The sequence below is a fragment of the Methylobacterium sp. E-025 genome (genome assembly GCF_022829705.1).
GTDB lineage: Bacteria > Pseudomonadota > Alphaproteobacteria > Rhizobiales > Beijerinckiaceae > Methylobacterium.
The window spans coordinates 1-53726 of the sequence record NZ_JAKSYR010000161.1; the positions used below are offsets into that span (position 1 = coordinate 1).

Annotated in this window: 60 protein-coding genes; 22 read left to right on the forward strand and 38 right to left on the reverse strand. The window is 70.1% G+C overall.

Annotated elements, in window-relative coordinates; genetic code table 11:
• The 3 genes from MKK64_RS23385 to MKK64_RS23395 all read left to right on the forward strand — a co-directional run.
• Positions 1-598: DNA translocase FtsK (locus tag MKK64_RS23385; protein ID WP_279593340.1), on the forward strand; the 598-nt coding region annotated here is incomplete at its 5' end.
• 189 nt (positions 599-787) lie between these two features.
• Positions 788-1729, forward strand: a complete 942-nt coding sequence (locus MKK64_RS23390; RefSeq protein WP_243937140.1) for an outer-membrane lipoprotein carrier protein LolA — start codon at positions 788-790, stop codon at positions 1727-1729.
• Positions 1730-1897: 168 nt separating this feature from the next.
• Entirely contained in the window at positions 1898-2368 is a 471-nt protein-coding gene (locus tag MKK64_RS23395) for a cupin domain-containing protein (RefSeq protein ID WP_243937900.1), read from the forward strand.
• 6 nt (positions 2369-2374) lie between these two features.
• Here the strand turns inward: MKK64_RS23395 and MKK64_RS23400 are convergent, their stop codons facing one another.
• The gene (locus tag MKK64_RS23400; protein WP_147858237.1) at positions 2375-3091 is read right to left on the reverse strand and encodes a 1-acyl-sn-glycerol-3-phosphate acyltransferase; all 717 of its coding nucleotides are present in this window, start codon (positions 3089-3091) and stop codon (positions 2375-2377) included.
• A gap of 174 nt (positions 3092-3265) precedes the next feature.
• Here MKK64_RS23400 and xth point away from each other — a divergent pair, with 174 nt between their 5' ends.
• Positions 3266-4075 (forward strand): exodeoxyribonuclease III, encoded by an 810-nt coding sequence (gene xth, locus MKK64_RS23405; protein ID WP_147728932.1) that lies wholly within the window; start codon positions 3266-3268, stop codon positions 4073-4075.
• Positions 4076-4290: 215 nt separating this feature from the next.
• On the opposite strand, the gene MKK64_RS23410 is transcribed toward xth, so the two are convergent.
• From MKK64_RS23410 to MKK64_RS23425, 4 genes are all read right to left on the reverse strand, one after another.
• Positions 4291-5727 carry an amino acid permease gene (locus tag MKK64_RS23410; RefSeq protein ID WP_243937902.1) on the reverse strand — a complete coding sequence of 479 codons (1437 nt, stop codon included), beginning with the start codon at positions 5725-5727 and terminating at the stop codon, positions 4291-4293.
• Between the two features lie 325 nt (positions 5728-6052).
• Entirely contained in the window at positions 6053-7339 is a 1287-nt protein-coding gene (gene serA / locus MKK64_RS23415; protein ID WP_243937904.1) for a phosphoglycerate dehydrogenase, read from the reverse strand.
• Between the two features lie 150 nt (positions 7340-7489).
• Positions 7490-8062 carry a DUF1003 domain-containing protein gene (locus MKK64_RS23420; RefSeq protein ID WP_243937907.1) on the reverse strand — a complete coding sequence of 191 codons (573 nt, stop codon included), beginning with the start codon at positions 8060-8062 and terminating at the stop codon, positions 7490-7492.
• 18 nt (positions 8063-8080) lie between these two features.
• On the reverse strand, positions 8081-8281 hold the full coding sequence (locus MKK64_RS23425) for a hypothetical protein (RefSeq protein WP_147840989.1): 201 nt from the start codon (positions 8279-8281) through the stop codon (positions 8081-8083).
• Between the two features lie 295 nt (positions 8282-8576).
• Between MKK64_RS23425 and rpsO the strand changes: the two genes are divergently transcribed.
• From rpsO to MKK64_RS23440, 3 genes are all read left to right on the forward strand, one after another.
• Entirely contained in the window at positions 8577-8846 is a 270-nt protein-coding gene (rpsO, locus tag MKK64_RS23430) for a 30S ribosomal protein S15 (RefSeq protein WP_147726935.1), read from the forward strand.
• Between the two features lie 210 nt (positions 8847-9056).
• Complete coding sequence (gene pnp / locus MKK64_RS23435) at positions 9057-11276, forward strand: polyribonucleotide nucleotidyltransferase (RefSeq protein WP_243937908.1); 2220 nt, start codon at positions 9057-9059, stop codon at positions 11274-11276.
• Between the two features lie 148 nt (positions 11277-11424).
• Complete coding sequence (locus MKK64_RS23440; RefSeq protein WP_147726933.1) at positions 11425-11646, forward strand: YgaP-like transmembrane domain; 222 nt, start codon at positions 11425-11427, stop codon at positions 11644-11646.
• 83 nt (positions 11647-11729) lie between these two features.
• Here the strand turns inward: MKK64_RS23440 and MKK64_RS23445 are convergent, their stop codons facing one another.
• Positions 11730-11996 (reverse strand): GlsB/YeaQ/YmgE family stress response membrane protein, encoded by a 267-nt coding sequence (locus tag MKK64_RS23445; RefSeq protein ID WP_147726932.1) that lies wholly within the window; start codon positions 11994-11996, stop codon positions 11730-11732.
• Between the two features lie 225 nt (positions 11997-12221).
• Between MKK64_RS23445 and MKK64_RS23450 the strand changes: the two genes are divergently transcribed.
• Complete coding sequence (locus tag MKK64_RS23450; protein ID WP_243937910.1) at positions 12222-12581, forward strand: RidA family protein; 360 nt, start codon at positions 12222-12224, stop codon at positions 12579-12581.
• On the forward strand, positions 12578-13684 hold the full coding sequence (locus tag MKK64_RS23455) for a polyamine ABC transporter substrate-binding protein (protein WP_243937912.1): 1107 nt from the start codon (positions 12578-12580) through the stop codon (positions 13682-13684). Before MKK64_RS23450 ends, MKK64_RS23455 begins: the two co-directional genes overlap by 4 nt.
• 86 nt (positions 13685-13770) lie before the next feature.
• Here the strand turns inward: MKK64_RS23455 and MKK64_RS23460 are convergent, their stop codons facing one another.
• Positions 13771-14178 carry a DUF3597 domain-containing protein gene (locus MKK64_RS23460; protein WP_243937913.1) on the reverse strand — a complete coding sequence of 136 codons (408 nt, stop codon included), beginning with the start codon at positions 14176-14178 and terminating at the stop codon, positions 13771-13773.
• Positions 14179-14268: 90 nt separating this feature from the next.
• The gene (locus MKK64_RS23465) at positions 14269-14421 is read right to left on the reverse strand and encodes a hypothetical protein (protein WP_187275349.1); all 153 of its coding nucleotides are present in this window, start codon (positions 14419-14421) and stop codon (positions 14269-14271) included.
• 332 nt (positions 14422-14753) lie between these two features.
• On the opposite strand from MKK64_RS23465, the gene MKK64_RS23470 reads away from it, so the two are divergent.
• From MKK64_RS23470 to MKK64_RS23480, 3 genes are read left to right on the forward strand one after another with little or no spacing between them, the layout of a single operon-like run.
• Complete coding sequence (locus MKK64_RS23470; protein WP_243937915.1) at positions 14754-15794, forward strand: ABC transporter substrate-binding protein; 1041 nt, start codon at positions 14754-14756, stop codon at positions 15792-15794.
• Positions 15791-16543: an ABC transporter permease gene (locus MKK64_RS23475; protein ID WP_243938056.1), complete on the forward strand. Its 753-nt coding sequence runs from the start codon at positions 15791-15793 to the stop codon at positions 16541-16543. Before MKK64_RS23470 ends, MKK64_RS23475 begins: the two co-directional genes overlap by 4 nt.
• Positions 16544-16571: 28 nt before the next feature.
• On the forward strand, positions 16572-17330 hold the full coding sequence (locus MKK64_RS23480; protein ID WP_243938058.1) for an ABC transporter ATP-binding protein: 759 nt from the start codon (positions 16572-16574) through the stop codon (positions 17328-17330).
• A gap of 8 nt (positions 17331-17338) precedes the next feature.
• Here MKK64_RS23480 and MKK64_RS23485 read toward each other — a convergent pair whose 3' ends face one another.
• The 7 genes from MKK64_RS23485 to MKK64_RS23515 all read right to left on the reverse strand — a co-directional run bounded on the left by MKK64_RS23485 (position 17339) and on the right by MKK64_RS23515 (position 21797).
• The gene (locus tag MKK64_RS23485; RefSeq protein ID WP_147840993.1) at positions 17339-17593 is read right to left on the reverse strand and encodes a hypothetical protein; all 255 of its coding nucleotides are present in this window, start codon (positions 17591-17593) and stop codon (positions 17339-17341) included.
• A gap of 181 nt (positions 17594-17774) precedes the next feature.
• Complete coding sequence (locus MKK64_RS23490) at positions 17775-18068, reverse strand: hypothetical protein (RefSeq protein ID WP_243938060.1); 294 nt, start codon at positions 18066-18068, stop codon at positions 17775-17777.
• Positions 18069-18084: 16 nt separating this feature from the next.
• Entirely contained in the window at positions 18085-18270 is a 186-nt protein-coding gene (locus MKK64_RS23495; RefSeq protein WP_147726923.1) for a hypothetical protein, read from the reverse strand.
• Positions 18271-18743: 473 nt separating this feature from the next.
• Complete coding sequence (locus tag MKK64_RS23500; RefSeq protein ID WP_243937916.1) at positions 18744-19034, reverse strand: hypothetical protein; 291 nt, start codon at positions 19032-19034, stop codon at positions 18744-18746.
• Positions 19035-19244: 210 nt separating this feature from the next.
• Complete coding sequence (locus tag MKK64_RS23505) at positions 19245-20921, reverse strand: methyl-accepting chemotaxis protein (protein ID WP_243937931.1); 1677 nt, start codon at positions 20919-20921, stop codon at positions 19245-19247.
• 56 nt (positions 20922-20977) lie between these two features.
• The gene (locus MKK64_RS23510; RefSeq protein WP_243937938.1) at positions 20978-21370 is read right to left on the reverse strand and encodes a hypothetical protein; all 393 of its coding nucleotides are present in this window, start codon (positions 21368-21370) and stop codon (positions 20978-20980) included.
• Between the two features lie 169 nt (positions 21371-21539).
• Positions 21540-21797: a hypothetical protein gene (locus MKK64_RS23515; protein ID WP_147726234.1), complete on the reverse strand. Its 258-nt coding sequence runs from the start codon at positions 21795-21797 to the stop codon at positions 21540-21542.
• A 353-nt stretch (positions 21798-22150) separates the two neighbouring features.
• On the opposite strand from MKK64_RS23515, the gene MKK64_RS23520 reads away from it, so the two are divergent.
• On the forward strand, positions 22151-23161 hold the full coding sequence (locus tag MKK64_RS23520) for an NAD-dependent epimerase (protein ID WP_243937945.1): 1011 nt from the start codon (positions 22151-22153) through the stop codon (positions 23159-23161).
• Here the strand turns inward: MKK64_RS23520 and MKK64_RS23525 are convergent.
• Positions 23149-23523: a YybH family protein gene (locus MKK64_RS23525; RefSeq protein ID WP_409568001.1), complete on the reverse strand. Its 375-nt coding sequence runs from the start codon at positions 23521-23523 to the stop codon at positions 23149-23151. The two genes, MKK64_RS23520 and MKK64_RS23525, sit on opposite strands and share 13 nt — an antisense overlap.
• Before the next feature lie 50 nt (positions 23524-23573).
• Complete coding sequence (locus MKK64_RS23530) at positions 23574-24017, reverse strand: OsmC family protein (protein WP_147840999.1); 444 nt, start codon at positions 24015-24017, stop codon at positions 23574-23576.
• Between the two features lie 377 nt (positions 24018-24394).
• Between MKK64_RS23530 and MKK64_RS23535 the strand changes: the two genes are divergently transcribed.
• The 3 genes from MKK64_RS23535 to MKK64_RS23545 all read left to right on the forward strand — a co-directional run bounded on the left by MKK64_RS23535 (position 24395) and on the right by MKK64_RS23545 (position 27753).
• On the forward strand, positions 24395-24814 hold the full coding sequence (locus MKK64_RS23535) for a PAS domain-containing protein (RefSeq protein ID WP_243937947.1): 420 nt from the start codon (positions 24395-24397) through the stop codon (positions 24812-24814).
• A 204-nt stretch (positions 24815-25018) separates the two neighbouring features.
• Positions 25019-26269 carry a formyl-CoA transferase gene (gene frc / locus MKK64_RS23540; RefSeq protein ID WP_147726229.1) on the forward strand — a complete coding sequence of 417 codons (1251 nt, stop codon included), beginning with the start codon at positions 25019-25021 and terminating at the stop codon, positions 26267-26269.
• Positions 26270-26562: 293 nt separating this feature from the next.
• A complete protein-coding gene (locus tag MKK64_RS23545) occupies positions 26563-27753 on the forward strand; it encodes an HPP family protein (protein WP_243937949.1) in 1191 nt (396 codons plus the stop codon).
• A 12-nt stretch (positions 27754-27765) separates the two neighbouring features.
• Here the strand turns inward: MKK64_RS23545 and MKK64_RS23550 are convergent, their stop codons facing one another.
• From MKK64_RS23550 to oxlT, 3 genes are all read right to left on the reverse strand, one after another.
• Positions 27766-28458: an alpha/beta hydrolase gene (locus MKK64_RS23550; protein WP_243937951.1), complete on the reverse strand. Its 693-nt coding sequence runs from the start codon at positions 28456-28458 to the stop codon at positions 27766-27768.
• A 125-nt stretch (positions 28459-28583) separates the two neighbouring features.
• A complete protein-coding gene (gene oxc, locus MKK64_RS23555) occupies positions 28584-30347 on the reverse strand; it encodes an oxalyl-CoA decarboxylase (RefSeq protein ID WP_243937117.1) in 1764 nt (587 codons plus the stop codon).
• Between the two features lie 138 nt (positions 30348-30485).
• Positions 30486-31772 (reverse strand): oxalate/formate MFS antiporter, encoded by a 1287-nt coding sequence (oxlT, locus tag MKK64_RS23560; protein WP_243937953.1) that lies wholly within the window; start codon positions 31770-31772, stop codon positions 30486-30488.
• Between the two features lie 390 nt (positions 31773-32162).
• Between oxlT and MKK64_RS23565 the strand changes: the two genes are divergently transcribed.
• Complete coding sequence (locus MKK64_RS23565) at positions 32163-33266, forward strand: OpgC family protein (protein WP_243937115.1); 1104 nt, start codon at positions 32163-32165, stop codon at positions 33264-33266.
• On the opposite strand, the gene MKK64_RS23570 is transcribed toward MKK64_RS23565, so the two are convergent.
• From MKK64_RS23570 to MKK64_RS23600, 7 genes are all read right to left on the reverse strand, one after another.
• On the reverse strand, positions 33250-35673 hold the full coding sequence (locus MKK64_RS23570) for an MASE4 domain-containing protein (RefSeq protein ID WP_243937955.1): 2424 nt from the start codon (positions 35671-35673) through the stop codon (positions 33250-33252). The two genes, MKK64_RS23565 and MKK64_RS23570, sit on opposite strands and share 17 nt — an antisense overlap.
• Positions 35674-35799: 126 nt before the next feature.
• A complete protein-coding gene (locus tag MKK64_RS23575; RefSeq protein ID WP_243937957.1) occupies positions 35800-38718 on the reverse strand; it encodes a bifunctional [glutamine synthetase] adenylyltransferase/[glutamine synthetase]-adenylyl-L-tyrosine phosphorylase in 2919 nt (972 codons plus the stop codon).
• Positions 38719-38864: 146 nt separating this feature from the next.
• Positions 38865-39155, reverse strand: a complete 291-nt coding sequence (locus MKK64_RS23580; protein WP_243937959.1) for a hypothetical protein — start codon at positions 39153-39155, stop codon at positions 38865-38867.
• A gap of 344 nt (positions 39156-39499) precedes the next feature.
• Entirely contained in the window at positions 39500-39694 is a 195-nt protein-coding gene (locus tag MKK64_RS23585) for a hypothetical protein (protein WP_147726735.1), read from the reverse strand.
• Between the two features lie 160 nt (positions 39695-39854).
• Positions 39855-40127 carry a hypothetical protein gene (locus tag MKK64_RS23590; RefSeq protein WP_243937961.1) on the reverse strand — a complete coding sequence of 91 codons (273 nt, stop codon included), beginning with the start codon at positions 40125-40127 and terminating at the stop codon, positions 39855-39857.
• 166 nt (positions 40128-40293) lie between these two features.
• Positions 40294-40728 (reverse strand): hypothetical protein, encoded by a 435-nt coding sequence (locus MKK64_RS23595; protein ID WP_147841009.1) that lies wholly within the window; start codon positions 40726-40728, stop codon positions 40294-40296.
• A gap of 85 nt (positions 40729-40813) precedes the next feature.
• Positions 40814-41617 carry a DUF3108 domain-containing protein gene (locus MKK64_RS23600; RefSeq protein WP_243937974.1) on the reverse strand — a complete coding sequence of 268 codons (804 nt, stop codon included), beginning with the start codon at positions 41615-41617 and terminating at the stop codon, positions 40814-40816.
• A gap of 286 nt (positions 41618-41903) precedes the next feature.
• On the opposite strand from MKK64_RS23600, the gene MKK64_RS23605 reads away from it, so the two are divergent.
• Together MKK64_RS23605 and MKK64_RS23610 are read left to right on the forward strand one after the other, a co-directional pair.
• Positions 41904-42203, forward strand: a complete 300-nt coding sequence (locus tag MKK64_RS23605) for a hypothetical protein (protein ID WP_243937976.1) — start codon at positions 41904-41906, stop codon at positions 42201-42203.
• Between the two features lie 232 nt (positions 42204-42435).
• Complete coding sequence (locus MKK64_RS23610) at positions 42436-43707, forward strand: hypothetical protein (protein ID WP_243937978.1); 1272 nt, start codon at positions 42436-42438, stop codon at positions 43705-43707.
• Positions 43708-43780: 73 nt separating this feature from the next.
• Here the strand turns inward: MKK64_RS23610 and MKK64_RS23615 are convergent, their stop codons facing one another.
• Complete coding sequence (locus MKK64_RS23615) at positions 43781-44023, reverse strand: hypothetical protein (protein WP_243937980.1); 243 nt, start codon at positions 44021-44023, stop codon at positions 43781-43783.
• Between the two features lie 411 nt (positions 44024-44434).
• Between MKK64_RS23615 and MKK64_RS23620 the strand changes: the two genes are divergently transcribed.
• Positions 44435-44812: a DUF4440 domain-containing protein gene (locus MKK64_RS23620; protein WP_147841012.1), complete on the forward strand. Its 378-nt coding sequence runs from the start codon at positions 44435-44437 to the stop codon at positions 44810-44812.
• 188 nt (positions 44813-45000) lie between these two features.
• On the opposite strand, the gene MKK64_RS23625 is transcribed toward MKK64_RS23620, so the two are convergent.
• From MKK64_RS23625 to MKK64_RS23635, 3 genes are all read right to left on the reverse strand, one after another.
• Positions 45001-45171 (reverse strand): hypothetical protein, encoded by a 171-nt coding sequence (locus MKK64_RS23625; RefSeq protein ID WP_243937983.1) that lies wholly within the window; start codon positions 45169-45171, stop codon positions 45001-45003.
• Positions 45172-45183: 12 nt separating this feature from the next.
• Positions 45184-45417: a hypothetical protein gene (locus MKK64_RS23630; RefSeq protein WP_243937984.1), complete on the reverse strand. Its 234-nt coding sequence runs from the start codon at positions 45415-45417 to the stop codon at positions 45184-45186.
• 145 nt (positions 45418-45562) lie between these two features.
• A complete protein-coding gene (locus MKK64_RS23635; protein WP_147841014.1) occupies positions 45563-45871 on the reverse strand; it encodes a DUF1488 family protein in 309 nt (102 codons plus the stop codon).
• A gap of 645 nt (positions 45872-46516) precedes the next feature.
• Between MKK64_RS23635 and MKK64_RS23640 the strand changes: the two genes are divergently transcribed.
• Positions 46517-46762 carry a hypothetical protein gene (locus MKK64_RS23640; RefSeq protein ID WP_147726754.1) on the forward strand — a complete coding sequence of 82 codons (246 nt, stop codon included), beginning with the start codon at positions 46517-46519 and terminating at the stop codon, positions 46760-46762.
• A gap of 49 nt (positions 46763-46811) precedes the next feature.
• Here the strand turns inward: MKK64_RS23640 and MKK64_RS23645 are convergent, their stop codons facing one another.
• From MKK64_RS23645 to MKK64_RS23670, 6 genes are all read right to left on the reverse strand, one after another.
• Positions 46812-47219: a hypothetical protein gene (locus MKK64_RS23645; RefSeq protein ID WP_243937986.1), complete on the reverse strand. Its 408-nt coding sequence runs from the start codon at positions 47217-47219 to the stop codon at positions 46812-46814.
• 243 nt (positions 47220-47462) lie between these two features.
• The gene (locus tag MKK64_RS23650) at positions 47463-48710 is read right to left on the reverse strand and encodes a glycosyltransferase (RefSeq protein WP_243937988.1); all 1248 of its coding nucleotides are present in this window, start codon (positions 48708-48710) and stop codon (positions 47463-47465) included.
• 321 nt (positions 48711-49031) lie between these two features.
• The gene (locus MKK64_RS23655; protein WP_243937990.1) at positions 49032-49316 is read right to left on the reverse strand and encodes a hypothetical protein; all 285 of its coding nucleotides are present in this window, start codon (positions 49314-49316) and stop codon (positions 49032-49034) included.
• Positions 49317-49657: 341 nt separating this feature from the next.
• Complete coding sequence (locus tag MKK64_RS23660) at positions 49658-49903, reverse strand: hypothetical protein (RefSeq protein WP_187274660.1); 246 nt, start codon at positions 49901-49903, stop codon at positions 49658-49660.
• Positions 49904-50000: 97 nt separating this feature from the next.
• Complete coding sequence (locus MKK64_RS23665; protein WP_147726758.1) at positions 50001-50237, reverse strand: hypothetical protein; 237 nt, start codon at positions 50235-50237, stop codon at positions 50001-50003.
• A gap of 219 nt (positions 50238-50456) precedes the next feature.
• Positions 50457-51212 (reverse strand): CDP-diacylglycerol diphosphatase, encoded by a 756-nt coding sequence (locus tag MKK64_RS23670; protein ID WP_243937991.1) that lies wholly within the window; start codon positions 51210-51212, stop codon positions 50457-50459.
• Positions 51213-51627: 415 nt separating this feature from the next.
• Between MKK64_RS23670 and MKK64_RS23675 the strand changes: the two genes are divergently transcribed.
• Positions 51628-53076: a tyrosine-type recombinase/integrase gene (locus MKK64_RS23675; protein ID WP_243937993.1), complete on the forward strand. Its 1449-nt coding sequence runs from the start codon at positions 51628-51630 to the stop codon at positions 53074-53076.
• Between the two features lie 89 nt (positions 53077-53165).
• On the opposite strand, the gene MKK64_RS23680 is transcribed toward MKK64_RS23675, so the two are convergent.
• On the reverse strand, positions 53166-53639 hold the full coding sequence (locus tag MKK64_RS23680; protein ID WP_243937995.1) for a hypothetical protein: 474 nt from the start codon (positions 53637-53639) through the stop codon (positions 53166-53168).
• Positions 53640-53726 lie beyond the last annotated feature (87 nt).

Below are 53726 nucleotides of genomic sequence, written 5' to 3' on the forward strand. Positions count from 1 at the left end.
GATCAAGGCGAACTTCCCGACCCGGATCAGCTTCCAGGTGACGAGCAAGATCGACTCGCGCACGATCCTGGGCGAGATGGGCGCCGAGCAGCTCTTGGGCCAGGGCGACATGCTGTTCATGGCCGGCGGCGGGCGCACGACTCGGGTGCACGGGCCGTTCTGCTCGGATTCGGAGGTCGAGAGCGTGGTCGCCCACCTCAAGCGCCAGGGCCGCCCGGCCTACCTTGAGGCGGTCACCGCCGACGACGGGTCCGACGAGGCGCCGAAATCGGCCGGCAGGGGCAAGGGCAAGGCCGAGGCGGTCGAGGCCGAGACCGAGGAGGCCGACCTTCCGGTCTTCGACGTCGGCGCTTTCGTGGCGGCGTCGGGCGGCGAGGCCGGCGACCTCTACGAGCAGGCGATCCAGGTGGTCTTACGCGACCGCAAGGCGTCGACCAGCTACATCCAGCGCCGCCTGCAGATCGGCTACAACCGCGCTGCGTCGATCATGGAGCGGATGGAGATCGAGGGCATCGTCGGGCAGGCCAACCACGCCGGCAAGCGCGAGATCCTGGTCGAGGGCGCGCCCCACGCCGCCAGCATGTACGACGACGAGTGACGACGAGGCGCCGGCCGGAAACGCGGCCGGCGTCGCATCTTCGCCACAGGGCGCCGCTCTAACGGCATCCGACGACACGGCCCGGCGCCCCGAGGGGGCATCACGGCGCGACGGGCGTTTCGCACGCCTTCGCGCTTGAAGCCGACCATCGCTTGCGGGACGCCGCACCCGCCCAGGAGACGCCTGACCATGCTCGGCCGCCGCACCCGACTTGCCGGATCGCTCCTCGCGGTCGCGGCCTGGATCGCCCCGGTGGCGCCGGCCGACGCTCAGGTCAGCAGCTTCCTCGACGGCCTGTTCGGCCGCAAGGAGCAGCCCGCCCCCGCGCCCGAGCCCGAGGCGGCCCCCGCCGCCCCGGCCGCGGCACCCGCGAAGAAGACGGTCGCCAAGCCTGCGGCCAAGGATGCGAGCAAGGATTCGGTGAAGGACGCGAAGTCGCGCTCGGCCGAGAAGCCCGCCGCCAAGCCGGTCGCCGCCAAGCCCGCCGCGGCGGATGCGAAGGTCGCCGCCGTCGGCGCGCCGACCCCCGCCCCGGCCGCCGCCTCCGACGAGGCGCCGGACGCCGCCACCGTGCTGGCCCAGGCCAACGCCTACTTTAACGGCATGAGCACGCTCACCGGCTCGTTCATCCAGATCGCCGCGGACGGGCGGAAGATCGGCGGCAAGCTCACCATCGCCAAGCCCGGGCGCCTGCGCTTCGACTACGACGCGCCCTCGCCGCTGGAGGTGGTGGCCGACGGCACCTCGGTGGCGGTGCGCGACCGCAAGCTCGCGACCCAGGACCTGTACTTCATCGCGCAGACCCCGCTGAAATTCCTGGTCCGCGAGAAGATCGACCTCGCCCGCGACCTCACCGTCACCGACGTCTCGAACGACCCGGGCGGCGTCCGCATCAGCCTGGAGGACCGCGCCACGCTCGGCGGGACCTCGAAGATCCAGCTGTACTTCGATGCCGACATGAAGGTGCTCGGCCAGTGGCGGATCACCGATCCGCAGGGCTACCTCACCACCGTGCAGCTCTCGAACCTGCAGAAGGGCAAGGCCGTCGACGGCAACCTGTTCTTCATCAATTACGGGCGCCCCGAGGACAAGGCGATGCAGGAGCGGATCAAGCAGTCCCAGACCCCCTGAGGTCCGCGAAAGGCCGCCATGGTGAGGCTTCCTTAACGCTTTCCGCATCGATCCGGGGAAGGACGTCCCGAAGCGCGCCGATCGGCGTGGCCTGGCGCGCCGGTGAACCCGCCGTCAAGGCGCGCCGCCCGATCCTGCCCCCTCGATCGATTCGAGGAAGGGTTCGACATGGAAATCGCCAGGCTGCTCCACACCTTCGCAGGCCCCGTCGCCGCGTTCCTCGCGGTGGTGCCGGGCCTTCGCCGCCCGGCCGGCCCGCCGCCGCCGGTGCTGGACGGGCCGACGATGACGAACGTCGACTTCCCGGCCGTCCGGCCGCCGAGCGCGACGTACTGGCCCGAGCGCTCCTGCATCCTCTCGGGCCGCCCCGAGCAGACCGCGACCTACGTCTACGAGAGCCCCGACAAGCTGTTCGCCGCCGGGATCTGGACCTGCCGGCCGGGCAAGTTCCGCATCGATTTCGGCCGGGACGAGTTCATCCACCTGCTCGAAGGCGTGGTGACCGTCACCGACGCCGAGGGCCGTTCGAAGACCTATCGCGCGGGCGACGCCTTCGTCACGCCGAAGGGCTTCTCCGGCACCTGGGACGTGATCGAGCCGGTGCGGAAGCACTTCACCTATTACGGCGCGGTCGATTGAGGGCCCTCACGCCGCCTGCGGGCGCCAGCGATCGAGCTCGCTGTCGATCGCGCCTTCGGTGCCGCGCATGAACTCGGCGGCCGGCAGGCCCGGCGCCAGGGTGGCGAGGTAGCTCACCGTCACGGTGCCGGCGCGCGTCGACGACCCGGTCGGCCAGTACAGCCCGGAATTGACCGCCACCGGCAGCACCGGCAGGCCGAGACGCCCGTACAGCAGCTCGACGCCGCGCTTGAACTGCAGCTTCTCGTCGATGGTGCCGCGGGTGCCCTCGGGGAAGATCAGCACCGAGCGCCCGTCGGCTACCGCGGCGCGGCTCTCGTCGATCATCGTGCGCAGGGCCTGGGTGCCGTTGGCCCGGTCGATGATGATCATCGGCGAGCGCCGCAGGAACCAGCCGACCACGGGGATCGCGACGAGCTCGCGCTTGGCGATGATCGCCACGTCGGGCACCAGGATGAGGAAGGCCAGCGTCTCCCAGGCCGACTGATGGTTGGCGACGATCAGGCAGGGCTCGGCCGGGATGCGCTCGCGCCCCTCCTCGACGTAGCGCAGGCCGCAGATCGTGCGGAGCCCGAACAGGATGCCCCGCGCCCACAGGCGCGTCGCCGCGCGGATCGGCCGGACCGGCGAGCCGGAGGCGGCCAGCACCGCGAGCGGTGCCAGGAACAAGGCCGTCCAGGCGGCCCAGTAGGCGTTGAACAGGACGGAGCGGATGCGCGGCAAGGGGCTATGTCTCTGGGTGTCGTCGAGCGGGGCCGACCGATGGTCTTTGCGCGGACATACCCCGTCGTCCGGGGCGGAGCACGCCATTTCCGCAGGCCGCCCGGTCGCAGCGTCGATCGTGCCGGCGAATCGCGCTATCCACCGGCCTCCCCCCGACAACCGCGAGCGTTTCCGTTGCGCCTCACCGTCACGTCCTGGAACATCAACTCGGTGCGCCTGCGCATCGATCTCGTGCTGCGCTTCCTCGCCGAGGCGAAGCCCGACGTGCTGTGCCTGCAGGAGACCAAGTGCCCGGACGACGCCTTCCCGCTGAAGGCCCTGCGCGGCTCGGGCTACGAGAACGTCGTCTTCGCCGGGCAGAAGGGCTACAACGGCGTCGCGATCCTGTCGCGGTTTCCGCTCGTCACCCGCGCGGTGATGAGCTTCTGCGAGCGCCAGGATGCGCGCCACATCTCGGCGGTGCTCGGGCCCGAGGCCGGCGCCGCGGCGGGCATCGCGCTGCACGACTTCTACGTGCCGGCCGGCGGCGACGTGCCCGACACCGCGCTCAACCCGAAATTCGCGCACAAGCTCGACTTCCTGCGCGACCTGCGCGCCTGGGGTGGGCGGCGCGTGAAGGGCCCCGCGATCCTCGTCGGCGACCTCAACGTCGCGCCGCTGGAGCACGACGTCTGGTCGCACAAGCAGCTGCTCGACGTGGTGAGCCACACCCCCGTCGAGACCGAGGCGCTGGAACGCTTGCGCAACGAGGCCGGCTGGGTCGACACCGCGCGCCTGCTGACGCCGCCGCCGGAGAAGATCTTCACCTGGTGGAGCTACCGCTCGCCCGACTGGTCGGCGGCCGACAAGGGTCGCCGCCTCGACCATGCCTGGGTCTCGCCCGACCTCGCCGGCACCGTGCGCAAGGTCGAGGTCGCGCGCGAGGCCCGCGGCTGGGCGCGCCCGTCCGACCACGCGCCCGTGACGTTGACGCTGGAGCTCTGACCGGAACGCGAACGGGGCCGGCGCATTGCATCTTCACACGCTCGTGAAGAAGGTTCGCCGACCCCATGCGAAAGATCCTGCTCGCCTTCCTGCTGCCGAAGGTTGTCTCGTATCTCCGCCGCCGCTACGGCGGCGCCCAGACCCCGCACCGCCGCTCGTTCTGAGCGTCCGCACCCAGCCTCATGGGTCAGGCCCCGTGAGGCTCGGTTCCAGCTCTAAGCCCGCGACGCGCCCGCCCTCACCCGGCGGGCGTTCCTGCGTCCGTAGCCCGCGTAGAGGGCGAGGCCGAGCGTCAGCCAGACCGCGAGGCGGATCCAGGTCTGGCCCGGCAGGCCCGCCATCAGCAGCAGGCAGGACAGGATGCCGAGGCTCGCCACCAGCCCGACCGCCGGGACCCGGAACGGGCGCGGCCGCTCCGGCTCGGTCCGGCGCAGGATCAGCACGGCGGTGCAGACCAGCACGAAGGCGAAGAGCGTGCCGATGCTGACCAGCTCGCCGAGTTCCTCGATCGGCACGAGGCCGGCCACGAGCGCGGTCATCAGGCCGATCGTCGCCTGGCTCAGCATGGGCGTGCGCGTCGTCGGGCTCACCCGCGCGAACAGCCGCGGCAGCAGGCCGTCGCGGGCCATCGCGTAGAAGACCCGCGCCTGGCCGTAGAGCGCGGTCAGCGTCGAGGTCGTCAGCCCGATCAGCGCGCCGAGCTTGATCGCGACGGCGAAGCCGCCGAGCCCGATCGCGTCGATCGCCTTGGCGATCGGGTCGGCGACGTTCAGCGCCCGGTAGGGCACGAGCCCGGTGAGCACCGCGGCGACCGCGACGTAGAGCACCGTGCTCACCGCCAGGGACCCGAGCAGGCCGATCGGCGCGTCGCGCTGCGGGTCGCGGGTCTCGCCGGCGGCGGTCGAGACCGTCTCGAAGCCGATGAAGGCGAAGAACACCACGCCGGCGCCGCGCAGGATGCCGCTCCAGCCGAATTCCCCGAAGGTGCCGGTGTTCTCCGGGATGAACGGGTGCCACAGCTCCGGCTTCAAGTGCGCCGCCCCGACGCCGACGAAGCCAAGGATGATCGCGACCTTCAGCGCCACCATCGCGGTGTTGACGAGCGAGGCCTCGCGGCTGCCGCGCATCAGGAGCGCCGTCAGCGCGAGCACGATCCCGGCCGCCGGCAGGTTGACGAGGCCGCCTCCGCCGGGCGCCGCGGCGAGCGCCGCCGGCAGGCGCAGGCCCGCATCCGCGAGCAGGCTCTGCGCGTAGCCCGACCAGCCCACCGCGACGGTGGCGGCGGCGAAGGCGAATTCGAGGACGAGGTCCCAGCCGATGATCCAGGCGCAGAGCTCGCCGAGCGTCGCGTAGGTGTAGGCGTAGGTCGAGCCCGGCACCGGGATCATCGCGGCCAGCTCTGCGTAGCACAGCCCGACGAAGGCGCAGGCGATCCCGCCGGCGACGAAGGATAGCGCGAGCGCCGGGCCGGCATAGTCCGCCGCCGCGGTGCCGGTGAGGACGAAGATTCCCGCCCCGATCGTCGCGCCGAGGCCGATGCAGACCAGCCCGAACGCCGACAGGCTCCGCGCCAGCGCCGGCCCGTGGTCGTCCTCATGCCCGGCGACGAGCGCGGCGACGGATTTCTTCGCGGCGAAGAAGCCTGTGGTCATGGCGTGGCGATGTCCGAGCCCGCGGAAGATGCAGCGAGGCTGCGGCAAGTGCCGCGCCAGCGATAGCCGCGCCACGGAAAGTTTTTCAGGGTCGTCCGCGACGGAGCGCTCAGGCACCGGCCGGACGCCGAATCGAGCACGGGTCCCTTCTCCCAGGGGGAAAAGGACAGGATGAGGGGCGTGAGCTTTCGGAGCGTCACGCCCCTCTCCCCGACACACTTTTCATGGGAGAGGGAGCGCGGCGTGCTTCGCAGGATCCCTCCGGCGCCGTCACGCCGCGATGGAGACCGGATCGATCGCAGGGCGGCGTCCGCGAACGCCCCGCTCAGCGGCGCTCGTACAGCAGCCGCGCGCGGATCGTGCCCGGGATCGCGCGGATCTCGGCGAGCAGGGTCTCGGCGTCGGCGTTGGTGGCGTCGGTCTCGAGCACCACGTAACCGACCTCGCCGTCGGTCTGGTAGAACTGCCCGGCGATGTTGATGCCCGCGCTCGAGAACACTGCGTTGAGGCGGTTGAGCATGCCGGGCAGGTTCTGCTGCACGTGGATGAAGCGCGCGCCGGTCGGGCGCGGCGGGAGCTGCACCTGCGGGAAGTTCACCGCGCCGATGGTCGAGCCGATGTCGGAGTAATCCACCAGCTTGCGCGCGACCTCCGAGCCGATGCGCTCCTGCGCCTCCTCGGTCGAGCCGCCGACGTGGGGTGTGAGGATCACGTTCTCCAGGCCCTGGAGCGGCGAGACGAAGCGCTCCTGGTTCGAGCCGGGCTCGACCGGGAAGACGTCGACGGCGGCGCCGGCGAGGTGCCCGTCGCGCAGGGCCCGTGCGAGCGCGTCGAGGTCGACGACGGTGCCGCGGGCGTTGTTGATCAGGTACGCGCCCGGCTTCATCTCGCGGATCTCGGCCTCGCCGATCATGTTGGCGGTGGCGTCGGTCTCGGGCACGTGCAGCGAGACCACGTCGCTCTGGGCGAGCAGCTCGGCGAGCGAGGCGGTCGGCTCGGTGTTGCCGTGGCGGAGCTTGTCGGTGTGGTCGTAGAACACGACCCGCATGCCCATGGCCTCGGCCAGCGTCGAGAGCTGCGTGCCGATGTTGCCGTAGCCGACGATGCCGAGCGTCTTGCCGCGCACCTCGACCGAGCCGGCCGCCGACTTGTCCCACTGGCCGGCATGCGCCCCGACCGAGCGCGGCACGATCCGGCGCAGGAGCATCACGATCTCGCCGATGACGAGCTCGGCGACCGAGCGGGTGTTCGAGAACGGCGCGTTGAACACCGGCACGCCGCGCCGCCGCGCCGCGTCGAGGTCGACCTGGTTGGTGCCCACCGAGAAGCAGCCGACCGCGAGCAGGCGGTCGGCGGCGTCGAGGGCCGCCGCGTCGAGCTGCGTGCGCGAGCGGATGCCGAGGATGTGGATGCCCTTCAGGGCCTCGTGCAGCGCATCGCGGTCGAGCGCCTTCGGCAGGCGGACGAGGTTGGTGTAGCCGGCCGCGCGCATCAGCCCGACGGCGCTGTCGTTGATGCCTTCGAGCAGCAGCACCCGGATCCTGTCCTTCGGCAGCGACAGCTTCTCGGGCAGGGCCAGGGTTTCGAGCAGCGGGAGCGGTTCGGAGTTCATGGTGCGATCGGCCGTTCGACGAGGGCGCCTCCGGGCGCCGAAGGCCGGCAGCGATAGGAGCGGTGATTTCGCGATGCAACGACGCGGGCGGATGGCTGGGATGCATCGGCTTTCCGGTGCGACCGTTCCGTCATGCGAAATGGCCGCCGCTCACCCGCGCGGGCGGGCGGCCCGCGCGGCGCCGAGTTCGGCGATCTGCCGGGTCTGCGCGCGGATCAGATCCTCCAGCTGCTCGGTCCGGATGCGGTCGAGCTTGTCGTGCAGGGACACGATCTCGATCTCGGCGCGCAGGTTGACCTCGTAGTCGAGGCCGGCGGCGATGCGGTCGCGCTCCGCCTGCCGGTTCTGCGACATCAGGATCACCGGCGCCTGCAACGCCGCGACCATCGACAGGATCAAGTTGAGGAAGATGTAGGGATAGGCGTCGAAGCCGCCCCCCGACCCTGCGAGCACGACGGTGTTCAGGACCACCCAGCCGACGAGCAGGCCGGTGAAGGCGATGATGAACCCCCACGAGCCGCCGAGCCTGGCGACCCGATCGGCGAGGCGTTCGCCGAAATCCGGGCCCGCGCGCGACGTCGCGGCGGCGCCCGCGTCGCGGGCATGGACGCGCCCGGCGATGTGCGCGAGGACGCGCCGGTCGTGCGGCGACAGGCAGCCCAAGCCCTGATCCAGGAGCTGCCGGGCGAGCCGGGCGACCGCCTCGTCTCCGTCGGCGGACATGCCGGTGCCCCTCTCCCGCTACGTCGCCATGCCCTTCACGAGGCGTTCGATGGCGTCGAGGGCATCGCCGATGCGTGCGGTCTGGGCCAGGATCTTCCCGGCTTCGACCTTGGCGTTCGCATCCGTCTGCCACCAGATGCCGCCGTCGATGTTCCTGATCATCGTCGTGAGGCGGTCGTTCTGGACACCCATCGCCTCGATCGCAGTCTGACAGATCATGATGTCGCCCCCTGATGTTCAGCGAACATATCCCAAACGGGCGGGCAGCAGCGAAGAATTCGCATCGCGGCCCGGGAGACGCCCGGTGGCCGGGACTGGCGCCGCGAACCGTTTCGTGTATGGTCCGCGCGGCCTCGGCCCGGCGACGGGCGGGGCCGAAACCGCTTGGACCAACGACCCTGCTGGACGACATCCCGGCATCGGCCAAGGCTCGAGCATGCCTCAGGCGCCGTCCTCCCGATCCGGAGGGGCGGCCGCACGGCGCTTCTGAAAACCTCACCTGAAAGGCACTGCGATGTCGATCTCGGCAGAGCGCAAGACCGCGCTCATCAAGGAATACGCGACCGTCGCCAAGGACACCGGCTCGCCGGAGGTCCAGGTGGCGATCCTCACCGAGCGGATCACCAACCTCACCAGCCACTTCAAGACCCACGGCAAGGACAACCATTCCCGCCGCGGCCTCCTGAAGATGGTCTCGCAGCGCCGCTCGCTGCTCGACTACGTGAAGCGTCGCGACGAGGCCCGCTACCGCAGCCTCATCGAGCGCCTCGGCATCCGCCGCTAATCCAGCCCACGCGGTTCCGAGCCCGGCTCGGGACCGCTTTTTTCAAGATCTCGGGTGGCCGGAACGGGTCCGGCCCCGCGAGCAACGGGCGACTTCGAGGCGCGAACACCAGGGACAGGATCGCAGGGCACTCCTCCGGCCGGAGTGCCCCGCCGTCTTGCCCCTGGCCGCGCCGGGTTCGCCCGCCGCATGATGGCAAGGACGACAAGAATGTTCGACGTACAACGTGAAGAGCTGATGTGGGGCGACCGCCGCCTCGTTCTGGAGACCGGCAAGGTCGCCCGCCAGGCCGACGGCTCGGTGATGGCCACCTACGGCGAGACCTCGGTTCTCGCCACCGTCGTCTCCTCCAAGGAGCCGAAGGTCGGGATCGACTTCCTGCCGCTGACCGTGAACTACCAGGAGCGCGCCTACGCCGCCGGCCGCATCCCCGGCGGCTACTTCAAGCGCGAGGGCCGGCCGTCCGAGAAGGAGACGCTGGTCTCCCGCCTGATCGACCGCCCGATCCGCCCGCTCTTCGTCGAGGGCTGGCGCAACGACACCCAGGTCGTCGTGACCGTGCTCACCCACGACCTCGAGAACGATCCCGACATCCTGGCTATGGTCGCGGCCTCGGCGGCGCTCACCCTGTCCGGCGTGCCGTTCATGGGCCCGATCGGCGCCGCCCGCGTCGGCTACGCCAACGGCCAGTACGTGCTCAACCCGCCGGTCCCGGAGATGGACGGCGCGGTGCTCGACCTCGTCGTCGCCGGCACCACCGACGCGGTGCTGATGGTCGAGTCGGAGGCCAAGGAGCTGTCCGAGGAGATCATGCTCGGCGCCGTGATGTTCGGCCACAAGCACTTCCAGCCGGTGATCGAGGCGATCGTGCGCCTGGCCGAGAAGGCCGCCAAGGAGCCGCGCGCCTTCTCGCCGCCGGAGAATGCCGACGTCGAGGCCGCCGTGCTCGGCGTCTGCGAGTCCGAGCTGCGCGACGCCTACAAGATCACCGTCAAGCAGGAGCGCTACAAGGCCGTCGACGCCGTGAAGGCGAAGGTGGTCGCGGCTCTGTGCCCGGCCGAGGGCGAGCAGAAGTTCGCCCCCGAGAAGGTCAAGGCCGCGTTCAAGGAGGCCCAGTCGAAGGTGGTCCGCTGGAACATCCTCGACACCGGCTCGCGCATCGACGGCCGCGACGTGAAGACCGTCCGCCCGATCGAGAGCCAGGTCGGCGTGCTGCCGCGCGCCCACGGCTCGTCGCTGTTCACCCGCGGCGAGACCCAGGCGCTCGTGGTCGCGACGCTGGGCACCGGCGAGGACGAGCAGTACATCGACGCGCTGCAGGGGACCTACAAGGAGACCTTCCTGCTGCACTACAACTTCCCCCCCTATTCGGTGGGCGAGACCGGCCGCATGGGCTCCCCCGGCCGGCGCGAGATCGGCCACGGCAAGCTCGCCTGGCGCGCGATCCACCCGGTGCTGCCGCCGGCCCACGAGTTCCCGTACACGATCCGCGTCGTGTCCGAGATCACCGAGTCGAACGGCTCGTCCTCGATGGCCTCGGTCTGCGGCGGCTCGCTGTCGCTGATGGATGCGGGCGTCCCGCTGCGCCGTCCCGTCGCCGGCATCGCCATGGGCCTCATCCTCGAGGGCGAGCGCTACGCGGTGCTCTCCGACATCCTCGGTGACGAGGACCACCTCGGCGACATGGACTTCAAGGTGGCCGGCACGGACGAGGGCATCACCTCGCTCCAGATGGACATCAAGATCGCCGGCATCACCGAGGAGATCATGCAGGTCGCCCTCGCCCAGGCGAAGGACGGCCGCGCCCACATCCTCGTGGAGATGGCCAAGGCGCTCACCGCCGCCCGCCCCGAGCTCGGCGAGTACGCGCCGCGCATCGAGACCATGCAGATCCCCACCGACAAGATCCGGGAAGTGATCGGCACCGGCGGCAAGGTGATCCGCGAGATCGTCGAGAAGACCGGCGCCAAGATCAACATCGACGATTCCGGCACCGTGAAGATCGCCTCGGCCGACGGCAAGGCGATCAAGGCGGCCTACAACTGGATCCGCTCGATCGTCGCGGAAGCCGAGCCGGGCATGATCTACGAGGGCACCGTCGTGAAGACGATGGAGTTCGGCGCCTTCGTGAATTTCTTCGGCGCCAAGGACGGCCTCGTCCACATCTCGGAGCTCGCCGCCCAGCGGGTCGCCAAGGTGACGGACGTCGTCAGCGAGGGCCAGAAGGTCAAGGTGAAGTTCCTCGGCCAGGACGATCGCGGCAAGATCCGCCTCTCGATGAAGGTCGTCGACCAGGAGACCGGCGAGGACCTCACCGAGAAGCTCAAGGCCGAGCGCGCCGAGCGCGGCGAGCCCGAGCGCGAGGAGCGGGTCCCGCGCGAGCGGAGCGAGCGCAGCAGCCGCGGCGAGCGTCGCCAGTCGAACGACTGATCGTCCGGACCTGCGGTCCTGACGGCGAAGACGGCGCGGTCCCCTCGGGGCCGCGCCTTTTTCGTGGGCGGTTCCGGCGCGGCGGCAAGGAACGCCGGCCTTCGGAGGGCGTTCGATCCGCGACCCCAACAGGAGCGCACACGACCCCATGGCCAACGACATGATCCACGACATCTTCAGCGGCGAGCCGAACCTCAGCACCACCGAGCGCGCGGTCTCGGTGGCGCTCGGCCTCGGCATCGCGGCGGCGGCCGCGCAGCCGCGACCGAACAAGTGGCTGAGCCTCGCGGCCCTCGTGGTCGGCGTCGGCCTCGCATTGCGCGGCGCCACCGGCCATTGCGCAATCAAGGCGGCCTCCGACCACATCTGAGCATCGGACCAGTCGCAACGAAGAAGGGGGCGCCTCGCGGCGCCCCCTTTTCTACGTCGTCGTCCGTGTCGGCGAGCGCGACCTCAGAGCGTGGTGGTGCGGCCGCGGCTGGCGATGAAGCCGTAGATCGCGAGGACGACGATCGCGCCGACCACGGCGCCGATGAAGCCCGCGCCCTGGTTCGGGCCGTACCAGCCGAGCGCCTGGCCGAGGAAGGTGGCGACGAAGGCGCCGACGATGCCGAGGATGGTAGTCAGGATGAAGCCCGACGGCTCGTTCGAGCCGGGCATGATGAACTTGGCGACGATGCCGGCGAGGAAACCGATGACGATGGTCCAGAGAATACCCATGACGAACCCCTTGGCGACGTGACGCCTGACGATGTGACGCCGCTTTCAGATGACGCGACGCTGGAACGGTGTTGAAACGCACGGTGGCAGCGGGGGTTGCGACGGATTGGCCGTCGCCGGATCTTTTTCCGCACTGCAATGGGCCAAGGCCGCCGGCCCGGCGCCCCTTTACCTCGCCCGCGCCCGGCGGCAGAAGCGATCCGAAGATCAGCTGGGGGACAGGACATGACGATCGAACGCTTCGAGCCGGGCGCGCGGATGGCGCAAGGCGTGGCCTACGGCGACACGGTGTATCTCGCCGGCCAGGTCGCCGCCGACACGGTCGGCACCGGCGTCACCGCGCAGACGCAGGCCATCCTCGGCCAGATCGAGCGGCTGCTGGCGGCTGCCGGCAGCGACAAGGAGCGGATCCTGATGGCGACGATCTACCTGGCCGACATGGGCACCTTCGCCGAGATGAACGCCGCCTGGGACGCCTGGGTGTCGAAGGACAACCCGCCCGGCCGCGCCACGGTCGAGGCCAAGCTCCCCGGGCCGGAATACCTCGTCGAGATCGTCGTCGTCGCCGCGCGGTCGGGCGCATGAGGGCCGCCGCCCTTGCCCGCGCGATCCTCCTCGCGGGCCTCACGCTCGCGAGCGGGCCGGCGCTGGCGGCGGGGCCGGAGCGGGTCGTCAACATCTACAACTGGTCGGACTACATCGATCCGAAAGTGCTCGAGGCCTTCACCCGCGAGACCGGGATCAAGGTGGTCTACGACACCTACGACAACAACGAGATCCTCGAGACCAAGCTGCTCGCCGGCAAGTCCGGCTACGACGTGGTGGTGCCGTCGGGGCCGTTCCTGCAGCGGCTGATCCGGGCCGGCGCGTTCCTGCCCCTCGACAAGGCCAAGCTGACGAACCTCGGCAACGTCTGGCCGGAGATCGCCGGGCGCCTCGCGGCCTACGATCCGGGCAACGCCTACGCCGTCGACTACATGTGGGGCACCACCGGGCTCGGGCTCAACCTCGGGCTGGTGCGCGAGCGTCTCGGCGCCGGCGCCGCGCTCAACACCTGGAACCTCGTCCTCAACCCGGCCTCGGCGAACAAGCTCAAGGATTGCGGGATCATGATGCTCGACTCGCCCGAGGACCTGATCCCGAGCATGCTGCCGACCTTCGGCCTGAAGAGCGACTCCAAGCGCTGGGACGACATCACCCAGGTCGCCGACGCGCTCTTCAAGGTGCGCGGGACGGTGCGGAAGTTCCACTCGTCGGAATACATCCAGTCGCTCGCCAACGGCGATCTCTGCGTCGCGGTCGGCTATTCCGGCGACGTGCTCCAGGCGAAGAAGCGGGCCGACGAGGCGAAGAACGGCGTCGAGATCGCCTACCTCATCCCGAAGGAGGGCACGCTGATGTGGTTCGACGCCTTCGCGATCCCGAAGGACGCCCCCCATGCGGCGGAGGCGCTGAGCTTCATCGACTACATGCTGCGCCCCGAGGTTGCGGCGGCCAACACCAACTTCGTGTCCTATGCCAGCGGCAACCTGCCCGCGAAGAAGCTCGTGAAGCCGGACATCCTGGCCAATCCCGGCATCTATCCCGACGACGCGACGATGCAGCGGCTCTCGGTCAACACCGCCTGGGACGACCGTACCCAACGCTTCGTCACCCGGGCCTGGACGCGGGTGCGCACCGGCAAGTGAGCCGTCAAGTGAGCCGTCGCCGCGGGGAGCGCGCACGAAAAAGCCCGGCGCGATGGCCGGGCTTCGATCGTCGCGGGCGACCGTGATCAGTCCTTGAGGTCGGCCGGCACCTTGCCGCCGTTCTCCTCGAGCTTCTTGATCACCTGCTTGTGCAGCCAGACGTTCATCGTGGCCGAATCGTCCTTGTCGCCGGTGTAGTGCAGCTCGTCGGCGAGCTGCTTGCGGGCGGTCAGGCTTGAATCGAGATCGAGGAGCTTCATCAGGTCCACGATCGAGGTGCGCCAGTTCAGCGTCTGGGAATTCTTCTGGGCCATGCCGTTGAGCACCGCCTCCACGTCCACGGGCTCGCCCGAGGCGGACGGCGTTGCGTCGGCCGTGGTGGTCGAGGCCGGGCTGCTGGCGCCGCCGGCATCCGGGGTCGAGGGGGCCGCCGAGGAGGAGGCGCCTCCGAACGGATGCAGGATCTTGCTGACGATGCTGCCGAGTAGGCTCATGAGATCATTCCCTCGATCGATGCCGCGGAAAAGCGCCGCAGTCGCGTGACAACGGGAGCCGGACCGGCCTGTTCCGGCCGCGCCGCAACGTCAGCGGAAGAGCGGCAGGGCGGCTCCGAGCAGGGCGAGGCCGGCGAGCAGGCAGAGCCCGCTCCATCGTTCCAGCATCGGCGCCCGATCCGGGTCGCGCGTCGACATGCGGGCAAGGCCAACGCCGCAGGTCAGGCAAGCGAAGCTGAGCATCGCGACGATCATCCCCAAGGCAGACTTCTCTGGTGGAAAGGATGGATGCCTTATACAGAAATGAATGGCAATAAAATTCGACTCTGTGGATATCTCTCAGACACACTTTCTATGAGTACAGAACCGTTTTCCAGCATCTGAAAGTTGCATTGGAATACCTAGCCGATTTTGCGCGGCTTCATCCTTCGTAACCATGTGGTCGCAATCGAAGTGCTTGCCACGCGCGAGCGAGGGCGGATGGCGTTTTCGGCGCGCCGATTTGCACTTTCGCCGGCCTGTGGCATGGGAGCGGCCGAAGCCGCTCCGCTCCCGAGCCCGGAAATCCCGAGCCCATGCGTCAGTTCCCCAATCGCCGGACGATCCTCGCTGCGGGCCTGCTCGCGTTCGGGGCGGACGCCCTCGGGGCGGGCTCCGCGACGGCGCAGACCGCGCCGGTGCCCGTCCGCATCGGCGTGATCCCGGTGATCGGCGCGGCGCCGATCTTCGTCGCCAACGGAGAGGGCTGGCTCGAGGCCGCCGGGCTCAAGCCGAGATTCACCACCTTCGAGTCCGGGCCGAACATGATCCAGGCGCTGGCCTCCGGCACCATCGACGTCTACGTCGCGGGCATCGCGCCGCTGGCGGTGGCGCGCACCAAGAACATCGACGTGCGCGTGGTCGCCGCGACCGCGGTCGAGGAGATGGTGTTCGTCGCCGGCCCCAAGCTCGCGCCCTACTTCGCGGCGACCGCCGACAAGGCGGAGGCCTTCCGCCGCTACCGGGAGAAGGAGGGCCGCGCCGCACGCCTCGCGACCCAGCCGCCGGGCTCGGTGCCGAACACCACGCTGCAGCACTGGCTCTGGCAGGTGGCCAAGACCGACAAGACGAACGCCGAGGTCGTCGCCATGGGCATCGACGCGACGCAGCAGGCGCTGCTCGCCGGCGCCGTCGACGGCGCCTCGATCCGCGAGCCGGCGCTGACGATCGTTCAGCAGCGCAACCCGGCGATCGCCCTGATCGCCACCGGCGCCGAGATGTTCCCCGACCAGCCCGGCACCGTGGTCGCCGTCTCGGGCGCCTTCGCCGATAGGAACCCGGCCGCGGTGCAGGGCCTCGTCGACGCGCTGGTGAAGGCGACCGACCTGCTCAAGACCGATCCGGCCCGCGCCGCGCCGCCGGTCGAGAAGGCGCTCGGCAAGGGCATCACCGATCTCGCCACGATCCGGAAGGCGTTGTCCTCGCCGGCGGCGAAGTTCACCGCCGACCCGCGGGCGATCGTCGAGGCGACGCGGAAGATGCAGGCCTATCAGGTGAGCATCGGCACCCTCGACAAGGACGTGCCGATCGACGGCCTGTTCGTGCCGGGCTTCTACGAGAAGGCGATCGCGCGCTGACCGTCCTCCGCGCGATCCTGCTGTCGGCCCTCGGGCTCGCCGCCTTCCTCCTAGTCTGGGAGGGGGCGCCCCGGCTCGGGCTGATCAACCCGGCCTTCCTGCCGCCGCCGAGCACGATCCCGGCCGCGTTCCTGCGCGAGATCGAGCTCGGGGTGTGGTTCGAGGCGGTAGCGTCGAGCCTGAGCCACTACCTCGTCGGCCTCGCCGTCGGCGCGGGCGCCGGGATCGCGTTCGGCCTCGTCGGCGGTATGTCGCGGACGTTCGAGGCCGCGACCGCCTGGGTTGTGCGTCTGCTGCGGCCGATCCCGGGCCTCGCCTGGGTGCCGTTCGCCATCATCTGGTTCGGCGTCGAGCCGTCGGCGGCCGTGTTCATCATCGCCATCGGCGTGTTCTGGATCGTCTTCTTCGCGACGCAGGGCGCCGTGCGCGGCGTCGACCGCGACCTGGTTGAGGTGGCACAGGCCTTCGGCTTCCGCTCGGCCCCCGCACGTCTGACCAAAATCCTGCTGCCGGCGGCGACGCCGGGCATCCTCGTCGGCCTGCGCACGGCGCTCGGCCAGGCCTGGATGGCGGTGGTCGCGGCCGAGATCTTCGGCGTGCCGGGCGTCGGGCAGCGGATGATGCAGGCCTCGAGCCTGCTCTCCACCGACATCGTGGTCGTCTACATGCTCACCATGGCCGGGCTCTACGGATTGTTCGATTCGGCGTTCGTCGCCCTGCAGGGCTGGCTCCTGCGCTGGCGGACCTGAGCGCATGGCGACCCAGGCCGACACCGCCATGCGCGACCCGATCATCGCCTTCCGGGCCTTGAGCCTCGCCTACGCGCGCGGGGGCACGCGCAACGTCATCCTGTCGGACCTCGATCTCACCGTCGCGCGCGGCGAGTTCCTGGTGATCGTCGGCGAATCCGGCGTCGGCAAGTCGACGCTCTTGCGGGTGCTGATCGGCCTCGCCGTGCCGAGCTCGGGCACGGTCGAGCTGGCGACGCGGCCCGGCTGCCGCACGCCGATGGCCCTGGTGTTCCAGGATGCACGCCTGCTGCCGTGGCGGCGGGTCGTCGACAACGTCGCCTTCGGCCTGGAGAACAGCGGCCTGTCGCGTTCCCAGCGTCGGGCCAAGGCCGCCGAGATGCTGGCCCTCGTCGGGCTCGACGATCTCGCCCAGCGCTGGCCGCACCAGCTCTCGGGCGGGCAGCGCCAGCGCGTCGCCATCGCCCGTGCGCTCGCGGTCGACCCGGACGTGCTGCTCATGGACGAGCCGTTCTCGGCCCTCGACAGCTTCACCCGCGAGGGTCTCCAGAATGAGGTGCAGCGCATCCAGGCCGCCACCGGCAAGACGGTGCTGTTCGTGACCCACGACATCGACGAGGCGGTGACGCTGGCCGACCGGGTGGTGGTGCTGGCCGGCAAGCCCGGCCGCGTGTCGGCGGAGGTGCGGATCGACCTGCCCCGTCCGCGCAAGCGGCGCGATGGCGCATTGCTCGAAGCGGCACGGCGCCTGCGGAGCGAGCTCTCCCGCGATTCGGCTGAACTCTGACGCCGCGATCAGTTGCCGGAATACGCCCGCAGCATGCCGACGATGCGGTTCCGGATCTCGGGATCGCGCACCCGCAGGAACGCCGTCATCAGCAGATCGCACTCGGCCGCCGAGGGCGTCGCGGCGCTGGAGGCTTGCACCTCGTCGCGGAAGAAATCCTGGACCGGGATCGCGAGCACGGCGGCGATCTTGCCCAGGACCTGCAGGCCGTTCGACGGATGCGGGCCGTCCTGCAGGCGGCGCGTGGTTCCCAGGTTGGTCATCGGTTTCGCCCGCCCAGATTTCCGGCTTCTGTTCGCATAGTCACATGCGAGCGCGAACGGGCCATCGGTCGAAACCGTGTTCACGAAATTCGTTGTGCACGCAACGACAAGTTTCGATGCTGCGTAGAAAATACGAAATGGCGTGAATGCCGGCGCGGCCTCGCTCCGAAGCTGCCCTGGATCAGCCGAACACCGCGGAGACCGCCAAACCGGCCAACGCGATCACACCGAGCAGGCGGCGCCAGGGGTTCACACCGCGCAGGATCTCATCCGCCGCCCACCAGGCGAGCGCCGCGCCGGACGCGATCCGAAGCCACATCCCGACGTCGTTCTGCCCGCCGTCAGCCTTCGGCGCGAGCAGCCATCGCGCGGCAGACAATCCGAGGAACAACCAGAGCGGCAGATTGGGCCATTGTCCAATCACGATCGCGCCGGTGTTCCGGTCGCGGAACGTCCAATCGACGGCACGGCGCAGGGCCGACATCCGGGGGTCAGACCTTGTCGCTGCCCTCGGCCTGACGGATGGGCGCGCAGATCTGCGGGCTCACCTTGTCCAGGTGGACGCAGGCGTTGTCGCGATACCAAGTGCGCAGGCCGGGCTGGGTCGGCGCGATGTACATCGCGACGAGGACGAAGCCGGCGGCGAGCACGATGAGGGTGAGGAGGAGGTTGCGCATCACGGGGCTCCGATCGGGACGGGCTGCCGCCAAGCGACCGGACGTCCATGAAAAAGGCCCGCCTGCCGGGAAAGGCGCGGGCCGAGCGGTCGTCGCGGCACCTCAACGTGGAGGCAGGTTCCGCGCACCCAACGAGCGGGATGCGGCTCGGGTTCCGGCGAGCCGCCGCGGCGGGAACATGGTTGACGGCGCCCTGACGAATGTCGAAGGCCTTAACGAGGCGTGAAGCACGTCTCCGAGAAGTTCGGGACGGCCGGTTAAGAAAGCTTGAAACGATTCGCTTGGAATCGCGCGACGGAGGAGGGTGAGGAGGTCGGGCTGGTCCCGGTCTTCAGCGTTCAAGCACGTGCGGGCGGCGGCCATGACCGAGACGATCGACGACCTCAAGTTCCTGATGATGCTCGCCTTCGTGGTCTTCGGCGGCTTTGGTCTCGACGCCCTGCTGCGCTGAGGCGAGCGCGGAGCGCGCGCCGTCAACGCACCGACGCGCCGAACGCGCTTCGAAGGGCGAGCAGCGCGTCGGAGGGATCGATCGGCTCGGGCGGCCGCATCGTCGAGCCGAGCCGGATGGCAGGCGCCGGGCGGGCGGTGGCAGCCGGTCGAGGCTTCGGCAGCGGCACATCCGGGACCTGCCCGGACCGCAGGAAGCGGGCGAGCTCGGCGGCCTTGGCACGTTGCTCCCGGTGAAGGCGAAACAGCGCCACGACGATCCCGATGGCTCCGGCGCCTTCCAGACAGGCGGCGATCACGTAACCGGGGGCCATGGTCGTTGCTCCTTCGAACTCGGCCGGGGCGCATGGTTGAGCCCGCCGCCGTTCAGGGCCCGGTTCTCGAAGGTTATGGTTACCGGGGTGTTAACCGCCCCGGCCGCGGCGCCCAACTCGGGGTTTCGTGATCGCGACCGCACGCTCCGCCGGGTTCGGGCCCGGCGGACGCAAATCGCCCTGCGTCCGAATCCGATCGATCGCCGTCGATCAGGCCGCGCGGATGGCCGACAGGAACGCCTCGACCTCGCGCTGCACGTTCACCGATTGCGTGGCCAGTTCGTTGGCCGCCATCGTCACCTGCTGGGCGGCGGTCCCGGTCTCCCCGGCCGAGGCCAGCACCTGCGCCACGTTCCGCGAGACGTCCTGCGTCCCGTGCGCCGCCTCGACGGCGTTGCGGGAAATCTCGTCGGTCGCGGCCGTCTGCTCGACGACGGTGGACGCGATGGTGCCGGTGATCGCGTTGACCGACACGATGGTCTGCCCGACCTGCCGGATGGTCGCGGCCGCTTGGCTGCTGGCGTTCTGGATCGCCAGGATCTGGCCGCCGATCTCGTCCGTCGCCCGCGCGGTCTGACCGGCCAGCGCCTTGACCTCGGCGGCGACCACCGCGAAGCCGCGGCCCGCCTCCCCGGCCCGCGCCGCCTCGATCGTGGCGTTCAAGGCCAGCAGGTTGGTCTGCCCGGCGATCGCGGTGATGGTGGCCACGGCCTCGCCGATCCGCTCCGCCGCCTCCGACAGCGTCGCCATCGCGGCGTCGGTGGCGCGCGCCTCGCGGGATGCGGTGGCGGCGACCGCGTTCGATTCCTGCACCTGGCGCTCGATCTCCCGAAGCGAGGCGACCATCTCCTCGGCTGCGGCGGCGACCGTCTGGACGTTCGCCGAGGTCTCCTCCGCCGCCGCACTGGATGCCAGGGCCTGGTTGCTGGTGGCGTCGGCCACCTGGGTCATCGAGCGGGCGGTCGCGTCGAGCTCGGTCGCGGCCGAGGTGACGATGCCGATCGCGCCCGCGATCGTCCGGTCGAAATCGACCACGAGCTGGTCGACCCGGTCGGCCCGGCGCTGCCGGGCGGATTGCTCCGCGACCTTCTGGGCTTCCAGGGCGAGGCGCTCGATCCCGTTCTGGCGGAAGACGTCGACCGCCCGGGCCATCTCGCCGATCTCGTCGCGGCGCGCGATCCCCGGAATGTCCACGGCGGTCGCGCCGCAGGCGAGCCGGCTCATCGTGTCGGTGAGCCCGTAGATCGGGCGGGTGACCTGCCGCCCGATGAGGAAGGCGGCGCTGCCGACCAGCAGCGCGATGCCGCCGAGGCCGAGCGACAGCTTGATCACGAGGGCCTTGAGGTGGACCAGCGTGTCGTCGGCGTAGACGCCCGAGCCGATGATCCAGCCCCACGGCTCGAAGCGCTTCACGAACGAGATCTTGTCGACGGGCTGCTCGGCCCCGGGTTTCGGCCACATGTAGGACACGAAGCCGGCCCCCCGTCTCCGTGCCACGTCGGCCATCTCGACGAACAAGGCCTTGCCCACCGGATCCTTCAGCGCGGCGAGATCCGTGCCGTCGAGGGCCGGCTTGATCGGATGCATCACCATCCGCACCTGGTCGTCGATGATGTAGAAGTATTCGTTCGCGCCGTATCGCAGGTTCCGTACGACCTCAAGCGACGACCGCTTGGCGGCCGCTTCGATCATCCGGCCGGACCGCGCCTCCCCCTCGAAATGCTCGAGCACGCCGGCGGCGACCTCGACCAGCTGCTGCGTCTTGACCGCCCGGCTGTTCGTCACCTCGTCGCGGAGTTCGATGACCGAGAGGGCGATGAGGCTGATCAGCCCCAGCACGCAGATCACCGTGATCGCGTGGATCTTCGTACCGATCGACAAGCTCATGATTCACCGCGGCACGAAGACGAATCCCTATTCGTAGGAGTGATGTCCGCATCCGGTTAAGGGACGGTGAATTCGAACCTAGGATGCGCGAAGCCGCGGCGTCGCGAAAGCGAAGCCCGGTTCCGTGCATGCGCGTTCGAAAGCCGGCGATCGGGGATGGGGACCGATCGCGCCTCCGCCCGACACCACGCGTCGGTGGAATTCGACACCGGATCGGGCGACACCGGCGTCGTCAGATGCAGGGCCTGCAGGGCGACGCCTTTCCCGATCGCGGCGTCCACCGCGACGTCGCGGAGAATGCCCGCCGCGTCGTGACCGACGCCGAGACCGCGGCATGGGCGCCCCCTGACAAGCCGTTCACGACGCTTATCGTCACTTTCGCGGCCGTGGGTGGCTGCCGCTGCGCGGCCGTTGCCAGGCACCGAAGCGCGGCCGACCGAAAGGCGCACGAGGCGATAGGGTTCCGCACAGGCCGAATGCATCTGCGCCGACCAGCGCCGGGCGCTCGCCGCCCCGTGACTTTTTCGGCCGACGTCCGGTCGATGCCGGCCGGAAAGCGATCCCGGAAACGAAAAAGGCCGCCCTCTCGGGCGGCCTTTCGCGCGAACGTCGAACCGATCACATGCGGTGGCGACGGTGATGCATCATGCGGTGGCGGCGCTGGTGGCGCATCATCGGACGCGCCATCGGACGCATGCCGGGGCGCATCGACGAGCCCATCTCTGGCGTGCCGCCCGGCGCACCCATCGCGCGCTCCATGCCGCCGCGCGGGCCGCCGGCCTGGGAGCCGGACGAGTTGTAGGGGGAGTTCCCCTGGGCGAAGGCGGTCGCGGACATGAGCGTCAGCGACGCGGCGATCAGGAACAGTTTCTTCATTGGGGAAGTCCTTGGGTCGTCTGCGGAGGCGGAGCCCCCGCCTCGAACGGCGCCGCTGCCCGATTCAGCATCGGCGTACGCTGGTGAACCGTCGCCGTCGCGTCGGGGTTCCTCCGCCGGGAAGCGTTTCCGCGGGCGCGACGATCCGATCGGCTCGCTCTACTCACGGTTGGTGATCGAACTCGGTATTCCACCCCCGTGCGGACGCGCTCCGCGCAGGCCGCCGCCGGCGCGGCTCCCCGCGTCGGACGCGACATCGATCCCGTTCCGCGACGGCATCCACCAAGCGCTGGAAATGGTCTAGGGAGGCGCAGCTTCGGACCGCGGATGCGGCCGCACGAAGGGGGACGCTCATGGATCCGGTACTGATCACCGGGGCGGCCGGGTTCATCGGGTACCACGTCGCCGAGCGCTACCTCGCGGCCGGCCGGCCGGTGATCGGCATCGACAACCTCAACGCCTATTACGACGTCGGCCTGAAGCAGGCGCGGCTCGCACGGCTCGAGGCCCATCCGAACTTCCGCTTCCTGAAGCTCGACATCGCCGAGGCCGATGCCGTCGATGCGCTGTTCGCCGAGCACCGCTTCCGGCTCGTGGTCCACCTCGCGGCGCAGGCGGGCGTGCGCTACTCGCTCGAGAACCCGCGCGCCTACGCGCGCAGCAACGTAGACGGATTCCTGAACATCCTCGAAGGTTGCCGCCATCACGGCTGCGCGCACCTCGTCTACGCCTCGTCGAGCTCGGTCTACGGCGCGCTCACCAAGATGCCGTTCTCGGTCCACGACAACGTCGACCACCCGGTCAGCCTGTACGCGGCGACCAAGAAGGCGAACGAGCTGTTCGCCCATTCCTACAGCCACCTCTACGATCTGCCGACCACGGGCCTGCGCTTCTTCACGGTCTACGGCCCCTGGTACCGGCCCGACATGGCGTTGTTCCTGTTCACCCGGGCGATCCTCGCAGGCGAGCCGATCTCGGTGTTCAACAACGGGCTGATGCAGCGCGACTTCACCTACGTCGACGACGTGGTCGACGGGGTGGTGCGGATCAGCGAGCGCATCGCCGCGCCGAACCCGGGCTGGGACGGTGCACGCCCCGACCCGGGCACGAGCGCCGCGCCCTACCGGCTCTACAATATCGGCAACAACCAGCCGGTGCAGCTGCTCCACCTGATCGACGTGCTGGAAGGCTGCCTCGGCGTGAAGGCGGTCCGGCGGATGCTGCCGATGCAGGCCGGCGACGTGCGGGCGACCTTCGCCGACGTGGACGACCTCTCCGCCGCCGTCGGCTTCGCGCCGTCGACCCCGATCGAGGCCGGCGTCGAGCGGTTCGTGCGCTGGTATCGCGCGTATTACCGGGCCTGACCTTCGGACGGCTTGATCTTCAGCTGGTCGATCACCCAGCGCCACGTCCCGTCCGCCTGCTCGCGCGCGGTCTCCGCGGAGATCGTGCCGTTGGGCAGCCGCGCGAACGTCATCGCGATCGGCCCGTTGCGCAGCGGCGGCAGCACGTCCGCGGCCGGGAAGTCCGAGCGCCGGGACAGCAGGTCGGCGTAGAAGGCGCGGATCTCCGCGTGCCCGGTGGCGACGACGCGGCCCGCGGCGAGCACCGCATCGGGCTCGTAGAGTGCGACGAGCCCCTCGACGTCGCCGGCATTGGCGCGCTGGTTGAACAGGCGGGCCAACGCCTCCGGCGCCTCGGCGCCCGCCCAGTGCATGTCCGACATCGCATCTCCTCTCGTGGTGGGCGCCGCGCTTCCGCTTCGCGGGGCCGCCGTCAGGTCAACGCCGTGCCGGTGCCGTCGTGCACCGAGACGGCGATGGGAATGCCGAGCTTCACGCTCTCCGATACCGTGCAGAACCGCTGGAACTGGTCGAGCACCCGGTCGATCCGCGGCATGTCGGCGGCTGCGGCGCCGAGCGCGATCCGCACGTCGATGCCGACGATCCGAAGGCGGTCGGCCTCGTTGCGCGCGATCCGGCAGGTGGCTTCCGCGGACACGCCCTTGCCGTCCTGGCGGAACTTCCCCAGCGCGAAGACCAGGCTGGCGCACAGGCAGTTCGCCACGCCGGCGATCAGCAGCTGTTCCGGATGGGGGCCGGTCCCGCCGCCGATCGGCTCCGCCTCGTCCACGCGCAAGGCCGGCAATGCTTTGCCGAAATCCACCGTGAAGACGTAATCGCCGACCTGGCTGATCGTGATGCTCGGCGCCGGCGTCATCGCATTGCTCCCTGTGCTGCCGAATGTTGCGATCGGCACCGGCGTTCCGTGGTTCGAGCCCGGTCGGCTGACAGATCCGCGATTTGAAACCGAAGCGAGGCGGCGCGGGCATCGCGTGCCTTGACGCGATTTCTGCTCTGGCATACCAAATACCAAATAAGGAATCGAGCCCTCGACGGATCGTCTCGGCGATTGCGAGCGTGGCCCGGCTCCGCCGCAGGGAGAGCTTCCATGCCCGGCCGAATTCCCGACCGCTGACCTCGATCCCGATCAGGGTCCGCGTCGTCGCGTGCTCCGCGGCCCGCGCGACCGACGACGACCCTCGCGGATCGACGATCGGCGGTGGACGACGGGTCCAGGATTGATGAGCGTCCTCCATGTCCCAGGCGATCGACTTCGAACAACTGGTCTCGAATGCCGGCGACGCGATCGTGGTCTCGGATCCCGAGGGGGCGATCGTGGTGTGGAACGCCGCCGCCGAGCGCATCTTCGGGTTCGCGCCGGAGGAGGCGCTCGGGCGATCGCTCGACCTGATCACCCCCGATCGCCACCGGCACCGGCACTGGGAGGGCTACCGCAAGACCATGCGCACCGGCGTCACCCGCTACGGCGCCGAGGTGCTTCGGGTGCCGGCCCTGCACAAGGACGGCCGTGCCCTGTCGATCGCCTTCACGGTCAGCATGCTGTTCGACGCCGACGAGAACGTCACCGGCATCACCGCCGTGATCCGCGACGAGACGGAACGCTGGAACGCGGAGCGCGCGATGCGGCGCCGCCTCGCCGAGCTGGAAGCCTGACGACGGCGTTCGGCGGTCCGCCGCAGGGAACAGCCGACGTCCTAGAGATCAAGGCCGGATTTCGCCAGCAAGACGGCATCCGGCCGAAAGCAACGTGACCGCGGATCGAGGCTCCGCAGAAGAGCCCGGTCTCCGCTCGCCGAACGCGGCACCGATCGACGGTCGGCGTCGCCATCCATCTACGCAAGAGAGGAAAAGCCGACGATGAGCAAGCCACTCGAGGGGATCAAGATCATCGACTTCACCCACGTCCAGGCCGGGCCGGCCTGCACGCAGCTGCTGGCTTGGTTCGGCGCCGACGTGATCAAGGTCGAGCGCCCCGGCTCCGGCGACGTCACCCGCAACCAGCTGCGCCATGTCGAGGGCGCGGATGCGCTCTACTTCACGATGCTGAACTCGAACAAGCGTTCGCTGACCCTCGACACCAAGACGCCCGAGGGCAAGCAGGTGCTGGAGAAGCTGATCGCCGAATCCGACGTGCTCGTCGAGAATTTCGGCCCCGGCGCCCTCGACCGGATGGGCTTCTCCTGGCCGCGGATCAACGAGCTCAACCCGGGCATGATCGTCGCCTCGGTGAAGGGCTTCTCCGACGGCCACCACTACGAGGACCTCAAGGTCTACGAGAACGTCGCCCAGTGCGCCGGCGGCGCCGCCTCGACCACTGGGTTCTGGGACGGGCCGCCGACGGTCAGCGCGGCCGCGCTCGGCGATTCCAACACCGGCATGCACCTCGCCATCGGAATCCTCACCGCGCTCCACCAGAAGAACAAGACCGGCAAGGGCCAGAAGGTCGCCGTGTCGATGCAGGATTCGGTGCTGAACCTCTGCCGCGTGAAGCTGCGCGACCAGCAGCGCCTCGATGCGCTCGGCTACCTCGAGGAATACCCGCAGTACCCGCACGGCACGTTCTCGGACGTGGTGCCGCGCGGCGGCAATGCCGGCGGCGGCGGCCAGCCCGGATGGGTGCTCAAGTGCAAGGGCTGGGAGACCGACCCGAACGCCTACATCTACTTCACGATCCAGGGCCATGCCTGGGCCCCGATCTGCCGGGCGATCGGCAAGGAGGAGTGGATCGACGATCCGGCCTACAAGACCGCATCCGCCCGCCAGGACAAGATCATGGACATCTTCGGCACGATCGAGGAGTGGCTTGCCGACAAGACCAAGTTCGAGGCGGTCGACATCCTGCGCAAGTTCGACATCCCCTGCGCCCCGGTGATGTCGATGAAGGAGATTTCGGTCGATCCGTCCTTGCGCGCCAGCGGCACGGTCGTCGAGGTGCCGCATCCGCATCTCGGCTCGTACCTGACGGTCGGAAGCCCGATCAAGTTCTCGGACATGACGGTCGAGATCAAGTCCTCGCCGCTGCTCGGCGAGCACACCGACGAGGTGCTGGTCGACCTCGGCTACACCCAGCAGCAGATCGAGGAGCTGCATCAGGCCCGCGCGGTCTGAGCGGTCCGACGCTCTGCGAAGCCGCTTCCGGTCCCACAGGACGCGGGGGCGGCTTCCGCCGTTTTCGCGTGAGAACGACTGGATGGGTCGCGCGAAGCACCAGACGGCCCCCTCTGCCAAGGGGAGAGGGTTGGGGTGAGGGGCGTGACCTCTCCGGAAAGCTCACGCCCCTCATCCTGTCCTTCTCCCCATGGGAGAAGGGACCCGTGCCTCGTCCCGTCGGCCGTGCGAAGACGACGGCCTCGGTGGGTGTAGGCGTGGCGCGGCGCTGAAACATGCAAAGGCTCGGATCCATGCAGGCCCTGTGGCGCCGGTTCGTTCCGGCCGCGACGCCGCTCAGCGTCCGCGAGCGCATCCGGTCGGCCCTCGGCGCGATGCTCGGCATCCTCGTCACCGGGGTGCTCGGCGCTTGGGCGCTGGGACCGACCACCGCCCTGCCCTTCCTGATCGCACCGATGGGCGCCTCGGCGGTGCTCCTGTTCGCCGTGCCGGCGAGCCCTCTGGCGCAGCCCTGGTCGATCGTGGGCGGCAACCTCGTCGCGGCCCTGGTCGGCGTCAGCGTCGCGACCTTCGTGCCCGATCCGGTCTCCGCGGCGGCGCTGGCCATCGCCGGCACTGTCGGCCTGATGATGGCGCTGCGCTGCGTCCACCCGCCGAGCGGCGCGGTCGCGCTCACCGCGGTCCTCGGCGGCCCGGCGATCCACGACCTCGGCTACGGCTTCGTGCTCTGGCCGGTCGCCGCGAACTCGCTGCTGCTGCTGGCCTCGGCGCTGCTGTTCAACAACCTGACGGGCCGGCCCTATCCGCATCACGCGGTTGCCGCCTCGCCCGGCCGGATCGGCGCCGAGCGCGCCACCGCACCGCTCGGCTTCACCTCCGCCGACCTCGACGCGGCGCTTGAGGACTTCGACCAGCTCCTCGACGTCGGCCGGAGCGACCTCGAGGCGATCCTGCGCCAGGCGCAGATCCGCTCCTACCGCCGGCGCTCGGGGCAGACCGACTGCGCCGCGATCATGACCCGCGACGTCGTCGCCATCGCGCCCGGCGCCCCGCTGATGGACGCCCTCGCCCTGCTCCGACGCCACCACATCAAGGTCCTGCCCGTCACCGACGAGAGCGCCCGCGTGGTCGGCATCGTCACGCAGACCGACCTCCTCGACAAGGCGGCCTGGGACCGGCGCGGCCCGCGACTCGGGCTCGCGCGCCGCCTGCGCCTGACCGCATCGCGCGGGCGTGCCCCCCACGGATGCGTCGAGGACATCATGACCAGCCCGGTCGTCACCCTGCGGCCGGAAAGCCCGATCGGCGAGGTGGTTCTGCAGATGTCGGGCCTCGGCCTGCATCACCTGCCGGTGGTCGGGCCGGACGACCGCCTCGTCGGGATCGTCTCGCAGGGCGACCTCGTGGCGGCGCTGCTCACCGACGCGGAACGGCCGAGGGCCGACGCGCCGGCGCCTCGCGCACTCGCCGTCGCGCCGGCCTGATCCGCCGCGACGTCAGGGCGGGCTCGGCTCGCCGAGGAAGAACGCCACTGCCTGCGCAACCACGGCCGGATCGTAGGCGTGGGGGCCGTCGTACTCGACGTAGGTGACGTCGTAGCCGGCCCGCTCCAGCTGGGCGGCGTGGCTGCGCCCGCCATGGCCGACCGCGATCTGCGCGTCCCGGGTGCCGTGCGAGACGAAGATCCGCGGCGCGCCGGCCTGGACCTGCACGCTGAGGAAGCCGGCGGACGAGGCGATGACGTGGGTGACGACGTCGCCGTTGGTCAGGCCCGATGAGAGGGCGTAGCTGCCGCCGTCCGAATGCCCCGCGAAGGCCAGCCGCGCCGGATCGAGCAGGAACCGCGAACCGACCTCGGCGAGCGCGGCTTCGAGGCGCTCGCCGTCGGGCCCGTGGCCGGCGATGACCAGGTCCCAGGTCGGGAACAGCGATTGCGGCGCCAGCAGCAGGAAGCGACGCGTCTCCGCATGCGCCTCCAGCATCGGCAGGATCTTCTCGGCGCTGCCTCCGCCGCCGTGGAACAGCACCACGAGCGGCGTCGGCCTGCGCGGGTCGATGCCATGCGGCACCCGCAGGATCGCGTCCCGCTCCGCAAACAGCCCGAGCGCGTGCCGCCCCGGCGCCAGCGGCGGCCGCGTCGGCAGCCGGTGCGCGAAGGCGATCCGGCCGATGAGGCGAGGGTCGATCATCGTGTTCTCGCCGAAGAACCCGGAAGGCCGTTGATGCCGAGCCCGTCATTCCGGGGCTGCGAAGCCGAGCCCGGAATGACGGGCTCGGCGTCGATCGACGGGTTACGAGCCCCGATCTGTTCGCCTCACTTCCGCTTCACGGTGCTCTGCGGGTTGAGGCTGCCGATGTTGCCGCTCTCCGTGCCGGCGGCGGGGTCGATGACCGCGTTGATCAGGGTCGGCCGCCCCGAATCCATCGCCGTGTTGACCGCCTCGCGCAGCGCGTCCGGCGTCGTGACGTGGACCCCGACGCCGCCGAAGGCCTCCATCATCTTGTCGTAGCGCGCGTCCTTCACGAACACGGTCGGCGCCACGTCGGCGGCGCCCGAGGGGTTCACGTCGGTGCCGCGGTAGATGCCGTTGTTGTTGAACACCACGATGCAGACCGGCAGCTCGTAACGGCAGATCGTCTCGACCTCCATGCCCGAGAAGCCGAAGGCCGAGTCGCCCTCGACCGCGAGCACCGGCTTGCCGGTCTCGACGGCCGCCGCCACGGCGAAGCCCATGCCGATGCCCATGATGCCCCAGGTGCCGACGTCGAGGCGCTTGCGCGGCTGGTACATGTCGATGACGCCGCGGGCGAGGTCGAGGGTGTTGGCGCCCTCGTTGACGAGGATCGCATCCGGCCGCTCCCTGATGATGGTGCGCAGCACGCCGAGCGCGCCGTGGAAGTCCATCGGCGTGGAGTTCTTCAGGAGGCGCTGGCCCATCTTGGCGATGTTGGCGTCCTTCTTCGCCTTGATCGTGTCGGTCCAGGCGGCGGGCGGCGCCGGCCAGCCGCCCTTCATCCCGTCGAGCAGGGCCGCGACGCAGGAGCCGATGTCGCCGACCACCGGCGCCACGATCTCGACGTTCGAGTCCATCTCGCGCGGCTCGATGTCGATCTGGATGAACTTCTTCGAGCCCGGCGCGCCCCAGGTCTTGCCCTTGCCGTGCGAGAGCAGCCAGTTCAGGCGGGCGCCGATCAGGAGCACCACGTCGGCCTCCTTGAGCACCGTCGAGCGCGCCGCGCCGGCCGACTGGGGATGGGTGTCGGGCAGGAGGCCCTTGGCCATGCTCATCGGCACGTAGGGAATGCCGCTGCTCTCGACGAGATCGCGGATCGCTGCGTCGGCCTGCGCGTAGGCGGCGCCCTTGCCCAGAATGATCAGGGGGCGCTCGGCGCCTTTCAGCACCGCGAGCGCGCGCGCGATCGCCTCCGGCGCCGGGATCTGGGCGGGAGCCGGGTCGATCACCTGCACCAGCGACTTCGCGCCGGCTTCCGCGTCCATCACCTGCGCGAACAGCTTGGCCGGCAGGTCGAGGTAGACGCCGCCGGGCCTGCCCGAGCAGGCGGCGCGGATCGCGCGCGCGACGCCGATGCCGATGTCGGCGGCGTGCAGCACGCGGAAGGCGGCCTTGCACAGGGGCTTGGCGATGGCGAGCTGGTCCATCTCCTCGTAGTCGCCCTGCTGCAGGTCGACGATCTCGCGCTCGGAGGAGCCCGAGATCAGGATCATCGGGAAGCAATTGGTGGTGGCGTTGGCGAGCGCCGTCAGGCCGTTGAGGAAGCCCGGCGCCGAGACCGTGAGGCAGATGCCCGGCTTCTTCGTCAGGAAGCCGGCGATCGCGGCCGCGTTGCCGGCATGCTGCTCGTGCCGGAACGAGATCACCCGGATGCCCTCGGCCTGGGCGAGGCGCCCGAGATCGGTGATCGGGATGCCGGGCACCCCGTAGATCGTGGTGATGCCGTTGAGCTTGAGCGCGTCGATGACGAGGTGGAAGCCGTCGGTCAGCGCCGGCTGCGTGTCGGCCTCGGCCATGTTGACGTCGGCGGTGTGCATATCGATGACTTGGGCGCGTGCGGACATCTCGGCCTCCCGAATGGATGAATGTTGGGCCGCTCCGGGGCCTCGGCCCCGGATGGCTGGTCGCAGGATCCGCGCCGCGCGCGGGTCGATCGAGCGATCGTCGAAGGGGGCGGGCCCTGAAGCGACGGACCCGCCGCCTCAGGCGATCCGGATGGGCTCGGCCTTCGGCACCGGCAGCGTGGCGTCGAGGGCGAGGTAGCGGCTCCGCATCGGCTTCAGGACGAAGATCGCCAGCGCCGCCGCGGCGAGGTTGAGGGCGACGATCATGCCGAACACCGCATACCAGCCGTACGCCGCGGCGATCAGGCTGCCGAACGGCACCAGGAACGAGGCGGTGCCCTTCGCGGTGTAGAGCAGCCCGGCATTGCTGGTGGCGAACTTCGAGCCGAACGTGTCGCCGCAGGTGGCGGGGAACAGCGAGTAGATCTCGCCGAACACGCCGAAGTAGAGGGCGGTCGCCAGCACGAACACCGCCGGGGTGGTGCCGTAGCTCAGGAGCAGCAGCACCGCGACCGCGGCGGTCGAGAAGGCGATGAACATCGTGTTCTCGCGCCCGATCTGGTCGGAGACCCAGCCGAAGAACGGCCGGCCGAACCCGTCGAAGATCCGGTCGAGCGAGATCGCCAGGGTGAGCGTCGCCATGGTCAGGCCGAGCATGCTCACCGGCACGTCGGCGACGTGGAAGTCGTGGGCGATCGGGGCGATCTGCGCCGCCGCCATCAGGCCGCCGGCCGCGACCATCACGAACATCGCGTACATCACCCAGAACACCGGGGTGCGCACGGTCTCGCTCGGGGTGCGATCAACCTGGCTCTGCGGCAGGTTGTGGCGCCTGCGCTGGATCGGCCCGGCATGCCTCGGCTTGCGCAGGAAGATCGAGAGGAACACCACCACCGCGCCCTGGATCAGGCCGAAGGTGAGGAACGCGCTCTGGTAGCCGCTCGAGGCGATCATCTTCGCGATCGGCACGACGGTGATCGCGGCGCCCGCGCCGAACCCGGCGGCGGTGGCGCCGGCGGCCAAGCCCCGGCGATCCGGGAACCACTTCAGTGCGTTGCCGACGCAGGTGCCGTAGACCGACCCGGCGCCGATGCCGCCGACCACCGCGCCGAGATACAGCACCGGCAGCGATCCCGCGTAGGCGTTGATCACCCAGGCCAGGGCGATCATCACGCCGCCGAAGGCGACGACGACCTTGGGGCCGTAATTGTCGACGAACCAAGCCTCGACCGGTACCAGCCAGGTCTCGGTGGCGACGAAGACGGTGAAGGCGAGCTGGATCGAGGCCCGGCCCCAATGGTGGTCCGCGTCGATCGGGTCGACGAACAGCGTCCAGCCGTATTGAAGGTTGGCGATCATCGCCATGCAGAGCACGCCGAAGGCGAGCTGCCACCATTTCGCCGCAGGGGCGTCCTGACGTTCCATCCCGGTCTCCTCCGCCTGCGACTCTCTGTTCGCGTGTCTGCATCATGCATCGATTCAGCAGGTATGCAATATACCAGACCTCAAGAGGCCTGCGAAACGTATTATCCTGCCGCTTTCTGTCATTCGGCCCCGACGCCGCTCAGCGCAAGGCGGTTGAAATGCCAGGCGCGATTGCGCCTTGGCGATGTAGGGGCCGCACACGGCCGGCTCGCGCGGAGACCGCTTTGCAGCCGTCTCCCGCGGACGCTCCCGCCGGCCGTCGTTCGATCGTGATCGGATCGCGCCTGCGCCGCCGCGATGCGCGCTGGCTCGACCGGGCCGCCGCGTGCGAGAGCATGCGGCGACGCCTTCCGAGATGCCGATGCCCAGCACCCTCCTTCGATTGGCCGCGTGACCGATCCCGCACCTGCGTCGCGCAAGCGCGACCCGCGCGTCGACGTCCTGCGCGGCCTCGCCCTGCTGATCATCTTCATCGACCACATCCCGAACAACGCGCCGGCGCTGATCACGCCGCACAATCTCGGCTTCTCGGATGCCGCGGAGCTGTTCGTTCTGTTTGCGGGCTACTCGGCGACGGTGGCCTATGGCGGCCTGTTCCGGCGGGCGGGCGTGCCGGAGACCCTGAAGCGGATCGCGATGCGGTGCCTGCGCATCTACGTGTTCCAGGCCGGCCTGCTGCTCGCCACCCTGCTGATCGTGCGCGCCTGGATGGACGCGACCGGCCTCGTCCCGCGCTTCGGGGTCGCGCCGCTGCTGCAGATGGGGTTGTGGTCCGGCCTGTGGCGCGGGCTCCTGCTCAACGCCCTGCCGAACTACCTCGACATCCTGCCGCTCTACATCGTGTTGCTTGCGGCGTTTCCGCTCTACTATGCCGGCATCCGCCGCAGCGTGTGGGCGGTGCTGAGCCTGTCGGGCCTGGTCTGGGTGCTGGCCAACCTCGACCCGGCCCTCAACCTGCCGAACGCGGCGGCCGACGACGGCTGGTACTTCAACCCGTTCGCCTGGCAGTTCCTGTTCGCGATCGGGATGGCGCTCGCCGTGATGGTCGCGGCCGGCGACGGACTGCTGCCGCGCCGCGCCTGGCTCACGGCGGCGTGCTGGGCCTATCTCGCCGTCTCGCTGTTCCAGGCCGTCCCCTGGGACGTCTTCGGCCTGCCCGATATGAGGCCGTTCGAAATGGCGGTGCCGGACAAGGCCCGGGTCTCGCCGCTGCGGCTCCTGCACATCCTCGCGCTGATCTACCTCCTGTTCGGCTCTCCCGTGCTCCACCGCCTCGCGACGAGCCCGCGCCTGCGGCCGCTCGAATGGTGCGGGCGCCATTCGCTCGAAGTGTTCGCGCTGGGCTGCCTCGCGGCGCTGATCGGGCGGATCAGCTACCGCACCTTCGGGCCGAGCTGGCCGCTGCAGGTGGGCGTCAACCTCGGCGGCCTCGCGGCGATGATCGCGCTGGCGTGGTTCCTCGACCGCCGGGCGCGCCTCAGCGCCGCCCCATGACCACCCGCAGCTTGTCGGCCAGATCCTCGCGGCCGTAGGGCTTGTTGAGCAGGGGCAGGTCGGCCGGCAGGCCGTCCTCGCCGAACGCGGACGCCGTGTAGCCGGAGGCGAGCAACACGCGCAGGTCCGGCCGGAGGCGACGCGCTGCGACGGAGAGCTGTACCCCGTTCATGCCGCCCGGCATCACCACGTCGGAGAACAGGATGTCGACCCGCTCCGGCCCCTGCAGGCGGGCGAGCGCTTCGGCGGCACGGGTCGCGGTCAGGGTGCGGTAGCCGAGCTCGCTCAGGCTCTCGACCGCCATGTCGAGCACCGCCGGCTCGTCCTCGACCACGAGGATCACCTCGCCGTCGGTCGCTCGGCGCAGCGGCATCGGGCCCTCGGGACGGGCCGATGCGGGCTGCTCCTTCGAATGCGGCAGGTAGATCGACACGGTCGTGCCCGTGCCGACCTCGCTTTGCAGCACGACCTGCCCGCCGCCCTGACGCGCGAACCCGTAGACCTGGCTCAGCCCGAGGCCGGTGCCCTTGCCGACTTCCTTCGTGGTGAAGAACGGCTCGAAGGCGCGCGAAGCGGTGCCGGCCTCCATGCCCAGGCCGGTGTCGCTGACCGCGACGTGGACGTAGTGCCCGGGCGCGAGTTCCGGCGGCGCGGCACCCGGTTCGCCCGTCACGGTCAGGTTCTCGGTCCGGATCAGAAGGCGGCCGCCGGACGGCATCGCATCGCGGGCGTTGACCGCGAGGTTGAGGATCGCGCTCTCGAACTGACCGGGGTCAAGCCGCACCGGATCGAGCGCGGGGTCGAGGTCGAATTCGACGGCGATGGTCTCGCCGACGGCGCGCTGCAGCAGGGTGTGGAAATCCTTCAGCAGACGGTTCGGGTTGACCGTCTCGGGCCGCAGCACCTGCCGGCGCGAGAAGGACAGCAGCTTCTCGGTCACCTCGGCACCGCGCCGCGCCGCGGTCATCGCCGAGCCGGCGAGGCGCTCCACCCGCTGCGCGTCGCCCGGGCGCCGGACGATCATGTCGAGGTTGCCGATGACGATGGTCAGCAGGTTGTTGAAGTCGTGCGCGATGCCGCCGGTGAGCTGGCCGATCGCCTCCATCTTCTGAGCCTGATACAGGCGTTCGTCCGCGTCCTGGCGGGCGGTGACGTCGACGACGATTCCGGCGAGGCCGGTCGCCCGGCCGGCCTCGTCCCGCGCCGCCCGGCCCTTGAGCTCGATCCAGCGCGTCGCGCCGTCGCCGGCGCGCAGGATGCGGCATTGCAGGTCGAGCGATCCGGTGGCGGCGACGGCGGCGAAGGCCGCCTCCGCGACGTCGCGATCCTCGCGGACGACGTGGGCGAGGGTCGTCGCGACGTCCCAGCGCGGCTGCAGGGCGTCGTATCCGAAGATCGCATCATGGCGCAGGCTCCGGCGGGAGGCGCCGGCGGCGAGGTCGAACTCCCAGTCGCCCATGTCGGCGGCGTCCAGCGCGATGGCGAGGTGGTCGCGTGCGGCCTGGAGGTCGGCGCGCTGGCGCTCGCGCGCCTCGGCGATGCGCTCGGCATGGCCGTAGAGCAGATCGACCTTGCGCAGGTAGGCACACAGGACGACGACGCCCGATATCAGCGCCTCGATCCGCCCGGCGTACCAACCGACGGTGCCGCGCGCCGCGCCCGTCTGCGTCACCAGGTTGTCGAGGAGCAGCAGGAACAGCGAGACCGCGAGCCAAAGCTGGAGCAGGCTGCGCAGGCGCGTCGTCCAGCAAAGGATCGCCAGCGAGGCCAGGGTGAGCGCGACGACCGCCGGCCCGATGACGGAGGTGGTCAGCGCCCAGTAGTCGTCGCCGATGACCGTCGTCGGCAGCCGATCGACATGGGCGACCACGAGGTAGCTCAGGCCGGCTACCGCCGCCGCGGCGCCGATCGCCGTGGCGATCCCGGCACGCGCGGATCGGTCGGGTGCGATCAGCCTCGTACGGCCGTCGCCCTCCATGATCGCGTAGGGGAGCGCGAACAGCGGCGGCCCGAGATGCCACAGGGTCCAGAGCCACGTCGTCGTCGCCGGGCTCGAGCCGAGGATGCGGTCGGCACCGAACACGTTCGGAAAGCTGAGAAGCTGAACCGCGACGATCAGCGTCACGTAGAGGCTGCCTGCCGAGAGCACCAGCAGCGGCACCGAGCGGGTGCGGCCGTACTGCGCGAAGAACAGCACGGTGGTCACCGCGGAGACGACAACGAGCGCGGACTGATAGCTCGCCACGAAGCCCGGCATCGGGGCCATCGGGCGGCCTGCGACCGGGAGCAGCGCGAAGGACAGCGCGGTGAAGGCCGCACAGGCGAGGCCGGCGAACCGGCGCTGCCCCGCCCCGGGTGCCGCTGTGGCGAGGGTCCTCAGGTCGGTGGGGCGCGGTGCGTCGTTCACGATGGTCTCCGACCGCGCGACACCAGTGGTGATGCCGAGTGGTCAAGGTTGTGACAGATTTCCACAACCTACGATACCCGCCTTGAAGCTCGGCAAAGTCGTTCGGCGTCGAACGATGCGGCGACGTCAGTGCTTCGTGCGTCGAAGAGCGAGAAGGATCTTACGCGTCGCGCGCCGCTCGGCCTGAATCTGCGCGACCAGGGTCTCGGCACTTGGGACGCCCATCGCCGTCGCCATGCGGGCCAGCGCGCCGCGCGACGGCGCCGACCCGTCCGCGCCGACCAGCCGCTGCCAATGATGCACCGTGTCGAACAGCCGATAGGCGTCGGCGAGCCGGGTTGCGGTGTCGATGGGCAGGATCCCGCGGGCGCCGGCCCGCTCCAGCACCGCGTCGGCGGTGGCGCCGACCAGATCGGGATCGGCCTGCGCGTGGCCGAGCACGAGGGCCTGGGCCAGGAACTCGAGATCGAGCAGGGCGCCCGGCGCCAGCTTCAGGTCGAGCGGCCCGCGATGGCCCTTCTCGCGGGCGACCAGCCCGCGCATGTCGCGCACCGCCGCGCACACCGCGGTCGCATCGCGCGGCCGCGCCACGGTCTCGCGGATGCGCGCCGCGATCTCGCCGCCGAGGCCGGCATCGCCCGCGATCACGCGCGCCCGGGTCAGCACCATGTGCTCCCAGATCTCGGCTTCGTCCTGGTGATAGGCGACGAAGCCCCGCACCTGCACCGCGGTCGGGCTGTGCTCGCCGCCCGGCCGCAGGCGCAGGTCGACGGCGTAGAGGCCGCCGCGCCGGGTCTGGACGGTCAGCGCCGCGTAGAGCCGCTGGGCGAGGCGGTTGTAGGCCACCACCGCGTCGATCGCCTTCGGGCCCGTGGTGGTGCGGTCCTCGGGGTCGAAATCGTAGACGACGATGAGGTCGAGGTCGGATTCCGCCGTGAGCTGGCGCGAGCCGAGGCGGCCGACGGCGAGGATCGCGCAGCGCCCCTGCGGCACCGTGCCGTATTCCGCCGCGAACCCGCGCTCGACCGCCGCGAGGCTGGCGGCGACCGCGGCTTCGGCGATCCCGGAATAGGCCTCGCCGGCCTGGGCCGCCGACAGGATGCCCGAAAGCAGCCGCGCTCCGGTGACGAAGCGCAGCTGCCGGGCCGCGTCGCGGCTGCGGTCGAGGAAGGTCTCGTGGTCCCCCGGGCTGCCGACCAGCGCCCGGTACTGCGCGGCGATCGCCCCCGCATCGGTGGTCGGCAGGACGAAGTCGGGATCGAGCACCGCGTCGAGCACGTGCGGGCCGCTCCCGACGGTCGCCGCGAGGCGCGGCGCGGTGCCGAGGATGTCGGCGAACAGCAGGCGCAGGCGTTCGTGCGCGAGCAGGATCGTCAGCAGCTCGGCCGCGTCCGGCATCCGGCCGAAGGCGTGGTCGAGGGTGTTCAGCGCCGCGTCCGGCTCCGCCGTGCCGCCGAGCGCCTGGAGCAGGCTCGGCAGCAGCTCGGTCAGGACGGCGCGCGCGCGCGCGGTGCGCACCGCAGGGCGCCGGCCGAAATGCCAGCCACGCACGGTCTCGATCGTGCGCGCCGGCTCGGCGAAGCCGAGCGCCGAAAGCGTGGCCAGCGTCGCGGGATCGTCCTCGCTGCCGCTGAAGACGAGGTCGCCGACCTCGGCCGAGAGGCTCGGCGCGGTCTCGAACAGCAGCACGTAATGGGCTTGGACACGGCCGGCATGGTGCAGGAGCGCCGCCTCGAACGCCGCACGCGTGGCGAAGCCGCAGAAGCGTGCGAAGGCGGTGAGATCGTCCGGCTCGAGCGGCAGGCGCTGCGTCTGCTCGTCGCGACGCATCTGCAGGCGATGCTCGATCGTGCGCAGGAACGCGTAGGCCGCGTGCAATTCGTCCCGTGCGGCCCCGGTGATCCAGCCGGCGTCGGTGAGGCGGCTCAGCATCGGCACCGTCCGGCTGCCGCGCAGCTCCGGGCGCCGCCCGCCGAAGACCAGCTGCTGCGTCTGGACGAAGAACTCGATCTCGCGAATGCCGCCGCGGCCGAGCTTGATGTCGTGGCCGCCGACGGCGAGGGCCTCGTGCCCGCGCACCACGTGGATCTGGCGCTTCATCGCGTGGATGTCGGCGATGGCGGCGAAGTCGAAATACTTGCGCCAGATGAACGGCGTGAGCTCGGCCAGGAAGCGCGCGCCGGCCTCGCGATCGCCGGCGATCGGCCGTGCCTTGATGAAGGCGGCCCGTTCCCAGTTCTGGCCGAGCGACTGATAGTAGTCGAAGGCGAAATCGGTGGAGAGCGCCACCGCGGTCGAGCCGGGATCGGGCCGCAGCCGGTAATCGACCCGGTGGACGTAGCCCTCGGCGGTGCGCTCCTCCAACAGCTTGGCGATGCCCTGCGCGACCTTGGCGAAGAAGGGCTTCGCCTCGACGCCGTCGGCGAGCGGCGCGCGGGCGGCGTCGAAGAACACGATCAGGTCGATGTCGCTGGAATAGTTGAGCTCGCCCCCGCCGAGCTTGCCCAGGCCGAGGACGACGAGCCCCGAACCGGCCTGCGGGTCGCCCGGGTCGGGCGGATGCAGCTTCCCCGCCCCGGCCGCCTGGAGCAGGAGCGCGTCGGCCGCGGCGCCGACGGACGCGTCGGCGAAGTCCGACAGGGCCTTCGTCACCGTCGGGAGGTCCCAGAGCCCGCCGAGATCGGCCAGCGCGACGAGCAGCGCATGCTCCGCCCGGTTCCACCGGAGCGCTCGCCCGATCGCGACGAGGTCCGGCTTCGTGCCGCCCGCGCGCCCGGCGGCGCGCTGGCGCGCCGTGATCGCCGCGTCGGACGCTTCCGGGGCCTTCTCGACCAGGGCGGCGAAGCGCTCCGGCGCCTGTGCGATCAGCCGCCACAGGAACGGGGAATGGTCGGCGATCCCGAGGAGCAGCGCCCGCAGGGGCGGCGTGAGGAACCCCGCCGGGAATGCGGCTTCGACGTCGCCGAGCCGGGCGGCGGCGGTGTCCGGATCGTGGAGCGCCGGGGCCGCCCCGAGGCGGTCGCGCAACGGGCCGAGGGCTGGCATGGGGTTCGACCCGTCCGTGGCCGGGATGGGGGAGGTTGCCGGGCGGTCCTCCGATCGGGCGACACGCTACCCGATCGCCGCGCCTTTGGGGATGCGCATGCCGCGTCTCGGCGTACCGGCAAGGGCGGCTTTCCCGGGCCGACGCCCTAATCCATCAGCGCGAGGGTGCGCAGCACCGCCATGCCGACGAGCTCGGCATCGATCTCGCCGGCCTCCGTCCGGGGCAGAACCGCGACGGCCTCGACGATGTTTCCCGAAAGCGGCCCGACCACGACCTTGAGCACGGCGCCGGCCGGCGCGTCGGGATCCTCGACCAGGGCGACGACGTGGCCGGCGGCCTCGCCGTAGACCCGAAGCGGCTGATAGGCCGCCTCGTCGGACTCCGCGTCGACGGGTTCCGGCTGGCGGCCGAAGGTGGGACGAATCACGTTGCTCATGCGTCGAGTCCCTCGCACGCGGTGGGGCCGGGCATCCGCTCCGTCGGACCGAGGTTCGGATCGCAGCTTCGGCCGGACGAGGATAACGCCGTCCGCCGGATCGCGCATCAGCGTGCTTGCCAGGACGTGTCGTCCCCGGTCGACGCGACGGCCCGGACAGAAAAAAGGCCGCCCCGAAAGGAGCGGCCCGAAGTCTAGGGAGGAAACGCCCAAGATGGGCAGCAGGACCGCGACGCCATCGCTATCCCGCAGCGCACCATAGTACGTTGCGACGCACCATGCAAGCGTCGGACGTTCCGTACCGATGACGGAGCGCAGCGTTCCCCCCGCTTCGGAACGCGGCGTCAGGAACCGCCCTGTCGATCGTCGTCGAGCTGCCGCATCAATTCGGCCAGGCGTGGATCGAGCGCTTCGTCGATCACCGGCTCGTAGAGCGCCTGGAGATGGCGCCCGAGGCGCTGGCGCGTCAGCGCGTCGAGGGTCGGCGGCGCGTCCGGCTTGGCGACGATGGTCTGGGCTTGGCGGTTCGTTTCGAGCATGAGCCTTACATTGGCGCCGGGGCGGACATGGCAACCGTCCTGCGGTCGAACCCTGTCGTCCGGCCCGGGGATGCGGCGACGACGACGCCCGGAAAGCGGAACGGCGCGGACCCTGGGGGGCCGCGCCGTTCCTGTCTCGCAAATCGAAGGGGCGTGGGCCTTAGCGGTCGCCGACGCCCGACAGCAGCTTTTCGATCTGGCCGAGGCCGCTCTCGCGGGCCTTCGCCTCGCTCGGCAGGCTCCGGTCGGAGCGCTGGGTCAGCTTGCCATTCTTGCGGATGGCCCACTGATACGAGCCGCCGTCGGCCTTCGGGGGAATGATCTCCAGGGAGTACGGATGGATGTTCGTTGATGTATCGCTCATGCGCTGATTATGCCACGGACAGGGAGCCAGACCAAGTCCGGTCTGAAACATCGGCTCGAGATGCCGCATCGGGCGATCCGCCGCGCGACGTGTCCGCCGCGCCGATGCCGCCGGCGGGCATCGGCGCGGGACGCCCGCGGGGAGCGCAAGACGTCTGCGACGACGCTCGCGAGAGCGGCCCTCAACGCCGTGGCCCGAGCCGAAGCCGGGCCTGAACGGTCGTCATCGGTGCGGCCTACTGCGCCTTCTCGTGCTCGCCGAGGCCGACGGCCCTGTAATCGTAGGTCGGGTAGAACTCGGTCCGGTAGGCGCCCCAGGCGGTATCCTCCAGCACGCGGTTGATCTCGCGGATCCGGTTCGCCGGCAGGCGCAGGACGATGACCTGGCCGATGCCCATCACGACGTTCCACGACACCACCTCGATGCCGGGCGGCGGGAAGGCCTTGTAGAACCCCTGCCGGGTGAGCTGCGCGTTCAGCTCGGCCAGCGGACGCGACTGGTCGTGCTTCAGGAAGACCGTGAGCAGGATCGCGTTGTCGGGCGTCGCCGCCGCGGAGCCGGACGGCGGCGCCGCGACGGTCTGAGCCTGGGCGCGGGGCATGCCCGCGACCGGGAGGACGATCATCGCCAGGGCCGCGAGCGATCGAATCGCAAAGGGTGGGCGTCGCATCGCATCGTCCTCCTGCGGCCTTCGTCCGACGTTCGGGGCGCCGGGTCCGAACATGAGCCGCGATGCCGAAAGCCCCGAGCCGGCCTCATGGATCCGCGAGGGCGGGCTTGGCCGGCGCGGCATTCCAGCTCGTCGCCTCGATGCGCGCCGTGCCCCAGCCGGTGCCGACGGCGATCGAGAGCGGCAGCAGCAGCCCGGCTTCCGTGATCGGGGCGAGGCGCACGCGCATGTCGTCGTTCTCCGACATCCGGCGCACGGACGAGCCCTTGGCGCGGTGGCCCGCCACCGGGATCCAGCGGATCCGGCACTCGAGCGCGGGCCCGCGGTAGGGCCCGGCGGCGACCTGGACCACCGTGCCGCGCGACAGCGCGATGTCGGCGCGGGCGGCGCCGTCGAAGACCGGGATGCGCCGATCGCACATGGCGGGGACCAGCGGGCCGGGGCCGACCAGCACCGCCAGCATGCCGATCGGATCGGTGACGTTGGTCGTGTCGGCGGCGGTGACCGGGACGCGATCGGGTTTCGGCTGCGGCTCGGGCTCGACCTCCGCCTTGCGGACGGTGCCGGCATCGAACGTCACCAGCACGCGCACCGGTGCGGTGCCGTAGCGGCTGTCGATCCGAAAGGTGCTCGGCACCGCGCCGGCCGGCGACAGGCGCCCGCTCGACCGCGCCGTGCCGTCGCCCTGGAAGAACCAGCCGGCGAGACCGGTGAGGCGCCCGGTGAGGCCGATCGCGTAGCGCTCGGGGGTGAGGTCGGCCGTGAGATCCGCGGTGCCGACGCCGAGATTGAGGAAGCTGAGGCCGTACTTCACGACGACGTGCCGAGATCCGTCCCCGCGCGGCGCCGCGGACGCCGCCGGCACGAGGGCGACCATCGCCACGAGCATCGCAGAGAACGTCGACGGCGGGGCCGACGGACGTGTTCGCTTCGGGAAACGCACGCTCCTCACCCCGTGCCCTCGCATGCCGGACATCCTCGTGTCGCCGAAGCCTAGGGCAACCCCGTCGACCGGTCGAGAAGCGGTGCCAGCCATCGAAGAGCGACTTGAGCGACCTCGCAGCGATGCCGCCGAGGCTAGGCAGGTGGTCGACCTGCCGAATCCCCCGGGTTTCGGATGAACCGCGCCTGCTTCCGTCCGTTGCCGTGCGACCTCTCATGAAATGGACGGCCCGATGACACGCTCGACGATCGCACTCGCCTCCGCGCTCGGAGTTCTCCTAAGCGGTCCCGCCTCGGCGCAGATCGTCACGGGCGGCGCCGGCAATACCGGCGTCACCGCCCCTCCCGGCACCGGCGGTGTCGTCGGCGGAGCGCGCGACCTCGGCCCGAGCCCGATCACCCGCGGCAACGAGGCCAACCCGAGCAACTCGTCCGTGCCCGGTACCACCCCGAGCGTGAACATCGGCGGGACGCCAACCAGCGGACCGCCCGGCACCGGCGGTGCGGCCGGCGGCCCGTCCCTCGGCCGGTGAGGCCGGCGACCTGCAAGGGTCGCATGGCTTCGTTGTCCGCGCCGCACGCACCGCCTATCGCTTTGGTGTTGCGGCGCACACGTCGCGGCGCGATGATCACCGTCGTTCGCCGCCATCCCGGTCGGCGAGCACCGCGCGACGCGGCCCCGGCGAGACTCCGGCGTGCCCTCCGCCCACGGTGACGGCCCCAGGCCATCTGGGGCATCTCACGTCTCGCTGCAGACCCCCATCCATGAGCACCACGCTTCGTATCGCGTTGACGACGCTCGTCGTCGGCACGGATGCCTTCGTCCTGCGTGCAGGGCCGGGCGACCGGCTCGGCGCCGCGGAGGCCGGGCGCATCGCGGCCCGCCAGTTCCAGGATGCCGACTGGCCGGCGGCCGAGACCGCCTGGGCCGCGACGGCCCTGAACGGCGCCGGCCCGTTCGCGGCAATCCTGTCCCTGGCCCTGATCGCCGCGATCTGGTGCGTCGGACGGCGCGGGGCCGGATATGCCGGGCTCGCGGTCGCGGGCTTGCTGGTCGAGGCGCAGCCCGAGCCGGCACAGGCCTACTACGACACCCGCGACTACCCGGAATTCGTCGAGGTCCTGCCGAACCAGACCGCCTTCCTCATCCCCGAGGTCGGCGAATCGAAGTCCGGCCAGGCGGCCTTCATGTCCGAGCAGTTCCTGAACGAGCGCAAGGTCGCGATGAAGCGGGTCCAAATCCCGCACACGCTGATCCGCAATCCCGGCTGGGCCTACGATTACTACGTGCCCGCCGCGCGGCTGATGCTCGTCGACCGGTCGCCGGTCTCGCGCGAATGGGTGAGCTCGACCGATCGCGGCACCTCGGCCAAGGACCAGGGCATCCGCTTCGAGACCGCAGAATCGGTGACCCTGCGCACCGGCGTCGTCGTCTCGGCCTTCGTGAAGGAGGAGGATGCGAGCAAGTTCGTCTACTGGTTCGGCGCGCGCGCCACCGGCGGCAACGCGAGCGACCCGCAGGTGAACTTCGCGAGCGTGATCCAGGGCAAGTCGCTGGCCGAGGTGGTCGACGGGAACGTCCACCGCACCGTCCAGGCGGCGATGGCCAAGGAGTTCGGCCGCCGCACCACCGACGAGGCGATCCACGGCAAGGCGGCGATCATCGAGGCCGTCGAGAAGGAGGTCCGGCGCGTCTACGAGCCGATGGGGATCACGGTGACGACGCTCGGCTACGCCGAGGGTCTGACCTTCGACAACTCCGAGATCCAGAAGGCGATCGACCTGACCTTTGTGGCGATAAAGAACGCCCAGTCGGCTCAGGCGCAGATGCAGACGCTGCCGATCCAGGAAAAGATCCTCGACCTGAAGATCCGCGAGATGGATGCGGAAAGCCGCCAGACCCTTGCCGGCCGCTGGAACGGCTCGGCCGCCAACGTCCTGCCCGCCCTGCCGAGCTGGGTCGTGCTGCCTGCCGGCTGGCTCGACGCGCTGAAGACCTGGCTCCAGCCGGGTCAGCCGGCGCCGGCCGGGCACTGACCGTCGGCCGCCGGTGCGTGGATGCGGCGCTCCGGCGGACTGTTCGCGAAGGGCGTGGATCGGTGCGGAAGGCCTAGACGTCGGCCCCTTGCGCCTCACGGATCAAGCGGTCGACCAGCGCTTCGCGCTTCCCCTGACGGATCAGGATGCGCGCGGCGGCTCGGGCGTTGGCCGCCCGCACCTCCGCATTCGGCGCGCCGTCGCGAAGCGCGCGCGCGGCGAGCTTTCGGAACCAGCGCACGTTGGCGATGACCGTCGATCGGCGGCTCAAGGGGCCGCCGACATCGAGGAGCCGTTCCGTCGTTGATGAGGACATCGTTTCGATCCCGGATCGCGGGCCCCCGCTTGTCCGTGAGTGAGACAAGAAATGGCGAACGCACCAAGTTTCGGCAAGAGCGATGCCGTCGATGATGTGCCGAATTTAGACATCGGAGCTTCGGCCGACCGGAAAGCGACTGCGGCGTCCGGTCCGGCGTCAGAATTCGGCCGTGGTCCGACAAGGCTTCCGAAGCACAGTGCGGGACCTCGCCGAGCCGGAATGACCCTCTGCGAAGGTCGTTGCGCGACGTCGGGCCAAGCGCGTTCGGGCGCGTCGGCGATACCGTTTTACGGTTTCGGACGACCCGAGCTTCAAGCGGTCGACCCGCTCGCAGGGTCGCGGCACGACGGAACGAAGCGGTGCGACCGCACTTCTCCGAGGGACTTCCCGCTGCTTGAGGTGAACGCCATGGACGACGACCGGGTCTGGTCTTTCGAGAAGAGCCTCTGGGACGGCAGTCCCGACCATTATCGCGAGCTCGTCGACGAGGAATGCCTCATGGTGCTGCCGCACCCGCCCTTCGTGCTCAGCGGCACCCAGGCGATCGAGGCCGTCGCTCATACGCCGCGATGGACCGAGGTCGCGTTCTCGAAGGGCCAGATCGCCCGGCCGCAGGAGGGCATCATCGTGGTCGCCTACCACGTCGAGGCCGCGCGCGACGACGAGGCGTATCAGGCGAACTGCACCTCGACCTATCGACGCGTGTCGCACGAGGTCTGGCGCGTGATCCAGCACCAGCAGACGCCGCCGCTCGTCCTGCCGAGCGCCGTCGAGAAGACCGGCTGATCGGGTCCGTCCCACCGAAAGCGCCGATGCCGTCACGCTGCCGGAGGCCTCGCGGCCTCGATGGGACGGCGTGGTGGCGTCGCTTCGCCGATCGGACCCTATGGCATGGCGAACCCAGCGGCTCGCGCCGATCCGCGTTCGGGACAGGTTGCGAGTTCGCGTCGTCGGGTCCAGCCGCGCCTAGCGGCCTACGGACGCCGAGCCTTGTCCTCAGCCTCCGTTCCCGGCCGGTCCATCGGGCCCGCGCCCGGCTTGGTCTCCCCGGTGACGGTGTCCTGGGGCGTGATCGCCGCGCCGTTCGGCTTCGGTTTTCCCTGCGGCATCCGCTGGGCCTGGGTGTCGGTTGTGTCGGCGGTCATGCGGGCGGTCCTTCAGATCTCGGTTTCGCGGCGGACGACCGCGGCCTCGCCGGTGCCCTTCTGGGCCAAGCCGACCTCGGCATCCTCTCCCGGCACCGGGAGCGGCTCGGAACTGGTCGCGTCGGTCAGGCCTTCCTCCGGCTTCCGGGCGGCTGGCGCACCACCCGTTTCCCCAGCGTCGGCGGGACGGCCGGCGTCGTAGGTGGTGTTCGCGAGATCTTCGGTGTTGGCGACCTGATCGGGCATGGGGGACTCTCCAGTTCGGAAGAGCAACGTCCTGCGATCGGTCGCGGTTCTCGCAAGCGCGTCGCGATGTTCCGAGCGGCGCCGGCGGCATGATCCGCGGTGCCGATCGCGTCCGAGCCGGGGAGCCTCGACGGGTCGTCCTCGGTCAGGTCACCTCGTCCGCCGCATTGGCCCGCGAGCCCGGCGCGGCAAAATCCGCAGCACCGATCCGAACGCGGTCGCTCGGCTCGGACAGGCGCTCATAAGTCTGCTTCGCGGTTCCCTCGATCACGGCACGATGCGACTCGAAGAAGTCGACCGGCCCGAGCTTGGTCGCGCCGAACTCGGCATGCATCACGTCGACCGGGATCTCGACGTGGATCACCCGCCCACCCTCGATCATGGCGAAGGCCACGATGTTCGGATCGGTGGCGGAAAGGTGCGCATCCTGATCGGAATGCTTTTCCAGGGCCATGGGACGGTGTCCGGCTCGCGCCGGCGGATCGCCGTCGCTCAAGCATATGCACCTAGCGTTCGATCACCGCCGAACCAGGGCCATGAATGCGTGGGTCCGATCCAGCATGGGACGCGCGCGGCGGGACCCGGCCCCGCCGCGCACGCCTCGAATCGCGCCCCAAGTCCTTCGATCAGAAGCCGACAATCACGCTGGCCGTCCCGATGACGGTCGCAACGAGGCCGAAAGCGAAGGCCCCGATCATCGCGTAGCTGAACAGCTTCAGTTTCATGCTTGGCATCCTTACCGGTTGTGGCGAAGCGATCCGCCGGCGGTGCAGCCGCACCGCGATCTACGTCGATCCAAAGATGGCGATCCGACCTTGGCCGTGACGTGCCGGTGCGCACGCTGCGTCGCAACACGCCGCGGTGCACCGTCGGAGCAAGGTCGGTGCCAGGATGATTGCGGGAGACGCCGCCGGCGGATCGTTGCCCGCCGTGATCCAGCGTGACCGGTTTGCAACAGCCTTCGGAAAAACCGCGAGGCCGAACCCTGCGCGCGGTAAGCCGCGGTCATGCCTTGCGGATGAGTACGCACACACGGCACGATTGAATGTTTGGCAATGTTAACAACCTATGATTTACGTGCCCAGGTTGGGAGGCAAGCATGCAACCGTCGGAATGCTGCATCTTTCGGATCGTGCTGGCGTCGGCCGTCGGGCTCGCGATCACGACTCTGCTGCTCTGGAAATACTCGCCGGTCCTGGCCATCGTATCGGCACCGGTCGGTGGGTCGATGGCGGCCATCATGGCGATGATCGTGTTCCAGGCGGCCCGGCCCTTCGTCTCGTCCGAGCCGATGGGCGTCAATCCGCACAGCGACTATTTCGCCCGGAAGATCGACTTCCTGTAGCGTCGCCCTCGCACGGAAGACGCGTCGCGGTCGACGCGAAAGGGCCCCTTCATCGGATCGCCTGCCGTGCCGCCCGGTGCCGGACGTGGCCGTGTGCGGCCGCTGACCGCTTGCCGATCCGACGCGCGCGGACGATGCGCTGCGATGCCATCGCGAACCGCTCGCTGGGCTCTGTACGGACCTGCCGAATGCCGCCGACGTTCTGCACGTCGTCGTAGGGCCCGCGGCCCGTGCGCGCCCGATAGGCGGCGCCCGCGAAATCGCCGGGCGTCGGCGGCGTGCCGGGTTGCGAGAAGCTCGTCTCCGGCCTGTAGGCCGGCCCCCACCCGATCTCGTCGTCGCCAGCCGGATCCTTGCCCGGAAAGCCGGTGACGTAGCCCGTGCTCTGCGCCGCGGCAGGCCATGCCGGCCCCAGTAGGCAGGCGACGCAGCCGAGGACGCAGATCGCCTTGTTCAATGAAAACGGCACCCGGAACCTCCTTCGTCGCGACATGCCGGGCAGGCCCGCCCATGCCACCCATGGTCGCGAGGCCAACCGTCCGTTCGCCACCCGGTTCGGAGCCTGTGGTCAGGTGCCGCGGAGGTCGCGGTCGCGAGCCTGACTTCACGCAGACGGTCGCCCCGACGGTCGCGACCGCTCAATCGGCCGGGCCGTCGCCCGTCACCGGGTGCGACCGACGTTTCGTGGTCTTGCCGGGGCTCACGCCGCGATCGCCTGCTCGACGGCATCGCAGGTCGCGCCGAGCCCGTCTTCGTGCGCGACCCGCTGCGCGGCCTCGCGGCAGGCGTGCGCCACGGTCGGGGAGGTCAGGAGCCGATCCATGACGCGCGCGCCGCGTGACGGCGTGAACCGGCGACGGCTCAGCGTCGCCCCCACGCCGAGCTTCCTCAGGCGGGCGGCTTCGTCGAAGTGATCGAACGCCACCGGAACGACGAGTTGCGGGATGCCGGCGGTGAGCGCCTGCGCCACGGTGCCGATGCCGCCGTGATGGACCAGGGCGGCACAGTGCGGCAGCAGCGCGCTGAACGGCGCGTAGGCCACGTGCCGGATCTCCGGCGTCAGGGTGTCGGAGACCTGATCGGCCTGCGGCGCCAGCAGGATGCCGCGGCGGCCCATGCGCCGACACAGAGCGGTCGCGGTGCGGAAGAACGCCCGACCCTGGCGCATTCCCGAGCCGTAGGTGAAGGCGATGGGCGGCGCGCCCGCGTCGAGGAAGGCCGCCACCTCCGGGTCGAGCCCGTCCCGGTCACCGAAGCGATCCGAGAGCGGAAAGCCGACCTGCACGGCCTGCTCGGGCCAATCGGGCTGCGGCTCGGCGAACCAGTCCGGGCAGGTGAGCACCATCCGCGTCGGGCTGTTCCACCAGTGGCGCAGCCGGCGGACCGGCGGCAGGCCGAGGGTCGCCCGAAACGCGTTCAGGCCGGGCAGCACCGCCGGGTCGACGACGTAGCGATCCCCGCCCCGCCCGAGCCAATGCCGCGTGCGCGACGGCAGGAGGTGCGCCAGCGGCAGGCCCGGAAGCACGGGGGCGTCGCGGCGGCTCTCAATCAGGAACGGCGCGACGTGGAGCGTCACCAGGGGCAGGCCGAGCTTGTCCTGCGCGACGCGGGCGCCGAGGCTGTTGGGGGAGGCCACGACGACACCGCCCTCGGCCGACCACCGTGTGCGCAGCCAGTCGAACACCGGCTCGGTCGCCGAGGACAGGGTCTGCAGAAGCGGTGCGACCCCGCGCCGCGGATGCCAGAGATCCGGGTGCCGGATGGTGCGCTCGTAATCCGCCTGCGTGCCGAGAGCGTGGAAATCGACCCCGGCCCGCTTCGCCAGCCCGCCGAACGGCGCCGGCGCCGCCAGGGCGACGGCATGACCGCGCCGCTTGAGGGCGGAGGCGAGCGCAAGGAACGGCAGAACGTCGCCGTGTGAGCCGAGCGTAACGAGATGCACCTGCATTGTGCTCTATTACGACAATTTTCGGCCTTTGCCTTTAACATACTTAAAGAGGCGCCTATGACATAAGTCATAGGCGGGATTTCCTAGTACAATGATTTCGTACTAGTTGCTATGGTCAAGCTTCTTCTCTCCTGCGCGATCGGGACGTGGCGCGCCAAGCCGGTACACGCCCGTGTCGTAAGGGTCGCGCAGGACGCGAACCCGGACCTGCTCGCCTCGCGAAGCACGTCGCGACGGAGCGCGAGCATGTCCGAACTCCAATGGTGACCGTCGTCCTGACCGGCGCATCGAGCGGTATCGCCCATGCGGCCGCTGGGGCGTTCATGGCGCGCGCGGGCTGCGTCGTTCCGGCCGCGCGCCGTATCGGTGGGCCCGATGCCACGCGGTCGTGAGTTCCGGGTCGGCAACGACGAGGTGGTCGCGACCCCGACCGACGCGACCGATCCCGAGGCGGTGGCGGCCATCGCCGCCGAGCCCGTGCGGCTGTTCCGTCGGATCGACGTCCGGGTCGGTAAGGTCGGCGCGGGCGCGTTCGGGCCACTTCTCGACACGGCGCTCGACCTGCAGAGGGGGGGTGTTGCGATCGACCAGATCGACGCGATCCACGGCGCCTGCGCGGTGCCGCACGTCCTGAAGTTTCGCGCTGCACCCGCGCTGCAAGGTGCCGGTCGCCTGGCGGACGCGCCGGCACTCCCAAAGCAAGAAATTAAGTGCGGGTTGCGGTCCTCGCGCTCGCCGTGGCCGGACCTCAGCGGGCTATGTGACGGCGCCCCCCACGCGCCGAGGCCGACGGCACCGGCACGAACGGCGGCCGACGCGCGAGGATGCGTTCTCCACCGACCGCATCGGTCCGGGGCTGGCGGCGCCGGCCGCCTGCGGCACCGCCCGCCTCGAAGGCGGCCCTGTGGGACATCGAATCCGAGAGGTCGCGGGCGGCCGTGCGGCTGCTAGCTCTCGGCGTGCAGGCTCTTGATGAAGCGCCGCGCGATCTCGCGCACCGCCTCGTCGTCGCGGGCCTCGCCGTGGGCCTTGTCCCACAGGTGGTCGAGGCTGCCGTCGAGTTCGTCGAGGAGCTCCGGATGGCGCTGCGCGACGAAGCGGATCGTGCCGAACAGCAGGTGCTCGACCGCCATCTCGCGGCGGCGGGCGTCGATGATCGCGTCGGACGCTGGGGCGGATGTCGGATCGGTCATGGCGCATCAACGGTCGCCATCCGGGTTCGGTTCGCACGCTCGCGCTGCTTCGAGTGCCGCAGCCCGATCATGGTCCGGCGTACAGCGGGCCGGCGGCTCAGGTGAGCCAGCGTTCGTCGATGTCGGTCGCGTTCCACGCCGCCATCGGCTGGCTGGCATCGCCCTCGGCGAACACGACCACGTCGTCGGGCCCGACATCGTGGACCGCGAACCAATCCCAGCGGCGGTGGATCACCCGGGGACCGCCGAAGATCCGGACGGCGTTCCAGTAGCGATCGTCCTTGAAGCCGACGTAGTGGACGCAGCGCGGCGATCGGTCCGACGTCTCAGGCATCCGGACGATCGAGCGGCAGGCCGCCTTGGACGTGGTGACGGCTGGCTTCGGGAAAGCGCATCGGTGGAGGATAAGCGCCGGGATCGCCTTGTCGAGGCAACTGGTTGTCGCGCGAAGGCGCTCGCGCGTGATGACGCTTCGCCTCGTCGGCCCCGATCCGGTTCGGCTCGACGGCACGGAGCGACCTGCGGATGACGGTCGACGCCGGCGGCACGCGGCCTACGGCGTCGCGGCTCCGTCAGCCGCCCCGCAGGTGTGATCCATCAGGTCCTCGGCGCTCGCCCGCGGCGCCCGATAGGCCAGCACGTAGTAGCCGGGATCCGGATCGCCGGCCGGGGTCGTGACCGCCGCGAGGCTGGTCTGCCGCAGGTCCCGACGCCCCGGCAGGCGGACGAGCGCCGCGAACGGGTTGAAGCGTTCCGCCTCGGCAGCCGTCACCCGCAGGGCGAGGTAGCGGTCGCCCGCGAGGGGAACCGGGAACGGCGCCCAGGTGGCGCGGATGCCGTGGCCGTGCGTCCGCAGGGCGGCCAGCACCCGCGGCTTGATGCAGTCGAGATGGATGTGCAGCTGGTCCTGGCTTCGGCCCCGGGCCGAGTTCACCGCGAGGCCGACCTCCTCCACCGGCACGCGGCCCTTCAGCGGGGCGGATGCGAAGCGCCGGGCCGCGAGGGCGGCGCGCCAGTAGGCGATCCCCCGCGCCCCGCGCAGCACCGGCGCCTCGAGCCCGGCGACCGTGTCCGTCGGCATTACGACGACGTGGGTCGGCTCGCCCGGCGCGCGCAGCACCGCCGTCCCAGGCCGGTCCTTGTCGCCGAGATCGACGTCGAGGCAGGGAAAGGTCCGGTCGGCGAGCCTCTTGGCGAGGACGCAGGTCTTCAGCGCCGCCCAGAGCACGTCCCGGCTCGGATCGCCGGCGGCGCGGGCGGCCGCGGGAAGCGCGGCGAGAACGATCGCGGTCGGCACGATCCAGCGCATGACGTCCCTCCCGGATCCCCGACGCGCCGTCCGCCCGAGGCGGCCGCGATCACCCCCGCCGCGTCGCATCGGCGATCGCGCTTTGCAGCACGGCTTCGGAGTGCCCTGCGGGCATGAAAAAACCCGCCACGTCGAGACTGGGCGGGTTGAAGAATTGGTAGCGGGAGAGGGACTCGAACCCCCGACACGAGGATTATGATTCCGCTTCCCTGTTACCAAGCAACCCGCCCCGCCCGGGATTCCACAGGGGAATGAGGTAGCCTGAATTCCCTGCCAGCCCAAGGGGATATGAAAGTAAAACCGGGTTCCCTTCCAACGATCCGTTCACCAAAACCGCTAAGTCCGCTTGCCTGTTGGACATCTCGCCGCGACAGAATCCCGTCCGAGACCCGTCCGAGTTCGCGAGCCGTTCCCCATGCCTATCACCGAGGCCCACGTGAAGACGGCGCGGAAGCCCCTGCCGGCCGGGGCCAAGGCCTACGACGTCAACGACGGCAAGACGGGGCTGGTGCTGAGGGTCGGTCGCCGCGGGGCGGTGTGGGCCTGGAGGACGGAGGTCGCGACCAAGACCATCCGCCTGACGCTCGGCACCCTCGACTTCCTCACCCTGACGCAGGCCCGCAAGCTCGCCGGCGCCGCGATGGAGCAGGTCCGGGACCGGAACAGCCAGGTCGACGACCGGTGGCTCCAGCGCGAGCTCGTCAGGACTGGAATGGTGGAGCCGCCCCCTCCGGTCGAGGAGAAGCGCGAGACCGTCGCGGAAATCTCCGCGCGGATCGACGCCGACGGGCGATGGTCCTTCGCCGAGGCCCGCGAACGATTCCTTGATGAGGTGAAGCGGACCCGGCGCGAGGCGACCTGGGTCGACTACCGCAAGATGCTGACGGTGGCCGAGCTCCAGCCGTTCGAGCGGCAGAAGGTGTGGGCCCTCGACCTCGGGACCATGGCCCGCGTCGTCGCCGCGATGCACCGGACAGGCCGGGAGCGGCATGCCGAGCACCTGGCATCCGTCATCCGGCCCATGTGGACGTTCCTCGCCCTGGAGGAGAACCGGCATCTGTCCGCGGTGAAGCCCGGCGTGATGTCGGCGCTCAAGCCGCCCGAGCGGTCCCGGAAGGAGCACGAGGACGAGGACGACGACGGCCCGGGCAGCTACGTCCCGCCCGTCGCCGAAGTCGGGCGCATCCTCGCCATCGCCCAGGCCGGCATCCTCCATCCCGTCGTCGCGGCCGCCGTCGAGCTGATGGTCCTGACGGCCCAGCGCCGGCGCACCATCGTCTCGGCCCGGCGGCGAGACTTCGCCATCGAGGACGGCGTCATGGTGTGGCGCATCCCGCCGGCGTTCCGGAAGACGGCGCGCAAGCGGGGCGACAACCGCTCGCACGACCTGCCGCTTGCAGGCGCCGCCCGGGCCGCCGTCGAGCGCATGCTGGCCGTTGGTGACGAATCGCGCTGGCTGTTCCCGGGCCTGCGTCCGCAGAAGGCGGGCGACGATGTCGGCCACGTCAACGAGTCCGTGCTGAACCACGCCCTTCGGATCATGCCCGGCGTCGTCGCCTCCCCGCACGACCTGCGCCGGGCCATCACGACGCACGGCCAGGAGGACTTGGGCTTCACGCTGGCCGAGGTGAAGCTGGTCCTCGATCACAACGAGGGCCATGCTTCCGACGACGTCACGGAGAGCGCCTACTCCCGGGCCCGGCGCCTGGCGAAGAAGAGCGCCGTCCTCGATCCATGGCGGGAGCACGTCGAGCAGGCGGCCGCCGCGGCGGTGCTTCCTGATCGGGACACCCTGCACGCCGCCATGACGGAGGCGCGCAAGCCGAAGATCTCGAAGCCGGCGTCCGAGATCAGGGCGGCCTGATCCGGGGTCCTAAGGCCAGCTTGATCGGCCGACCGAGCTCGATGTCGCAGACAACACCCTCTGGTTCTGGATGGTTGCAGGGGGGGACGCTAGAAATCCGCGATCTCTTCGAGGGCTTTCCTGTCGTCCATCGGTATCGCCATCCAGTCGAGGTAATCGCTCACCTGCTTCCAGAGGTAATCCTTGTTCCCGTTCATGTAGGTCTGGACCCTGCCGTCCACGAACGAGTAGTGATACTGATATAAGTCAAGATAGTCCGGGTTTTCATCGGTCGTGAGAGGTGTTCTGCGATGGGAGCATGTCTCTTCCAGCAGGCGGCGACCTTCTTTGTCGTGGCCGTGCCGTTTCACAAGCGTCGCGAAGGTCGACTTCTCACCGGGCAGACGGATGAACCATGCCGTCAGCTTGAGTTGCAGCATGATCTCGCGCGCCCGATCAGTCAGGTTCGCCTGCTGGAACTGGGTATCGCATTCGAGCTCAAGGTTCTTCGACGTCTGGTAGGCCTGGACCTGGTGGCCGAGAATCTTGCGAGGGCGCCATGACGGGCCGCGGATGTAGGGCATCGGTGTCTCCGGACTTGAGGCACCGTACCTTGGCCGGATTACCGTTCGCGGAATCGGAAGGTCGCATTTGATCGGATCTGATCAATC

Coding starts and splice junctions, on each gene's coding strand:
- MKK64_RS23505 (WP_243937931.1), bottom strand. CDS start 20,921: ATGAGCTTGTCGATCGGTACGAAGATCCACGCGATCACGGTGATCTGC.
- frc (WP_147726229.1), top strand. CDS start 25,019: ATGAGCAAGCCACTCGAGGGGATCAAGATCATCGACTTCACCCACGTC.
- MKK64_RS23575 (WP_243937957.1), bottom strand. CDS start 38,718: ATGCCAGCCCTCGGCCCGTTGCGCGACCGCCTCGGGGCGGCCCCGGCG.
- MKK64_RS23615 (WP_243937980.1), bottom strand. CDS start 44,023: ATGTCCTCATCAACGACGGAACGGCTCCTCGATGTCGGCGGCCCCTTG.
- MKK64_RS23470 (WP_243937915.1), top strand. CDS start 14,754: ATGCGTCAGTTCCCCAATCGCCGGACGATCCTCGCTGCGGGCCTGCTC.
- MKK64_RS23670 (WP_243937991.1), bottom strand. CDS start 51,212: ATGCGCTGGATCGTGCCGACCGCGATCGTTCTCGCCGCGCTTCCCGCG.
- MKK64_RS23455 (WP_243937912.1), top strand. CDS start 12,578: ATGAGGGCCGCCGCCCTTGCCCGCGCGATCCTCCTCGCGGGCCTCACG.
- MKK64_RS23650 (WP_243937988.1), bottom strand. CDS start 48,710: ATGCAGGTGCATCTCGTTACGCTCGGCTCACACGGCGACGTTCTGCCG.
- MKK64_RS23620 (WP_147841012.1), top strand. CDS start 44,435: ATGGACGACGACCGGGTCTGGTCTTTCGAGAAGAGCCTCTGGGACGGC.
- MKK64_RS23625 (WP_243937983.1), bottom strand. CDS start 45,171: ATGACCGCCGACACAACCGACACCCAGGCCCAGCGGATGCCGCAGGGA.
- MKK64_RS23640 (WP_147726754.1), top strand. CDS start 46,517: ATGCAACCGTCGGAATGCTGCATCTTTCGGATCGTGCTGGCGTCGGCC.
- rpsO (WP_147726935.1), top strand. CDS start 8,577: ATGTCGATCTCGGCAGAGCGCAAGACCGCGCTCATCAAGGAATACGCG.
- MKK64_RS23605 (WP_243937976.1), top strand. CDS start 41,904: ATGACACGCTCGACGATCGCACTCGCCTCCGCGCTCGGAGTTCTCCTA.
- MKK64_RS23545 (WP_243937949.1), top strand. CDS start 26,563: ATGCAGGCCCTGTGGCGCCGGTTCGTTCCGGCCGCGACGCCGCTCAGC.
- MKK64_RS23635 (WP_147841014.1), bottom strand. CDS start 45,871: ATGGCCCTGGAAAAGCATTCCGATCAGGATGCGCACCTTTCCGCCACC.
- MKK64_RS23515 (WP_147726234.1), bottom strand. CDS start 21,797: ATGAAGAAACTGTTCCTGATCGCCGCGTCGCTGACGCTCATGTCCGCG.
- MKK64_RS23520 (WP_243937945.1), top strand. CDS start 22,151: ATGGATCCGGTACTGATCACCGGGGCGGCCGGGTTCATCGGGTACCAC.
- MKK64_RS23680 (WP_243937995.1), bottom strand. CDS start 53,639: ATGCCCTACATCCGCGGCCCGTCATGGCGCCCTCGCAAGATTCTCGGC.
- MKK64_RS23480 (WP_243938058.1), top strand. CDS start 16,572: ATGCGCGACCCGATCATCGCCTTCCGGGCCTTGAGCCTCGCCTACGCG.
- MKK64_RS23440 (WP_147726933.1), top strand. CDS start 11,425: ATGGCCAACGACATGATCCACGACATCTTCAGCGGCGAGCCGAACCTC.
- MKK64_RS23450 (WP_243937910.1), top strand. CDS start 12,222: ATGACGATCGAACGCTTCGAGCCGGGCGCGCGGATGGCGCAAGGCGTG.
- MKK64_RS23460 (WP_243937913.1), bottom strand. CDS start 14,178: ATGAGCCTACTCGGCAGCATCGTCAGCAAGATCCTGCATCCGTTCGGA.
- MKK64_RS23580 (WP_243937959.1), bottom strand. CDS start 39,155: ATGAGCAACGTGATTCGTCCCACCTTCGGCCGCCAGCCGGAACCCGTC.
- MKK64_RS23410 (WP_243937902.1), bottom strand. CDS start 5,727: ATGACCACAGGCTTCTTCGCCGCGAAGAAATCCGTCGCCGCGCTCGTC.
- MKK64_RS23390 (WP_243937140.1), top strand. CDS start 788: ATGCTCGGCCGCCGCACCCGACTTGCCGGATCGCTCCTCGCGGTCGCG.
- MKK64_RS23500 (WP_243937916.1), bottom strand. CDS start 19,034: ATGGCCCCCGGTTACGTGATCGCCGCCTGTCTGGAAGGCGCCGGAGCC.
- MKK64_RS23585 (WP_147726735.1), bottom strand. CDS start 39,694: ATGCTCGAAACGAACCGCCAAGCCCAGACCATCGTCGCCAAGCCGGAC.
- MKK64_RS23525 (WP_409568001.1), bottom strand. CDS start 23,523: ATGTCGGACATGCACTGGGCGGGCGCCGAGGCGCCGGAGGCGTTGGCC.
- MKK64_RS23660 (WP_187274660.1), bottom strand. CDS start 49,903: ATGACCGATCCGACATCCGCCCCAGCGTCCGACGCGATCATCGACGCC.
- MKK64_RS23550 (WP_243937951.1), bottom strand. CDS start 28,458: ATGATCGACCCTCGCCTCATCGGCCGGATCGCCTTCGCGCACCGGCTG.
- MKK64_RS23665 (WP_147726758.1), bottom strand. CDS start 50,237: ATGCCTGAGACGTCGGACCGATCGCCGCGCTGCGTCCACTACGTCGGC.
- MKK64_RS23600 (WP_243937974.1), bottom strand. CDS start 41,617: ATGCTCGTGGCGATGGTCGCCCTCGTGCCGGCGGCGTCCGCGGCGCCG.
- MKK64_RS23535 (WP_243937947.1), top strand. CDS start 24,395: ATGTCCCAGGCGATCGACTTCGAACAACTGGTCTCGAATGCCGGCGAC.
- MKK64_RS23590 (WP_243937961.1), bottom strand. CDS start 40,127: ATGCGGCATCTCGAGCCGATGTTTCAGACCGGACTTGGTCTGGCTCCC.
- MKK64_RS23530 (WP_147840999.1), bottom strand. CDS start 24,017: ATGACGCCGGCGCCGAGCATCACGATCAGCCAGGTCGGCGATTACGTC.
- MKK64_RS23485 (WP_147840993.1), bottom strand. CDS start 17,593: ATGACCAACCTGGGAACCACGCGCCGCCTGCAGGACGGCCCGCATCCG.
- oxc (WP_243937117.1), bottom strand. CDS start 30,347: ATGTCCGCACGCGCCCAAGTCATCGATATGCACACCGCCGACGTCAAC.
- MKK64_RS23630 (WP_243937984.1), bottom strand. CDS start 45,417: ATGCCCGATCAGGTCGCCAACACCGAAGATCTCGCGAACACCACCTAC.
- MKK64_RS23465 (WP_187275349.1), bottom strand. CDS start 14,421: ATGCTCAGCTTCGCTTGCCTGACCTGCGGCGTTGGCCTTGCCCGCATG.
- MKK64_RS23420 (WP_243937907.1), bottom strand. CDS start 8,062: ATGTCCGCCGACGGAGACGAGGCGGTCGCCCGGCTCGCCCGGCAGCTC.
- MKK64_RS23425 (WP_147840989.1), bottom strand. CDS start 8,281: ATGATCTGTCAGACTGCGATCGAGGCGATGGGTGTCCAGAACGACCGC.
- MKK64_RS23595 (WP_147841009.1), bottom strand. CDS start 40,728: ATGCGACGCCCACCCTTTGCGATTCGATCGCTCGCGGCCCTGGCGATG.
- oxlT (WP_243937953.1), bottom strand. CDS start 31,772: ATGGAACGTCAGGACGCCCCTGCGGCGAAATGGTGGCAGCTCGCCTTC.
- MKK64_RS23445 (WP_147726932.1), bottom strand. CDS start 11,996: ATGGGTATTCTCTGGACCATCGTCATCGGTTTCCTCGCCGGCATCGTC.
- MKK64_RS23675 (WP_243937993.1), top strand. CDS start 51,628: ATGCCTATCACCGAGGCCCACGTGAAGACGGCGCGGAAGCCCCTGCCG.
- MKK64_RS23610 (WP_243937978.1), top strand. CDS start 42,436: ATGAGCACCACGCTTCGTATCGCGTTGACGACGCTCGTCGTCGGCACG.
- MKK64_RS23495 (WP_147726923.1), bottom strand. CDS start 18,270: ATGCGCAACCTCCTCCTCACCCTCATCGTGCTCGCCGCCGGCTTCGTC.
- MKK64_RS23395 (WP_243937900.1), top strand. CDS start 1,898: ATGGAAATCGCCAGGCTGCTCCACACCTTCGCAGGCCCCGTCGCCGCG.
- serA (WP_243937904.1), bottom strand. CDS start 7,339: ATGAACTCCGAACCGCTCCCGCTGCTCGAAACCCTGGCCCTGCCCGAG.
- pnp (WP_243937908.1), top strand. CDS start 9,057: ATGTTCGACGTACAACGTGAAGAGCTGATGTGGGGCGACCGCCGCCTC.